Annotated in this window: 55 protein-coding genes, 1 pseudogene and 2 riboswitches (2 of these 58 cut by a window edge); of the genes and pseudogenes, 26 read left to right on the top strand and 30 right to left on the bottom strand. The window is 42.1% G+C overall.

Annotation, left to right across the window (positions count from 1 at the left end):
- The 7 genes from QVD32_RS01090 to QVD32_RS01060 all read right to left on the bottom strand — a co-directional run.
- Positions 1-546, bottom strand: the 5' portion of a protein-coding gene (locus QVD32_RS01090; protein ID WP_287710005.1) for a glycosyltransferase. 456 nt of this gene lie to the left of the window's left edge; the window shows 546 of its 1,002 coding nt (coding positions 1-546); it begins with the start codon at positions 544-546; the stop codon falls past the left edge of the window.
- Positions 543-1,400, bottom strand: coding sequence for a polysaccharide pyruvyl transferase family protein (locus tag QVD32_RS01085; protein WP_287710004.1), 858 nt, complete (start codon positions 1,398-1,400; stop codon positions 543-545). The genes QVD32_RS01090 and QVD32_RS01085 overlap by 4 nt, the downstream gene beginning before the upstream one ends.
- The gene (locus QVD32_RS01080; protein ID WP_287710002.1) at positions 1,397-2,941 is read right to left on the bottom strand and encodes a lipopolysaccharide biosynthesis protein; all 1,545 of its coding nucleotides are present in this window, start codon (positions 2,939-2,941) and stop codon (positions 1,397-1,399) included. The genes QVD32_RS01085 and QVD32_RS01080 overlap by 4 nt, the downstream gene beginning before the upstream one ends.
- 248 nt (positions 2,942-3,189) lie before the next feature.
- Positions 3,190-5,601, bottom strand: coding sequence for a GumC family protein (locus QVD32_RS01075; protein WP_287710000.1), 2,412 nt, complete (start codon positions 5,599-5,601; stop codon positions 3,190-3,192).
- Positions 5,602-5,610: 9 nt separating this feature from the next.
- Positions 5,611-6,414, bottom strand: a complete 804-nt coding sequence (locus tag QVD32_RS01070) for a polysaccharide biosynthesis/export family protein (protein WP_021892511.1) — start codon at positions 6,412-6,414, stop codon at positions 5,611-5,613.
- A 25-nt stretch (positions 6,415-6,439) separates the two neighbouring features.
- Positions 6,440-7,555 carry an MraY family glycosyltransferase gene (locus QVD32_RS01065; RefSeq protein WP_008862155.1) on the bottom strand — a complete coding sequence of 372 codons (1,116 nt, stop codon included), beginning with the start codon at positions 7,553-7,555 and terminating at the stop codon, positions 6,440-6,442.
- 733 nt (positions 7,556-8,288) lie between these two features.
- The gene (locus QVD32_RS01060) at positions 8,289-9,242 is read right to left on the bottom strand and encodes a calcium/sodium antiporter (RefSeq protein WP_118687327.1); all 954 of its coding nucleotides are present in this window, start codon (positions 9,240-9,242) and stop codon (positions 8,289-8,291) included.
- Between the two features lie 284 nt (positions 9,243-9,526).
- Positions 9,527-9,619: riboswitch (TPP riboswitch) on the top strand.
- Between the two features lie 47 nt (positions 9,620-9,666).
- On the opposite strand from QVD32_RS01060, the gene thiD reads away from it, so the two are divergent.
- Genes thiD through QVD32_RS01015 form a run of 9 tightly spaced genes read left to right on the top strand, consistent with a single transcriptional unit; the run spans position 9,667 to position 16,852 of the window.
- Positions 9,667-10,512 carry a bifunctional hydroxymethylpyrimidine kinase/phosphomethylpyrimidine kinase gene (gene thiD, locus QVD32_RS01055; protein ID WP_021892508.1) on the top strand — a complete coding sequence of 282 codons (846 nt, stop codon included), beginning with the start codon at positions 9,667-9,669 and terminating at the stop codon, positions 10,510-10,512.
- Complete coding sequence (gene thiS, locus QVD32_RS01050) at positions 10,496-10,696, top strand: sulfur carrier protein ThiS (protein ID WP_021892507.1); 201 nt, start codon at positions 10,496-10,498, stop codon at positions 10,694-10,696. The genes thiD and thiS overlap by 17 nt, the downstream gene beginning before the upstream one ends.
- Positions 10,630-11,304: a thiamine phosphate synthase gene (locus QVD32_RS01045; protein WP_229033619.1), complete on the top strand. Its 675-nt coding sequence runs from the start codon at positions 10,630-10,632 to the stop codon at positions 11,302-11,304. The genes thiS and QVD32_RS01045 overlap by 67 nt, the downstream gene beginning before the upstream one ends.
- A 12-nt stretch (positions 11,305-11,316) precedes the next feature.
- Positions 11,317-11,946 carry a thiamine phosphate synthase gene (locus tag QVD32_RS01040; RefSeq protein WP_021892505.1) on the top strand — a complete coding sequence of 210 codons (630 nt, stop codon included), beginning with the start codon at positions 11,317-11,319 and terminating at the stop codon, positions 11,944-11,946.
- On the top strand, positions 11,943-12,713 hold the full coding sequence (locus QVD32_RS01035) for a thiazole synthase (protein ID WP_021892504.1): 771 nt from the start codon (positions 11,943-11,945) through the stop codon (positions 12,711-12,713). Before QVD32_RS01040 ends, QVD32_RS01035 begins: the two co-directional genes overlap by 4 nt.
- A 13-nt stretch (positions 12,714-12,726) precedes the next feature.
- A complete protein-coding gene (thiC, locus tag QVD32_RS01030; protein WP_021892503.1) occupies positions 12,727-14,430 on the top strand; it encodes a phosphomethylpyrimidine synthase ThiC in 1,704 nt (567 codons plus the stop codon).
- Positions 14,431-14,459: 29 nt separating this feature from the next.
- Positions 14,460-15,038 (top strand): flavodoxin family protein, encoded by a 579-nt coding sequence (locus tag QVD32_RS01025; RefSeq protein WP_046413895.1) that lies wholly within the window; start codon positions 14,460-14,462, stop codon positions 15,036-15,038.
- Positions 15,039-15,053: 15 nt separating this feature from the next.
- Positions 15,054-16,166 carry a 2-iminoacetate synthase ThiH gene (gene thiH / locus QVD32_RS01020; protein ID WP_021892501.1) on the top strand — a complete coding sequence of 371 codons (1,113 nt, stop codon included), beginning with the start codon at positions 15,054-15,056 and terminating at the stop codon, positions 16,164-16,166.
- Positions 16,163-16,852, top strand: coding sequence for a HesA/MoeB/ThiF family protein (locus QVD32_RS01015; RefSeq protein ID WP_021892500.1), 690 nt, complete (start codon positions 16,163-16,165; stop codon positions 16,850-16,852). Before thiH ends, QVD32_RS01015 begins: the two co-directional genes overlap by 4 nt.
- 83 nt (positions 16,853-16,935) lie before the next feature.
- On the opposite strand, the gene rimM is transcribed toward QVD32_RS01015, so the two are convergent.
- Genes rimM through tsaB form a run of 5 tightly spaced genes read right to left on the bottom strand, consistent with a single transcriptional unit; the run spans position 16,936 to position 20,771 of the window.
- Positions 16,936-17,454, bottom strand: coding sequence for a ribosome maturation factor RimM (gene rimM, locus QVD32_RS01010; protein WP_021892499.1), 519 nt, complete (start codon positions 17,452-17,454; stop codon positions 16,936-16,938).
- Positions 17,451-18,098: a hypothetical protein gene (locus QVD32_RS01005; protein WP_021892498.1), complete on the bottom strand. Its 648-nt coding sequence runs from the start codon at positions 18,096-18,098 to the stop codon at positions 17,451-17,453. The genes rimM and QVD32_RS01005 overlap by 4 nt, the downstream gene beginning before the upstream one ends.
- Before the next feature lie 4 nt (positions 18,099-18,102).
- Positions 18,103-19,407, bottom strand: coding sequence for a UDP-N-acetylglucosamine 1-carboxyvinyltransferase (gene murA / locus QVD32_RS01000; RefSeq protein ID WP_021892497.1), 1,305 nt, complete (start codon positions 19,405-19,407; stop codon positions 18,103-18,105).
- A 49-nt stretch (positions 19,408-19,456) separates the two neighbouring features.
- Positions 19,457-20,056 (bottom strand): DUF4290 domain-containing protein, encoded by a 600-nt coding sequence (locus QVD32_RS00995; RefSeq protein ID WP_021892496.1) that lies wholly within the window; start codon positions 20,054-20,056, stop codon positions 19,457-19,459.
- A gap of 22 nt (positions 20,057-20,078) precedes the next feature.
- Complete coding sequence (gene tsaB, locus QVD32_RS00990; protein WP_021892495.1) at positions 20,079-20,771, bottom strand: tRNA (adenosine(37)-N6)-threonylcarbamoyltransferase complex dimerization subunit type 1 TsaB; 693 nt, start codon at positions 20,769-20,771, stop codon at positions 20,079-20,081.
- Between the two features lie 164 nt (positions 20,772-20,935).
- Here tsaB and QVD32_RS00985 point away from each other — a divergent pair, with 164 nt between their 5' ends.
- The 10 genes from QVD32_RS00985 (at position 20,936) to QVD32_RS00940 (ending at position 28,937) form a co-directional block, all read left to right on the top strand.
- Entirely contained in the window at positions 20,936-21,808 is an 873-nt protein-coding gene (locus QVD32_RS00985; protein ID WP_021892494.1) for a YicC/YloC family endoribonuclease, read from the top strand.
- Positions 21,808-22,380, top strand: a complete 573-nt coding sequence (gene gmk / locus QVD32_RS00980; RefSeq protein ID WP_008862172.1) for a guanylate kinase — start codon at positions 21,808-21,810, stop codon at positions 22,378-22,380. The genes QVD32_RS00985 and gmk overlap by 1 nt, the downstream gene beginning before the upstream one ends.
- Positions 22,381-22,390: 10 nt before the next feature.
- Positions 22,391-22,981, top strand: a complete 591-nt coding sequence (nadD, locus tag QVD32_RS00975; RefSeq protein ID WP_021892493.1) for a nicotinate (nicotinamide) nucleotide adenylyltransferase — start codon at positions 22,391-22,393, stop codon at positions 22,979-22,981.
- Positions 22,981-23,622: a DUF5063 domain-containing protein gene (locus QVD32_RS00970; protein ID WP_021892492.1), complete on the top strand. Its 642-nt coding sequence runs from the start codon at positions 22,981-22,983 to the stop codon at positions 23,620-23,622. Before nadD ends, QVD32_RS00970 begins: the two co-directional genes overlap by 1 nt.
- 6 nt (positions 23,623-23,628) lie before the next feature.
- Positions 23,629-24,264, top strand: a complete 636-nt coding sequence (locus QVD32_RS00965; RefSeq protein ID WP_021892491.1) for a 3'-5' exonuclease — start codon at positions 23,629-23,631, stop codon at positions 24,262-24,264.
- Positions 24,265-24,276: 12 nt separating this feature from the next.
- Complete coding sequence (locus tag QVD32_RS00960; protein WP_008862176.1) at positions 24,277-24,519, top strand: hypothetical protein; 243 nt, start codon at positions 24,277-24,279, stop codon at positions 24,517-24,519.
- Between the two features lie 24 nt (positions 24,520-24,543).
- Entirely contained in the window at positions 24,544-25,068 is a 525-nt protein-coding gene (locus QVD32_RS00955) for a hypothetical protein (RefSeq protein ID WP_021892490.1), read from the top strand.
- Between the two features lie 29 nt (positions 25,069-25,097).
- Positions 25,098-26,534 carry an MFS transporter gene (locus tag QVD32_RS00950; RefSeq protein WP_021892489.1) on the top strand — a complete coding sequence of 479 codons (1,437 nt, stop codon included), beginning with the start codon at positions 25,098-25,100 and terminating at the stop codon, positions 26,532-26,534.
- Between the two features lie 203 nt (positions 26,535-26,737).
- Positions 26,738-27,106 (top strand): BlaI/MecI/CopY family transcriptional regulator, encoded by a 369-nt coding sequence (locus QVD32_RS00945; RefSeq protein WP_021892488.1) that lies wholly within the window; start codon positions 26,738-26,740, stop codon positions 27,104-27,106.
- Positions 27,107-27,119: 13 nt separating this feature from the next.
- A complete protein-coding gene (locus tag QVD32_RS00940) occupies positions 27,120-28,937 on the top strand; it encodes a M56 family metallopeptidase (RefSeq protein WP_021892487.1) in 1,818 nt (605 codons plus the stop codon).
- 61 nt (positions 28,938-28,998) lie between these two features.
- Here the strand turns inward: QVD32_RS00940 and QVD32_RS00935 are convergent, their stop codons facing one another.
- Positions 28,999-29,649, bottom strand: a complete 651-nt coding sequence (locus QVD32_RS00935) for a DedA family protein (protein WP_021892486.1) — start codon at positions 29,647-29,649, stop codon at positions 28,999-29,001.
- A gap of 25 nt (positions 29,650-29,674) precedes the next feature.
- The gene (locus QVD32_RS00930) at positions 29,675-31,153 is read right to left on the bottom strand and encodes an arylsulfatase (protein WP_278450735.1); all 1,479 of its coding nucleotides are present in this window, start codon (positions 31,151-31,153) and stop codon (positions 29,675-29,677) included.
- A gap of 206 nt (positions 31,154-31,359) precedes the next feature.
- On the opposite strand from QVD32_RS00930, the gene QVD32_RS00925 reads away from it, so the two are divergent.
- Positions 31,360-32,598 carry an anaerobic sulfatase-maturation protein gene (locus QVD32_RS00925; protein WP_021892484.1) on the top strand — a complete coding sequence of 413 codons (1,239 nt, stop codon included), beginning with the start codon at positions 31,360-31,362 and terminating at the stop codon, positions 32,596-32,598.
- 53 nt (positions 32,599-32,651) lie between these two features.
- Here the strand turns inward: QVD32_RS00925 and QVD32_RS00920 are convergent, their stop codons facing one another.
- Both QVD32_RS00920 and rlmD read right to left on the bottom strand, forming a co-directional pair.
- Entirely contained in the window at positions 32,652-34,628 is a 1,977-nt protein-coding gene (locus QVD32_RS00920; protein ID WP_021892483.1) for a DUF2961 domain-containing protein, read from the bottom strand.
- Positions 34,629-34,777: 149 nt separating this feature from the next.
- A complete protein-coding gene (gene rlmD / locus QVD32_RS00915) occupies positions 34,778-36,190 on the bottom strand; it encodes a 23S rRNA (uracil(1939)-C(5))-methyltransferase RlmD (protein WP_021892482.1) in 1,413 nt (470 codons plus the stop codon).
- Between the two features lie 305 nt (positions 36,191-36,495).
- Here rlmD and ppdK point away from each other — a divergent pair, with 305 nt between their 5' ends.
- The 6 genes from ppdK to QVD32_RS00885 all read left to right on the top strand — a co-directional run bounded on the left by ppdK (position 36,496) and on the right by QVD32_RS00885 (position 47,211).
- The gene (ppdK, locus tag QVD32_RS00910) at positions 36,496-39,210 is read left to right on the top strand and encodes a pyruvate, phosphate dikinase (protein ID WP_021892481.1); all 2,715 of its coding nucleotides are present in this window, start codon (positions 36,496-36,498) and stop codon (positions 39,208-39,210) included.
- 189 nt (positions 39,211-39,399) lie between these two features.
- On the top strand, positions 39,400-40,770 hold the full coding sequence (locus QVD32_RS00905; protein ID WP_008862188.1) for an alkaline phosphatase: 1,371 nt from the start codon (positions 39,400-39,402) through the stop codon (positions 40,768-40,770).
- 79 nt (positions 40,771-40,849) lie between these two features.
- A riboswitch (cobalamin riboswitch) is annotated at positions 40,850-41,051 on the top strand.
- Between the two features lie 134 nt (positions 41,052-41,185).
- Positions 41,186-42,286, top strand: a complete 1,101-nt coding sequence (locus QVD32_RS00900; protein ID WP_021892480.1) for a uroporphyrinogen decarboxylase/cobalamine-independent methonine synthase family protein — start codon at positions 41,186-41,188, stop codon at positions 42,284-42,286.
- Positions 42,287-42,548: 262 nt separating this feature from the next.
- Entirely contained in the window at positions 42,549-43,325 is a 777-nt protein-coding gene (locus QVD32_RS00895; protein WP_008862190.1) for a threonine/serine exporter family protein, read from the top strand.
- Positions 43,322-43,837, top strand: a complete 516-nt coding sequence (locus QVD32_RS00890) for a threonine/serine exporter family protein (RefSeq protein ID WP_008862191.1) — start codon at positions 43,322-43,324, stop codon at positions 43,835-43,837. Before QVD32_RS00895 ends, QVD32_RS00890 begins: the two co-directional genes overlap by 4 nt.
- Positions 43,838-43,962: 125 nt before the next feature.
- Positions 43,963-47,211 (top strand): leucine-rich repeat protein, encoded by a 3,249-nt coding sequence (locus tag QVD32_RS00885; RefSeq protein ID WP_287709991.1) that lies wholly within the window; start codon positions 43,963-43,965, stop codon positions 47,209-47,211.
- Positions 47,212-47,920: 709 nt separating this feature from the next.
- Here QVD32_RS00885 and QVD32_RS00880 read toward each other — a convergent pair.
- The 14 genes and pseudogenes from QVD32_RS00880 to QVD32_RS00815 all read right to left on the bottom strand — a co-directional run.
- On the bottom strand, positions 47,921-49,201 hold the full coding sequence (locus QVD32_RS00880; RefSeq protein WP_021892478.1) for a DUF6383 domain-containing protein: 1,281 nt from the start codon (positions 49,199-49,201) through the stop codon (positions 47,921-47,923).
- Between the two features lie 419 nt (positions 49,202-49,620).
- A pseudogene (locus QVD32_RS13285) lies at positions 49,621-50,568 on the bottom strand (glycoside hydrolase family 5 protein); the annotation flags it as partial.
- Between the two features lie 736 nt (positions 50,569-51,304).
- Positions 51,305-51,610, bottom strand: coding sequence for a Gfo/Idh/MocA family oxidoreductase (locus QVD32_RS00870; protein WP_287709989.1), 306 nt, complete (start codon positions 51,608-51,610; stop codon positions 51,305-51,307).
- Between the two features lie 269 nt (positions 51,611-51,879).
- Positions 51,880-52,083, bottom strand: coding sequence for a hypothetical protein (locus QVD32_RS00865; RefSeq protein ID WP_287709987.1), 204 nt, complete (start codon positions 52,081-52,083; stop codon positions 51,880-51,882).
- Positions 52,080-52,547: a hypothetical protein gene (locus QVD32_RS00860; RefSeq protein WP_287709985.1), complete on the bottom strand. Its 468-nt coding sequence runs from the start codon at positions 52,545-52,547 to the stop codon at positions 52,080-52,082. The genes QVD32_RS00865 and QVD32_RS00860 overlap by 4 nt, the downstream gene beginning before the upstream one ends.
- On the bottom strand, positions 52,544-52,954 hold the full coding sequence (locus QVD32_RS00855) for a hypothetical protein (RefSeq protein ID WP_287709984.1): 411 nt from the start codon (positions 52,952-52,954) through the stop codon (positions 52,544-52,546). The genes QVD32_RS00860 and QVD32_RS00855 overlap by 4 nt, the downstream gene beginning before the upstream one ends.
- 23 nt (positions 52,955-52,977) lie before the next feature.
- Entirely contained in the window at positions 52,978-53,295 is a 318-nt protein-coding gene (locus QVD32_RS00850) for a hypothetical protein (RefSeq protein ID WP_287709982.1), read from the bottom strand.
- Positions 53,296-53,590: 295 nt separating this feature from the next.
- Positions 53,591-54,448 carry a DNA adenine methylase gene (locus tag QVD32_RS00845; protein ID WP_287709981.1) on the bottom strand — a complete coding sequence of 286 codons (858 nt, stop codon included), beginning with the start codon at positions 54,446-54,448 and terminating at the stop codon, positions 53,591-53,593.
- Positions 54,445-55,083 (bottom strand): thymidylate synthase, encoded by a 639-nt coding sequence (locus QVD32_RS00840; RefSeq protein WP_287709980.1) that lies wholly within the window; start codon positions 55,081-55,083, stop codon positions 54,445-54,447. The genes QVD32_RS00845 and QVD32_RS00840 overlap by 4 nt, the downstream gene beginning before the upstream one ends.
- Before the next feature lie 66 nt (positions 55,084-55,149).
- Entirely contained in the window at positions 55,150-55,392 is a 243-nt protein-coding gene (locus tag QVD32_RS00835; RefSeq protein WP_287709979.1) for a hypothetical protein, read from the bottom strand.
- Between the two features lie 194 nt (positions 55,393-55,586).
- A complete protein-coding gene (locus QVD32_RS00830; RefSeq protein WP_287709978.1) occupies positions 55,587-55,769 on the bottom strand; it encodes a hypothetical protein in 183 nt (60 codons plus the stop codon).
- A gap of 17 nt (positions 55,770-55,786) precedes the next feature.
- Positions 55,787-57,238, bottom strand: a complete 1,452-nt coding sequence (locus tag QVD32_RS00825) for a hypothetical protein (protein ID WP_287709977.1) — start codon at positions 57,236-57,238, stop codon at positions 55,787-55,789.
- A gap of 3 nt (positions 57,239-57,241) precedes the next feature.
- Positions 57,242-57,580, bottom strand: a complete 339-nt coding sequence (locus QVD32_RS00820; protein WP_287709976.1) for a hypothetical protein — start codon at positions 57,578-57,580, stop codon at positions 57,242-57,244.
- Positions 57,573-57,671, bottom strand: the 3' end of a protein-coding gene (locus QVD32_RS00815; RefSeq protein ID WP_287709975.1) for a hypothetical protein. The gene runs 141 nt beyond the window's last position; the window shows 99 of its 240 coding nt (coding positions 142-240); its start codon lies off the right edge, out of view; its stop codon occupies positions 57,573-57,575. The genes QVD32_RS00820 and QVD32_RS00815 overlap by 8 nt, the downstream gene beginning before the upstream one ends.

Raw genomic sequence — 57,671 nt, 5'->3', positions numbered from 1 at the left:
CCAATTTATAAATTGAAAATGTAATATCGAAATATCATTTAATTTTATCTGCAAAACAGGGCGAACTGGAATTGGCTGTCTTGGAACATGAATTAATCCAACATTATACTCACTGCCATCATCCATAAATGCACAAGTATTATAAATTGTTGTAAAAACATTTTCATAATCCGGTAATATATGATACCAATTAAATATAAATCGTGTTCCTTCCTCTGCATTCAACATAGAATTCCACTCTGGACTATCAAAATTTGGCGTGAATATCTCATCTGCATCTAAAGAAATAAGGAGTTTTTTTCCTGAATATTTTCTAGCTTCAGCAAATAAAGGAGCCCTCATTTCTTGCTCGTTAAATTCTTCTAATTTAGAATTATCCAATAAAGTTACTTTTGGAAATCTCCGGGCAATCTCAACAGTCCTATCCGTAGAACCTTGATCTGAAACAATGATTTTATCAGCCCAAATACTCGCAGAAGAAAGAGATCTTTCTATAATCCACTCCTCATTTTTTACAGGCATTAGACAAAAAATAGTTGGTCTCATTTATGTATATCTATTTTAAAATTTAGAAACATCCGATTTAATTTTTCTCTAATTTTCATTATTTTAACAATTTGAGGAATTCTACATATATTTATAAAGTCTTCAATGAACTCATTTCCATTAATTTGAAAAGGTATTAATGTTTCACCTAAGGATGAGTAATAATCATAAAATTTAAAATCTTTGCTATCATCTATTTCATTAATCTTAATCCAACCATTCGGAATTCCATAACTATCTGAAACAATCAAACCGTGTAAAGAAGAAGAGACTATATACTCACACGAATTTATTAATTCTAACACTTTCTGAGGATTCCTATTTCTAGGGCTAATAATGATACACTTATTTCCTAATCTATTTTTTATTTTTTTCAGTCTGCTATCTTCTATCTCACTTTCATGAGGAATAATTCCTAACTTATATTTCTTTTCTAATTTCGAGCATGGATAAATTTCACTTATAAGAAGTCCTGGATCTCCAATACAAACATCGTCTTTTATATCTAAATATTCCTTAGTCAAGAAACCTCTAACACCCATAAAAATGGCATTGGGAAAATTTCCCTTTCTAGACCTCGTCCACCCAGAACCTAAAATATAGCCACTAAAATCAAATGGGATTAACTCTAATATGGTTCCTATAACCACACACTTTGCTCGTTTCTGATATGAAAAAACAGGAGTAAAACCATAATATTTCAAAATCATCAGAGTTAATAAATCTCCAAAATTATTAGACCATCTCACATAATAAACAGGAAGTAGATTCCTTTTTATCTTTCCTAAAACAATTAATGGAATCTTTTTTGTTATTAGATATTTTATATCCAATAATCGATAATTAGGCGTCATCTCACAAAAATTTTAAGATTAAAAATTCTTCTAAAAATATTTCTTGTTCCACTTGTAAATAGCAATAAAAAAGAAATTAATATAAATCCAAACACTGCTACACATATCAAAACATAAAAGACAAAAGAAATTAAACTATTAGGACTCGTTAATATATTATTAATTAGATATAAAGAAATATACAAACTAATACATAATAAAACAACATAGATAATTAAATTCGTATAATAATATTGGGGTTTCATATTAAACCCTTTCCGAAAAAGAAATATAGGCTTCCATACCTGTGCAATAAATACATTACTAGAAATATTACCACAAATAACACCTTCTAAGCCCCAACAATATCCACATACAATAGATACACTTATGCTAACTACAGCTTCTAAAATAGAAGCCCATACATCATAAAACAGACCATACCCAAAAAGGAATTGATCTGTAATGGATCTTATCTGATCAAAAAATAATGAAATAACCATCAATAAAAATACTGTATGTGTCAATATATATTTTGGCCCGAGCCAAAAAGATATAAAATATGGCATTGATACATATAAAGAAAAAGCTATTATACTCGTAAAAATAAACCTTATACTAAACAGCTCCCAATAAGTTTGGAAAATTTTTTCTTTATTATTTTCCGCGATCAAATTTCCAATACTTGCAGAAATACTATTAAATATATTCCCTGATAAAAATAGCAACTTATCAAAAATTATACTATAATTTCCATAATACGCAACCATCTTCAAAGATGAAAAAGAATATATTAAAATATTTTGGGACTGAAATCGAATCAGCCAAGAAATTTTATAAACAAACAACTGTTTGGTGTATTTCATCACCTCGGGATATTTTTTGAAAAGCTGCTTGCCTTGACGCACTTCACTGCGAAGCCACGGGTAAACCTGATTGATTTTCCAATTCAATATGAAAGAATAGATGATGCCGAAGGTTAATTCAATGGCAACCCACAGATAGTAGCTGCCGATATAGTAGGCCGAAGCCATTTGAATGAGAACCTTTATAATATTTGCTGTTTGGAAATAGGCGGTGACCATATAATTTTTTTGGTCGGCTCCCAAGAGTGTTTGTTTGTAGTTGGCAAAATAACCGATTAACGAGGAGGCCAAGAACGAAAAATAGGCAAAAAAGATAATCCCCATTTCGAACTCCGTATTGGGAAATATCAACGGAAGAAAGCAAGCCAGTACAATGCCTGCACCCAAGATAATAAAACCAATCCAACGATAGAGGTAACCGAACACAGAGATAATCTCGTTGATCTTTCCTTCATCGTGCTCGAATAGGGGCTTATAAAGCACATAACCTATGGCGCTTCCTATCCCCAATTCTGCCAAATTAAGAAACCCGAGCAGGTTTTGCAACGTGCCGGTGAGTCCCACAAAATCAGCTCCCAGCGTATCGAGAAATATCTTCCGGGAGAAGAACGAGAGAATAAGAGTCAGGAAATAGAATATGAGATTGACCCTTGCATTCAACAATGATTTTTTGACCCGCGATTCTTGTTGAGGCATATAATATAAAGATATTCTATTTTTATTATTACCGGAAGAAAGACTTAACCCTTTTCCTCTGAAACTATCGTTTCTTCCAGCGTCTCCCCTGTCTTGGATTTACATCGAAGCAGGAGCAGTTTTATTTTCAATTCTATTTTACAAATCCACGCTTAAACTATTGTTTTCCCTCTATCTCATCATGGGTAATAAGCAATAGCATTAAAGTACCAACAGGATTCAAAGCAAGAGGTAAAAGACAGATAAATTTACCCCCTAAAAATCCGTCCTATTCTATGAGCAATTTTATAGATGACATTACGTTTTTTCTTTCTTCCATGTTCCACTCCATAGCCGTAACCGTATCCATAACCATAGCCGTAACCGTATCCATACTTTTTGCTCTCCATTTCGATACCGTTGATGACGACCGTAAGGTTCTTGAATTTATTCTCCCGGTAGAGTTTTTCCAATTCCGGCAAATAACGGCGATCCAACATTCCGTTACGGATTACATAGATCGTAAGATCGGCGACTCGACCAATGATAGAAGAATCGGCTACGACTAATGCCGGCACGCAATCCAATATAATATAATCGTATTGTTTCTTCAACTCTTCCACCAAAACGGGTAATCGATCGCTCATCAACAATTCCGAAGGATTGGGAGGTACAATACCGGCCGAGATGATATCGAACATCGCATGAATGTTACTGGACTGAACGAGCTCGGACACACTGTTGTTTTTCCCGGAAAGCCAAGTCGACACGCCGTTTTTCGTAGTCAGATCTAATGTTTTACTCAATGTGCGTTTTCTCAAATCCATATCGAGCAAAACCACTTTTTTATTGGTCATAGCCAATGTTACGGCAAAATTGCGGGAAACGAAACTTTTTCCCTCGCCCGGCATAGTAGACGTAAACATAACGACCCGTGCCTGAGGAGCAACGAAATCCATATTGGACCGTAATAATCTGAAAGACTCGGCTACACTGCTGGTCTTATTCTCTTCCACGACAATGGCTTGTTCTCCATCTCGGTCTTTCATTAAAGGAATTTCGCCCAATATAGGCATCGACGTATAATCCTCAATATCTTTACGCCCCCTCACACCGGTGTTCCACAGTAATCGCAAAAGCTGTATTGCCAACGGTATAATGAGTCCCACGATAAAGGCTCCCATCAATAACATTCTGCGAGCCGGGGCGACGGGCGCCGACGAACCGAAGGGTGACTCAATCACCCGTATATTGGCCTCGGTAATAGCCAACTGCAAAGCATTCTCTTCTCGTTTATTCAGCAAGAATGTATACAACGACTCTTTAATACTTTGCTGACGTATAATACCCAAAGCCTTTTTCTCTTGTTGAGGGACCGACTCGATATGGTCGAGAGTTTGCGACTCGACCTCCCGGGCCTTTTTCAATTTTAGTTTCAGTGTAGACAGATAACTATCCATCGAGGCTGTAAGATTGACTCTTACCGCGGCTAAATTATTGTCTAAATCTTTTACCAAAGGGTTATTCTCACCCGAATTAGCGGCTAATCTTTCTCTCTGTAACAGAATCTCGTTATAGGTCGTTATCTGATTTTGCAAGCCACTATCCCCTACCCCCGATACATTGGGTATCAACTGCTTACTATGTTCATTATCGGTCAAATAACGTTCTACCGCCCGGGCGACGGCATACTCGGTTTCCAGCTGCACCAATTCGTCTCTCATCTTACTGCTTTCGCTCATAAATTGAGTGGCCGCTGCATCTATACTGACAATGCGATTCTTTTGCTTGAAATCGGTCAATTCATTCTCTACATCACCCAACTCTTTACTGATAATTTCGACTCGTTCATTAATAAATTTAGCCGTACTGGTCGCAATGCGGTTTTTATCTTCGATAATCGTTTCCCGATAAACATCGATCAAAGCGTTTAATATAGCCTCGGCACGCGAGATATTCGAGTCCACGCAGTTTATTTGTACCAATGTCGTACGTTCTCCGGCCAAAGAGGTCGAAATAAACGAATGATAAATATTTGCCGCAGTATTCAAGTCTATACGAGATACTTCGACCGGTACATTATAATAGGCCGATATTTTATCGGGGATATCCTCTACAATAAATCGACCGGCTGCGGAAATTATAGTATCACCGAACAAAAACTCTTGGCCTTCGTTGTCACTTTTCTTCGTACCTATTTTGAGTTGATTCAGTAAAAAACGATTCCCATTTAAGGGCTTAATTTCCATAGAAACCGGAGCCGTATAAGCATCTAAGAAATTCACCCGAATAGGCGACTCGGCATACAACTGATCATAGTGCAACCAATTTTTTACCTGATAAGTGACGTCCAAATGTAAGCGTCCGACAACTTCACGCATTAATTGATGCGACTGCAAAATATAGATTTCATTCTCGACTCCGCTACCCGATATGCCCCCATTTAATTCAAGAACAGCCGACATATCGTTTCCCGATTTGTTTTCGCTCTTCACTAACATTACCGCGCTTCTCTTGTATAACGGTGTTTGCATAGCTAAATAAAACCATGCGACCGACATACATATAACGACCGATAGCACAATCCAATACCAATTATCGAATACCAACTCGACAATATCCCGCAGGGTTACCCCTCCTTCATTTTTCTTATCGTTCTTAGTTTCTTGAATGAGCTCCATATAGAGATGTTACTTATCTTTTAACACAATAATCATAGACACAATAGACAGCACCGATGCTACAAGAGATATAATACTACTACCGGCAGAAATAAACGACAAGGTCGAGCTACCTTTCACTCCTATCGATTTATTAGGCTGCACATAGATTACATCGTTCTGCTTTAAATAATAACAAGGTGATTCCAATACTTTTTCGCCCGAAGTTAAATCCACGGTATAAGTTTTTCGTTGGTCTCCGTCCTCGCGTATTACCAATATATTATCCCGTTTTCCCGAGGGAGTCAAGTCACCTGCCATAGTCAAGGCTTCAAGAAGCGTAATACGGTCTCCCGATATAGTTTGCACACCGGGACTGTTTACTTCACCCATTACCGAAACCTTAAATCCCTTTATCTGTACATTCACCACAGGATCTTTTACATATTCCCCCTCGATGAGCTTGTTCTCGACGGCATCGGCCAACTCTCTTCTCGATAATCCACCGGCCTGCATCTCACCCAAAATAGGAACTTCTATTTTCCCGTCCTTATCGACCCTTAAACCGACAGTTTCCTGTATCGTGGTCGATGCCCCCGTACTACCTAATACCTGACTATTGCTGAATATTTCCAGCAACTCACCATCTTTACTACTCACTGTTATGAGTAACTGGTCGTCCGGGACAATCTTTAATTCATAGTCTTGTGCTATGGTTTGAGGGGATTGCTCCAAGCCATCGGCTCCTTGCAAATAAACCATTTTCTTAGAAGGCACACATGATACCAAACCTACAAGTATCACAGCCAAGAGAATTTTCGAAATATATTTCATTTGTCTAAAATAACAATTTAACATATCAAGCCTTTGAACCAGCCACTTTCCTATTAATCTTTTTAGTAAGATAAAGTTGCATAATGGTCCAAATAAAAATGTCTAAAAATAATAATAAATTTATATTTATACGAGTCAATAACAACAAATTCATGGCTGCAAAGCCAGCAGAGATTAACAATATCGTAATCATAGCTGCTCGATGCGAAAATCCTAATGCTAAAAATTTATGATGAATATGATTTTTATCAGGACTGAAAATGTTTTTACCGAAACGTGCCCTATGCAAAATTACCCGAACGACATCAAATACCGGTGTAATCAGCAAAGAAAAAGCAACTACGATAGCATCGGGAACTCGATGTAACACTGCATTATCATACATGCTGAACCGAATCGCCAAAATGCTCAATATAAAACCAATAGTCAACGATCCGGTGTCACCCATAAAAATTTTTCTACCTCGGTTTGGATTTCCGAAAACATTATAATAAAAAAACGGAATAATTGTTCCCAAAGTTACGATAGCGAGAGCCGCATACAGCCATTCCCGCTGATAAATAAACAATATAGTAAAAAATAACAATGCTATTCCGCTCAATCCAGAAGCCAGCCCATCTATTCCATCTATCAGATTTATAGCGTTAGTAATAAAAACAATAGTAAATACAGTAAACGGGAGTCCCACTACCGGAGGTAATTCATAAATTCCGAAGATTCCATAAAGATTATTGATCCATAACCCCGAAGACACCAACAAAATGGCACAGAATATTTGAACAATAAATTTCTGACGATAGCGAACTCCGATCAAATCATCGGTAATACCTGTCAAATACAACAGCAATAAACTACTCAACCCAAAAGATAGAACGGACGTATCACTCACTCCGATAATAGAGGGAAACAATTCCTCCCCGTAAATTCTATTCAGCCCTATCATCAAAGAAAGAGTAAAAATAACGGCAGGAAAAAACGAAACACCTCCCAGACGAGGTATTATACCCTTGTGTACTTTTCGTTCATCTGGCATATCGAATAAATGCTTTTTAAACGATATCAATAAAATTCTTGGAATAATAAAAATAGAAAATCCCAAACTAATAAAAAATGACAACAATAAAATCGAAATATAACCCATAAAATATTAGATTTAATTCATCATTTTCAATACTAATAAACCCAATTTTTTCAACATATTGACCCAATTCTATGCAAAAATATCTTTATCCACTAACGCCCCCCACTATGAAAGAAATCACTCCTATCTGTTAACCCAAAATCTCAGGCGAAAGAAATTACTTTATTTTTTATGCATTCCTTAAATATACGCCTCTATACTACTGGGGGACACCGAAAAGAAAGCTTTTCCCGGCTCTAAGAATCACTTATAACCCCTCTTTGACCCATCCCTATCTCAGTGGATAATCATTATTGGAAGGGTAAATAAATATAACGCTTCATACAAGAGATAGATTACTATAAACTATCAATTTCAGAAGAATTACATTTACTTTTCTGTGAAGAACAGGATAAATAACAACAGAATGATTCAAACATATCTGCATATTATGCTAAGTACTCTGACTTCACATTTTTCGCAAAGGTAGCTACATTTCTTAAAAAACACAATGAAATCTTACAAAAAATGCTCTCATTCTACAAAAAGCCAGATAAATATATAGTATTGAGCAGCTTACAAATTATTTATCTAATATTAAATAAATCAGCGAAAAACAGAAATTAAAAATATTTAATAATTACATAAAAACACCTGACATTTATGTATAGTTCAGAAACCACCAGACAACAGTTTATACAACACAGTCTCTCTTTCATTTTTGAATATTACCGAATGCAACTTAATATAGTATTTACAGCATATATATCAAGTATCCTGTGTAAACTACATAAGCAAAAATCATAAATACACCTTCCACCCGAGTAATCGTACGTACCTTATAATATCTCCCGGCAAAGAACAACAACAAAGAAACCGCTAATAAATAAAATAAATCGACATTCGTTATTCCACCCAAGGGTAATGGAGTAATAGTAGCGCTCATGCCCAATACAAAAAAGACATTGAACAGGTTGGATCCGATCACATTCCCGATAGCAATCTCAGGATTTTTTTTCAAAGCAGCTACCACCGAAGTAGCCAATTCAGGAAGAGAAGTCCCCATAGCAACAAGAGTCAATCCTATAACAGACTCTCCTACTCCCAACGACCGGGCTATCTCGCTCGACCCATTGACAAAAAGCCGACCACCGAAAATCAAAGCGACAAGCCCTCCAACGATATACAATAAACAACGCCATGTAGATAACGGTCTAATTTCAGCTTGTTCTTCTCCTGTATTATCGTGTGCGATAGCAAACGTATACCCGAGAAATATGGCAAAAAAGCAAAGCATAAGCAAACCGTCCGCCCTATTCAGTATATTCTCCGTACCGGTTTCCAAAAACACATCGTTAGCACAAATTAAGACAACCACACACGAGAGAATGGCGAGTGGTATTTCTTTTGTCAATGTTCCTTTGGTTATTGTTATAGGAGCAACAACTGCTGTCACACCCACGATCATCAAAATATTAAAAATATTACTGCCCACAACATTCCCGATAGAAAGTTCGGCACTCCCATTAATAGCCGATACGATACTAACTGTCAACTCGGGAGCCGAAGTTCCAAAGGCCACGATAGTTAGACCTATTACCAGCGACGATATGTTAAACCTTTTGGCCAATGCAGCCGCTCCATTGGTCAAAAAATTAGCACCAGACAGGATTAAGCCCAAACCCACAAGTAAAAACAAAACACTCATCATGAATCTTTACACTAATATTTATTATATGTAGGCAAATATACAGGAAATATGCCTAATATGAAAATCCACCTCAGACCAGAGATGCTCTTTTTCGTCCAATACGACCCGAAAGCAACTTGGTTCGGTCAATCGAAACCAGCTTTTCGGGGAAAAAGAATCTTTCTTCAAAAACAAAACATGCCCCCCTTAAAAAACGCCTCTATCGTCTTATTCGAATAAGCATATCTTCATTAATTTATATTAAGAAATATCAGCTGTAAGAAAATAATCCATACCTTTGTTCACAAACAAAGGGGTGCCTAAAAGCGGCTGAGATTATACCCTATGAACCTGATACGGATAATGCCGGCGCAGGAATTGTTCATAGTTCTATCTTTTTCAATACGGTTTTATGTGCATCCCCTTAAATGAAACAAACCGTATGAAAACTTATCCTGTCGTATTGACAATAGCCGGTTCGGACAGCAGTGGAGGAGCCGGAATACAAGCCGATTTGAAAACCATGTCGGCCATCGGGGTGTTCGGCACATCGGCTATCACGGCCATTACGGCACAAAACACCTGCGAAGTGAGGGACATACAAGGTATCGAACCCGATATCGTGCGGCAACAAATCGAAGCCGTACTCGACGACCTACCTTGTACAACCGTTAAATTAGGCATGCTATACTCTCGCGCGACCATCGAAACGATTGCCGATTGCCTACAACGTTATCCGTTACGGAATATCGTGCTCGATCCGGTTATGGTTTCTACTTCGGGTTGTCGGCTAATCGAGGAAGAAGCTATCTCTGCTGTTAAAACACTATTGTTGCCACAGGCGACAGTCATCACTCCCAATATTCCCGAAGCCGAGATACTGAGCGGACTTGCCATCGACAGTGAGAAAGATATGGAAAAAGCAGCCAACAGACTATTTCAAGCCGGTTGTCGTGCCGTTCTCGTGAAAGGAGGACATTTGAAAGGAGCAGAATCCTGCGACATACTCTTTATGCCCAATTCTGTTCCTGTTCGCTACACCTCACCCCGCATTTCTACCCGGAATACACACGGAACAGGGTGTACCTTTTCTTCTGCAATCGCTTCTTATTTGGCGTTGGGACACAGGTTGACCGATGCCGTTTCCCTCGCCAAAAAATATCTCACCCAAGCTTTACAGACCGGAGCCGACATTACAATAGGAAGCGGTCATGGTTCGGTAAACCATTTTTTCGCTCCTCGTGTTTTAACCCCATTAAACCCGATTAAAGATGAAAATCTATATTAATCAAAAGGAAATAGAAGTCCAAGACAACATTTCCGTAAAAGAGTTACTCGATATGCAACAAATCGCCATCGAAGGTACGGCTATCGCCATCGACAACAAGCTGGTTCCCAAAAATGAATGGAACGATCGGATTTTAACCGATGGGAACAAGATAACGATTATCCGGGCTACATTCGGAGGATAACGAACGGATTTCTCGAAATGAAATATATAGGCATTACAGAGGAACACCCCATAGAACAGGAAAACCGCTTAATCACCGCCCTGCTCGACAACGGATTGGATTTAATCCACCTCCGCAAACCGAAGTATTCCGGAGAAAAAACAGAGCAACTGTTACTCTCGATTCCTCCCCGCTATTACGATCGAATAGTACTTCACGACCATTTCGAACTGGCGGAAAAATACCGGCTTGCCGGTGTTCATCTCAATGGAAGGAATCCGCATTACCGACCTCTGTCGAACGACTATATCCCCACCCTATCCCGCTCTTGCCATTCCATCGAGGAACTGACGGACGGACAACGATATGACTATCTGTTTTTGAGCCCCATCTTCGACAGCATATCGAAAAAGGGATACCGTTCCGCATTCTCGCCCGAACAACTGACTAAGGCCGGGAAAGAAGGCGTTATCAACGAGAAAGTCATTGCCTTAGGCGGTATCACCCCCGAAAAGAAAACTGCTATAAAGGATTGGAATTTCGGAGGGATCGCCGTACTCGGTTTCCTATGGCAGGAACCGACCATTGCAGGGGTTATTCGACAACTTACCCGATTAAGAAACGATTAATACGAACAAAATATGTTACAATTCATTACCCACCAGACACCCCGATTCGGAATCATAGAGGGAGCAGTCGCCGCCTTGAACGGAGGTTGCAAATGGATACAGCTCCGTATGAAAGATGCTCCTATCGAAGCTGTCAGGCAAACCGCCCAGCAACTCATTCCGCTCTGTAAAGAACATGAAGCCATACTCGTCCTCGACGATTATGCCCAACTGGCGGCCGACCTCGACATAGACGGCGTTCATCTGGGAAAGCTCGACATGCCTGTTTCCGAAGCTCGCCTGCTTATCGGCGAGAAATACATTATCGGAGGAACGGCGAATACCTTTGAAGACATACAAGGATTAGTCCGGCAAGATGCCGATTATATCGGCTTGGGACCATTCCGATATACCGAGACAAAAAAGAACCTGAGTCCTATCCTCGGCCTCGAAGGTTATGCCCGAATCATGGAACAATACCGGACGAACGACTTGAAAATCCCAGTGGTCGCCATCGGAGGTATCACAGCCGACGATATTCCGGCTATCATGGAAACCGGAGTGTCGGGAATCGCTTTATCGGGAACGATCTTGCAAGCCGAAAATCCTGAAAAGGAAACTAAAAAAATAATAGACCTATTAAATAAATATCGTAAAGCATGAACAAATTAATTATCGGAGGACGGGAATTTTCCTCCCGCTTATTCGTAGGAACCGGGAAATTCAGTTCGAATGAACTAATGGAAAAAGCCATCGAAGCCTCCGGATCCGAAATGATTACCGTGGCCATGAAACGTATCAACATGACCCAAGAAGCCACAGACGATATGTTGACACACATCGACCGCAATAGAGTACAATTTCTACCTAACACATCGGGAGTACGCAATGCCGAAGAGGCTGTACTCGCAGCTCAATTTTCCAGAGAATGTTTCGGGACCGATTTCGTTAAACTCGAAATCCACCCCGATCCCAAATATCTCCTACCCGATCCTGTGGAAACCTTGAAAGCTACCGAACAACTGGCAAAACTGGGATTCGTGGTACTTCCCTATATTCAAGCAGACCCCGTACTTTGTAAACGGCTCGAAGAAGTCGGCGCTGCCACCGTAATGCCCTTAGGCGCACCAATAGGCACTAACAAAGGATTGCGCACTCGCGACTTCTTGCAAATTATCATCGAACAAAGTAATGTACCTGTCATCGTCGATGCTGGGATAGGTGCTCCTTCCCATGCCGCAGAAGCTATGGAACTGGGAGCCGATGCTGTGTTGGTAAATACGGCTATCGCCGTCGCCGGGAATCCCGTAGAAATGGCTATCGCATTCAAACAGGCTGTCGAAGCCGGCCGCCGAGCATACGAAGCCGGATTAGGCGCACAATACCATTTTGCACAAGCCAGCAGCCCGTTAACCTCTTTCTTAGATTAAACACAGAAGTAATATGGACACAAAAAAAATAATCAAAGATTCTTATCCCAGTTCCGAAAAAATATATATTCCGGGGAAATTATTCCCCATACAGGTGGGGATGCGAAAAATAAACCTCACCGACACAGTCACCGTAGAAAACGGAAAACGGATACACACGCCCAACGCTCCCGTATATGTATACGACACCAGTGGGCCTTATACCGATCCCGATATTACGGTAGATATAGACAAAGGGCTTCCACGTCTGCGCGAATCATGGATTACGGCACGAGGCGATGTGGAGCGACAAGACGATATCACCTCGGAATACGGCCGTGCCCGTCGCGACGACCCGTCTCTCGACCCTATACGGTTCAAAAATACTCCCCTTCCCTACAAAGCCAAACCGGGACATGCCATCACGCAAATGTATTATGCCCGACAGGGAATCGTCACGGCCGAAATGGAATATGTCGCCATACGGGAAAACTTGCAAAACGAACAATTAGGCATTAAAAGCCACATCACACCCGAATTCGTGCGACAAGAGATAGCCGCCGGGCGAGCGATTATTCCGGCGAATATCAACCACCCGGAAGCCGAGCCGATGATTATCGGCCGTAATTTCTTGGTCAAATTAAACACCAACATCGGGAACTCTGCGCTATCCTCGGGTATAGAAGAAGAGATCGACAAAGCCGTATGGAGTTGCCACTGGGGGGGCGATACACTGATGGATCTATCGACCGGCGACCACATACACGAAACCCGCGAGTGGATTATCCGAAACTGTCCTGTCCCCGTGGGAACTGTCCCCATCTACCAAGCCCTTGAAAAAGTAAATGGAAAAGTCGAAAATCTGTCGTGGGAGATTTACCGCGACACACTCATCGAACAATGCGAGCAAGGAGTGGACTATTTCACCATTCACGCCGGCGTGTTGAAAGCTCATGCCGATTTGGTGGGCGAACGACTTACCGGAATCGTATCGCGCGGAGGGTCTATTATGACAAAATGGTGCGTCATTCACAATCAGGAAAGTTTCCTGTACACACATTTCGATGAAATCTGTGAAATCTTAAAACAATATGACGTAGCGATTTCTCTGGGTGACGGTATGCGTCCGGGCTCGATACACGATGCCAACGACCGTTCGCAATTCCTCGAACTCGATGTGTTGGGCGAACTCACTACAAAAGCATGGGCTCATGATGTACAGGTCATTATCGAAGGTCCCGGCCATATCCCCATGCACAAAATCAAAGAAAATATGGAAAGAGAACTGAACAGTTGCCACGAAGCTCCTTTCTATACGTTAGGCCCATTGACGACCGACATCGCACCGGGATACGACCACATTACATCGGCTATCGGAGCGGCTCAAATCGCGTGGTTAGGCACAGCCATGATCTGTTATGTAACCCCCAAAGAGCACTTGGGATTACCCGATCGAGAAGATGTACGTAACGGTGTTATCGCTTATAAAATAGCTGCACATGCCGCCGACCTTGCCAAAGGATTTCCCGGAGCACAAATACGCGATGATGCCATGAGCAAGGCCCGGTATGAGTTCCGCTGGAAAGACCAATTCAATTTGGCACTCGATCCCGAACGTGCCCTTGAATACTACAAACAAGGCTCGTTCCACGACGGTAATTATTGTACCATGTGCGGACCAAACTTCTGCGCCATGCGCCTGTCGCAAGATATTACCGACTGTATAGAAAAGGAATGATAAACCTGTTCATGACTCAAACACGTAATATGAAAATATTGATACTAAACGGAAGCCCGAGAAGCAACGGCTTGATAAGCCGAATTTTGGACACGATGGCCAACGAGGCTCGGCAACACCATGCCGAGGTAGAAGTCGTACCGGTGTGCCGGTTAGACATACACCCTTGCACTGGCTGCATGAGTTGCCGCAGTCGCCATAACTGCGTCCTGCCAGAGGACGATGCCCAACGCACCCTCGCCAAAATTGTAGAGGCCGATGCCCTCGTCATCGGATCTCCTTGTTATTGGGGCAACATGAGCGGACAGTTGAAAATCCTGTTCGACCGACTGGTCTACGGCTTGATGGGTGAAAGTCCGAAAGGATTTCCCCTCCCCCTACACAAAGGCAAAAAGGCCGTTATTGTAAGCACTGGTTCCACCCCATGGCCTTTCAATATCTGGTTCAACCAAACCCGAGGTACGGTAAAAGCACTGCGTGAAATTCTGAAATGGAGCGGATTTTCAGTACAAGGTGTCCTGCAAAAGGGCGGAACCAAACAGCACCATGAACTAACCATGAAAGAATTGCAAAAATGTAAAACCCTCATTAAACGACTAACGATTTAAAAAAATTACAAAAAGATGTTTTCCAGTGAATTAGAAAAATATTCTTGGGAAGATATAACTGCCTGCATAGCTTCGAAACGGAGTCGTGATGTCGAAATCGCTCTTGGTAAAGAGCATTTACAACTCGACGATTTCATGGCGCTCGTCTCACCTGCTGCCGCCCCCTATATAGAACATATGGCGGCATTGAGCAGGCTCTATACCCAAGAACGTTTCGGCAAAACGATACAGATGTATGTACCGCTTTATATCACCAATTCATGTACAAACCACTGTGTCTACTGTGGATTCAATCACAATAACCCCATCGCTCGAATTATTCTTACCGAGAAAGAAATCGAAAAAGAATGCCGGGCAATCCGTCAAATGGGACCGTTCGAGAATTTGCTTATCGTAACCGGAGAAAATCCACGCGATGCCGGAGTCGATTATTTGGAACGAGCTCTACAAATCGCACGTCCCTACTTCTCGAACCTATCGATAGAAGTCATGCCCCTCAAAAGCGAAGATTACTATCGCTTGACCCAATCGGGTCTCAACGGCGTGGTCTGCTTTCAAGAAACCTATCATAAAGACCGGTACAAAGTATACCACCCGAAAGGCATGAAATCTATCTTCGAATGGAGAGTAAACGGATTCGACCGCATGGGACAAGCCGGTGTACACAAAATAGGTATGGGAGTGCTCATCGGATTGGAAGACTGGCGTACCGATGTAACCATGATGGCCATACACTTGCAATACTTGCGCAAGCACTATTGGCAAACTCGATATAGTGTCAACTTCCCCCGCATGCGCCCGTCCGAAGGTCATTTTCAGCCCAATGTAATCATGACGGATAAAGAGCTGGCACAGTTGATTTTTGCATTTCGTATTTTCGACCACGACGTGGATATTTCCGTATCCACCCGAGAAAACGCAAAATTCAGAGATCACATCGCCACTCTCGGAGCTACTTCGATAAGCGCAGGTTCGAAAACCGACCCGGGAGGTTATGCCACTTATCCGCAAGCGTTAGAACAATTTTCGGTCAGCGACGAACGGACACCTGCCGAAGTGGAACAAGCTGTCAAAGCTATGGGGTATGAGGTCGTATGGAAAGACTGGGACAAAATATTCGATCGATGAACGAAAGGTATATCCGCCAAACCATGATTCCCGAAATCGGGGAAGCAGGACAGGAAAAATTGAAGAATGCTAAGGTATTGATTGTCGGTATAGGAGGGTTAGGTTCTCCCATCTCTCTATATCTGACCGCTGCCGGAGTAGGACAAATAGGACTTATCGACGATGATATCGTTTCAAAAAGCAACTTACAAAGGCAAATTCTTTATACCGAGGCAGAAATAGGACAATCGAAAGTCGAGTGCGCTTGTCGAAGACTGTCGGCTTTGAACAGTTCAACTCGATTCGAGACCTATCCTAACCGCTTCACCCCCGACAATGCAAATCGACTTGTCTCCGCTTACGATATCATTGTCGACGGATGCGACAATGCTGCGACCCGTTATCTGATCGACGATGTCTGTTCCCGCTTCAAAAAGCCCTATGTATATGGGTCCATTTCGGAATTTCGGGGACAGGTTTCCGTCTTTAATTACCGAGGCGGATCTCGATACAGTGATCTTTATCCCCGCCCCGAAGTTATTCCCCCGGCTCGTCCCGGAGGAGTTATCGGCACTATTCCAGGAATTATCGGCTGCATGGAAGCCGCAGAAGTGATTAAAATCATTACCGGCTATGGCGAAGTTTTAAGTGGGAAACTTTTCCTGCTCGACACACAAACCTTACAACATGAAATCATCGAGATATGATTTTCGTATTATCCTCCCAAAAACGGGCTGTATAAATTGTTATACAGCCCGTTTTTTTGTTTCCATACCGATTATTTTTCGAACTACAAATCCAATAATCCGTCGGGGATATTCAGATACAACTTGCGATTATCTTCGTCTATTTCACAAACAAATTCATCGACAGCCGGTATAAGCAACAATCGCCCGTTATATTCCACTTCAAACAATACATTTTCCGTAGAATCATCGATCGAGACAATCTTTCCCAACTCTCCTTTCTCGCTATCGATCACAGTGAAGCCTATAAAGTAATCTCCCGGAGCTTCATCTTCATTCGATTCTTTGTAATAAGACTTCGGGAAATAAACATCGAGTAAAGTAAATGGACGCGCATCCGCTTCATTATCTACATCTTCCAATTTAATCAAAGCCGTCGTATCGCTCTTAAACCTATATTCCTCGATAAAAAACGGTACGAATATGCCATCTATCTCACATACGATATAAGAACACTCCGTGCGGTCGAACACATCATCGGTAAAAGTAAAAGACAACTCGCCTTTCACTCCATGAGGCTTATTAAACCTTCCTATCCTTATCAATTCTTCCCTTGTAATCATTCTTTCACTTTTATTTCGTCCAAATCCACACCGGTTACAACCGTGTATTTTCCCTCTACCTGCACCCATCGAGAAAGTAAAACTTTTTTTCGGAACTCCCCGATATACCGGTACAGGCTATCGACATATTCGGGCATGGTATAATCGAGAGCTTTGACATGTACATAAATCGTCCAACTGTCACGGGCATCGTAACAAACCGTATCGAACACTGCAACCGTCGGTTCATCGGCCCGGAACCGGCGTATCTCACACAAATAGGCATACAACGAATCTAATAACTGCCGAGAATTTCGTCGGGGAATAACCGTTACCTCGTCGCTCCCGACGGCCTCGACAATCTGTTTCCTCGCTTTTGCCGAATCGCCAAGCACTTGTATCACAAAATGACCTTTTTCATCGACATACGCCGCCCCCAAATATTTTGGGAAATCCTTCCATTGAAAATAAGAAGGATTCTCTCCTATCGCAGCCAAATATTTCCGATACAAACGGTATCCGGTAGAATCGCAAGTCTCCTCTACGGGAACTTCCGTTACTATTGTATCGGAAGTTTTCCCGCCGTCGGCACGCTCCTGTACTTGCTGCGAACAAGAAGACAGGAGCAATCCCGCCACGACAACACAAAAATACCACCCTTTCATCGATCTATAAACGGGTAATACGTGCACCTATTGCATTGAGTCGTTTATCGACATCTTGATACCCCCTATCGATTTGGTCTATATTATGAATACGACTTGTACCCTCGGCACTCATTGCGGCGATAAGCATGGCTATTCCCGCTCGAATATCGGGTGAAACCATATTGGTAGCCCTCAACGTGTGTGCGTGAGCCTGACCGATGACTGCCGCCCTATGCGGGTCACAAAGAATGATTTGCGCTCCCATATCGATAAGTTTATCTACGAAAAACAAACGGCTCTCGAACATCTTTTGATGAATCAAGACACTACCTTTCGCCTGTGTCGCCACAACAAGGAATACGCTTAACAAGTCGGGAGTCAATCCCGGCCACGGAGCATCGGCAAAAGTCATAATCGAACCATCGATGAAAGTCTCTATCTCGTAACATTCATGTTCGGGTATATGAATATCGTCGCCCTGCTGTTCCACGGTTATCCCTAACCGTCGGAAACTATCGGGAATAATTCCCAAATCGTTATACGATACATTTTTAATCGTAATGTCCGAACGTGTCATCGCTGCCATACCGATAAAACTACCCACTTCGATCATGTCGGGAAGAATAGTATGCTCACACCCTTTTAACGATGAAACCCCGTGAACGGTGAGCAGATTAGACCCGATACCTTCGATATGCGCCCCCATACGGTTCAACATTTTTGAAAGTTGTTGCAAATAGGGCTCGCAAGCAGCATTATAAATCGTCGTATCGCCTTCGGCCAATACAGCTGCCATTAGAATATTTGCCGTACCTGTAACCGATGCTTCATCGAGCAACATGTAACTACCCCGCAATTTATCGGCTTTAATTTCATAACGCTGGGCTTTGGAACAATAATTAAATGTAGCTCCCAACTTTTGGATACCGAGAAAATGGGTATCCAACCGGCGTCTTCCGATTTTATCGCCTCCCGGTTTCGGTAAAACGGCATACCCGAAACGAGCCACAAGAGGTCCGATAATCATTACCGATCCCCGCAAAGAAGCTCCTTTTTGAAAAAATTCGTCACTATCGAGATAATCGAGATTTATCTTATCGGCCTTGAAACTGTACGCATTCAGACCTATGCGTTTTACCGTCACGCCCAAATCTCGCAAAAGTTGTATCAAATTATTTACATCGAGTATATCGGGAATATTGTATATCTTCACTTCTTCCGGGGTCAACAGTGTAGCACACAAAACCTCCAACGCCTCATTTTTAGCTCCTTGCGGTATCAGATCACCATTTAAGCGATGCCCGCCTTCAATAATAAAAGATGCCATACTCTCTTTCTCTATTAAGGTTAATGAGTGAAAGATACAAAAAAAGCGGTTATTTACCCGCTTTTTTCGAATTATTTTTTGATTTACGCTGCTGCACGACCGGTTCCCTCACATCTCTCAAATGATATGTGGATGCATCGAGATCAATCACGCCATGTGTATACTCCCGCAAATCTTTCAAAATCTTCTCATCTTCCACCGAATCCTTATTCCATTGATAAAACAACTTTTTCATATGATTCGCCAGCATGGAAACCAATGCACTCCTTTCGGGTCCATCGGGCATCGACTCCGCCTTTTTCAACATCTCTTCCATAATTTTCCCATAATGACGATACTTTATGGGAGAAGCCTGATAAGGAACCGACTCGGGCACGGTATGAAGATTTTCTTTTTTGATGATTTCATACGGATAATCGATATTCAACTTGAAGTCGGACATAATTGCCAAATGATCCCACAATTTGTGCTTAAAGTCCTCGATATCCCGTAAATGAGGAAACAGATTCCCCATGATATTTATAATCGTATTGGCACAACGGGTACGTTCCGCTTTGTCCTCTATGGTCATGCAGTGATCTACCATCTGCTGCACATTGCGGCCATATTCGGGCAACACGAGTCTTTTCAATTCCGAAGTATATTGCATATAATTTCTATTGATATAACTTTTATAATATTTTATTTTTAGGAGTCGTGGCTATAAACTCTTTCAGGTAAAAAGGTTCGAAATAAGCCACGTCTTCAAATTGCCCGTTACGGAAAGCACGCTCGGCCAATGCCAACATATCGGTAGCCAAAGGAACTATTCCTTCTACAAATATGGCATTGCGATGTTTAATCACATCTTTACATTTTGTCGAGCCGTTTCCCGCAAATACAATCCGACGATTGTCCAACAAGTCCGAGAAAGTATGCTCATCGATTACATACGCACCGACAGGAACGACATCATTCAACGCATTATCGAAAACAGCCGAATAGACCTCCATGCGACGGGCATCGATCATAGGACAATATAACACATCTTCCTCAAAATAGTTTCTAAACATGGTCGTACAAGCCAAAAGTTCGAGCGTAGGAACTGAGATGAGAGGAACTTTCAATCCGAAACAAAGACCTTTGGCTTCCGAAACACCGATACGCAATCCCGTATAGGATCCGGGACCGCTACTCACGGCAACCGCATCCACCTTGACTCCTTTATCTCTCGAAAAATCCATAATCTGTTTTACATATACTCCTAACAACGAAGCATGCGAAGGCCCCTCGAAATTCTCGAAATGGCATTGAACGACACCATCGGAAGACAGGGCGGCGGAACAAACAGACGTAGAAGTCTCTATATGTATAATATTCGGCATAATTCAATCCGTAAAGTATGATTTATCTCCCGATATCCGGTCGGAAAGGCGATAAACCAACGATGTAATCAACGTTAACGAGTGTACAAAATTAGCTCTTTTTTTTCAATTTATTGCTTTCTCATCGGAATTAAGATTAAATTTGCAAAAACATTTACAGACTTATGATACAATCGATGACCGGTTTTGGTAAAGCCGTAGTGGAATTACCGCATAAAAAAATAACTGTTGAAATAAAATCCTTAAATAGTAAACAACTCGATTTATCGACCCGTATTCCTCAGCAATACAGGGAAATGGAGATGGAAATTCGATCCGAAATAGCCAAACGTCTGGAACGTGGGAAAGTAGACTTCTTCGTATACAGCGAAGCTATCGGCAAGGAAGCTTCTGCCCAAATAAATATTCCGGTTTTGGAAGGTTATTTCCAACAAGTCAAAGAAGCCTCGATCAAATTAGGTATTGCGATGCCCGACGATTGGTTCTCCATCTTGTTACGTCTGCCCGATGTCATGAGTTCCGAAAGTCAGGAAATAGACGAAGTAGAACTCAACGCTTTGAGAAAAGCAGTCGACCAAGCCATCTCTCAATTGGAAGAGTTCAGAATTCAGGAAGGAGCCATGTTGCAACACCTTTTTGAAGAGAAAATCGCCAACATAGCTCATTTGTTACAAGAGGTAGAACCTTATGAAAAAGAGCGCATCGAAAAGATAAAAGGTCGGATAATCGACGCTTTGAACAAAATCGACAATTTCGATTACGACAAAAACAGATTTGAACAAGAGATGATTTTCTACATCGAGAAACTAGACATCAATGAAGAAAAACATAGACTAGACAATCACTTGAAATATTTCCTCGAAACCCTGCAATCGGGCAAGGGGCAAGGCAAAAAACTCGGATTTATCAGTCAGGAAATGGGACGTGAAATCAACACACTCGGGTCCAAATCGAACCATGCCGAGATGCAACGCATTGTCGTGCGTATGAAAGACGAGTTGGAACAAATCAAAGAGCAAGTACTAAATGTAATGTAATGGAACAAAGAGGTAAACTCATCATCTTTTCGGCCCCCTCCGGTTCGGGTAAATCCACCATCATACAATCGTTATTGAATCGCGATTTGAACCTGTCATTCTCTATCTCCGCCACCAGTCGTGCTCCGAGAGGGACTGAGAAAAACGGCGTCGAATATTATTTCATCACACCCGATGAATTTCGCGAACGTATAGCGAACGACGAATTTCTGGAATATGAAGAAGTCTATGCCGGGAAGTTCTACGGCACTTTGAAAAGCGAAGTGGAACGGATTCTCGACTCGGGGAAAAATGTTATTTTCGATGTCGACGTTGTCGGCGGACTCAACATAAAAAAATATTACGGAAACCAAGCTCTCGCTTTGTTTATCCAGCCACCCAGCATACAAGCGTTGGAACAACGATTGAAAAACAGAGCGACAGATACCCCGGAAGTTATAGCTCATCGGATAGCGAAAGCTGAATACGAATTGTCGTTCGCACCAAAATTCGATAAAATCATAGTGAACGATATTTTGGAAAAAGCCCAAGAAGAGGCATACCGTTCAATAAGACAATTTCTCGATAAATGATAAGTAAAACATGCAACCGATAAAGACAGCCTTTTTCTCCGGGACGTTCAATCCGGTTCATACCGGCCACCTCATATTAGCGAACTACTTGTGCGAATATGAAGGATTCGACGAAATATGGCTGTCTGTGTCTCCTCAAAATCCTCTACGAGAAAAATTGTCCTCGAATAATGATAGACAACGAATCGAAATGTTAAATATGGCCGTGAACGGCAATTCTAAGATTCGGACGACCGATATAGAATTTACCCTGCCCCGCCCCTCCTATACGATTCAAACACTCGAAGCCCTCAGAAAGAAGCATCCCGAAAGAATATTTACTTTGATTATCGGTGCAGACAACTGGCTTTCATTCAACAGATGGAAAGACTATGATAAAATTATCGAAGAGTATCCCATTTATATCTATCCGCGCCGGGGTTACGACATAGACGAAAGGTCGCTGCCTGCAAACGTAAAATTGTGTCATGCTCCTATCATAGAAATTTCATCGACCCAAATACGACAGGGAATTTCAGAAGGGAAAAATATGAACTATTTTATACCTCGACCGGTATACGATTATATCATAAATCACGGACTTTATAAAAATAAAGACTAATGGACGAACGTATTTATTCAAAAAATATCATCGAATTTGTAACGGTCAGTGCCGAATATTGTGCTTTTATCGAACGTGTTCCGGAATTGGAGAAAGAAGAATTTCTCGATAAAATCATAAAAATACTACCATTGCTATATCTGAAAGCAACACTATTAACACCGGAAGAACCCGAAGAAGATGGATTCTCCGAAAAATTCGTCACAGAGAATATGTACGAGAGCGTTCGGGAAAACATAGAAAGTCTATTGGGGGAAGACGACAGTTATCTGGAAGTTTTTCAAAACGATATGAAATACAGTGAAACCCCGATAATAGCCAATGTTTCGGAAGCCCTTGCCGATATTTATCAAGACTTGAAAGATTTCATTTCGGTATATCGCATGGGAAATGAGCCCCAAATGCTCGAAGCTCTTTACATTTGTTTCGAAAATTTCATTACATACTGGGGGCAACAACTAGTTAACGTACTCCGAGCATTACACAACATAAGATACACTCTGGATAACGATGATGATGAATGTGACGACAATTGCGACTGTGGACACCATCATTCTCACTCCGATAATTACACCGATATATTCGGTCATCAACAAGAGAACGGAGATATTCTCGACAAGTTGAACGATGATTTGGATTAAAAAATTATGGAGAACGATACACCCAATAAAATAAAAATCAGTAAAGAAATCATTGCTACTTTACCCATAGAAACATTTCCGGGGAAAATAGTCGTAATCGATAATGAAAGAGATGCCGATAATGCAGTACTCCAACTAAATAACGAAAGAATTATCGGATTCGATACAGAGACTCGGCCAACTTTCAAAAAAGGAAAAAGCAATCATGTAGCACTTATCCAATTATCGACCCACGATACGTGTTATTTGTTTCGTATAAATCGCATAGGATTTACACCTGCGATTAAGAATCTGCTCGAAAACGAATCCCTCTTGAAAGTAGGAATATCGCTCAAAGATGACTTCTGTATGTTGAGTCGGCTAAACGGCGGACAATTTATACCGAAAAATTTTATAGAATTACAAAAATTCGTGAAGAAATACAATATCGAAGATCAAAGTCTACAAAAAATCTATGGTATAGTTATCGGGAAAAAAATTTCCAAAGGGCAACGATTATCCAACTGGGAAGCCGATCATCTTACCGAAAATCAACAACTTTATGCAGCGACCGATGCTTGGAGTTGCATAAAAATATACGAAGTTTTGAAATCTGGAAAATTCAAATCTCCCATATATAAAATTCAACCCTCGTCTTTATAAAACTACAATATTATGAAACGATACGACATTATAGCATTGCTCTTGGTTATTTATTTGGCTGTGATGGCCTACTTCGGCAGAGGTATGCTTTTGAGCGGAAATTACTGGGAATATTTTAGTATCATCGGTGTTACTTTACTCGTCATTTTCATACTCAGATGGGCAATGAAACGTAGAGAAAAAATCAGAGAAGAACGAAGGAAAAAGCAAGACGCCTCTGAACGAAGAACCCTACGAAACGACAATATATCATAAACCATAAATAAAATTCATCGGACTATGACAAAGAAAGTACTATTAACCTTTTTGGTTATATGGTTGTTTTCGAACACCGGTTCGGCTCAAATCCTAAAAAACACATGGATCATCAACCCTCAATTAAGCGGCTTTAATTTAGGCAGTACCCACACGGAAGATACGGGCAAAGAAACGTTCGACCTCGGACTAAAAGTCGAAGCAGGTAATTTCATTGCCAATAATTTGGCTATTCTTGTCGGGATCGGCGGTGACTTCGCATGGAATAAAGAGTACAAAGACAATAGCATCGATATAATGGGAAGCATTAGATATTATACGCTCACGACTCTGTTTCTCGGCATAAACGCAGGATACACCCATGCATGGTATAAACCCAAAGGAAGTGATTCTCAATGCAGAGATTACCTATATGTCGGAGCCGAGCTGGGATATGCGATTTTCGTGAGTCACAACATATCTCTGGATCCGGCCGTATATTGGAAGCACAGTTTTACCGATAAATTCAACCAGTACGGAATAAAAATGGGACTTTCTGTCTATTTCTAAGAAGTTAATATATAAAACACATAAACACAATGACTGAAAAAATGAACCAATTGATGAAGGACGTCCCGGCTATACGATGGACAGCCCTTATTCTACTGGCAAGTGCCATGTTTTTCGGGTATATTTTTATGGATATACTATCGCCTTTACAAGAACTTTTGCAAACATCAAGAGGGTGGTCTCCCGATGCCTATGGACACTATGCCGGTTCTGAAACATTCCTGAATGTATTCGTATTCTTTTTAATTTTTGCGGGTATCATTCTCGATAAAATGGGGGTTCGCTTCACGGCTATTCTTTCCGGGGCTGTTATGCTCGCAGGGGCATCCATCAACTATTTCGCTGTCAGCAATGCATTTATCGGTAGCGGAGCAGAATCTCTCATGAACCGATTTATGAATTTACCTTTGGAATGGTGGAACATCACCCCGTTTTACGAGGGCATGCCTGCGTCGGCTAAAATGTCGGCTATCGGTTTCATGTTCTTCGGTTGTGGCGTAGAAATGGCGGGAATTACAGTTTCCCGCGGAATTGTCAAATGGTTCAAAGGAAAAGAAATGGCACTCGCCATGGGGGTAGAAATGGCTATTGCCCGTGTGGGAGTCGCCGTAGTCGTCTTAGGCTCTCCGGTCTTGGCCAATAAAATCTCTCCTATCGATGTATCTCGTCCTGTTCTCGTAGCAGTTATATTACTGGCAATCGGACTCATCTGTTTTATCACTTATGCCTTCATGGATAAAAAACTCGAACGACAGATGGGCGAAAGCGGTGAGGAAAAAGACGATCCTTTCAAATTAAAAGATCTCAAACTCATTTTTTCGAGCAAAGTATTCTGGTTAGTAGCTCTTCTTTGCGTACTCTACTACTCGGCTATTTTCCCATTCCAAAAATATGCAATCAATATGCTGCAATGTAATTTAGGATACACAGCCGAACAAGCCGGTTGGGTATTTTTCGTATTCCCTTTGGGTGCAGCGGCTATTACTCCCATTTTAGGAAATTTTCTCGACCATCGTGGTAAAGGAGCTACTATGCTCATCTTCGGTGCACTGCTAATGATCGCCTGCCATTTGGTATTCGCATTGGTGTTGCCGACCCTGAAAGGTACTACCGCAGCAGTTATCGTCGCCTATTTATCTATCATATTATTGGGAATCTCTTTTTCATTGGTTCCAGCTTCTTTATGGCCGTCCGTCCCCAAACTTGTAGACAACAAACTATTAGGTTCGGCGTACGCCGTTATTTTCTGGATTCAAAACATAGGATTATATGCATTCCCCATGATTATAGGTGCAGCATTGAGAATCTCGAATCCCGGCATAACCGATCCGTTACAATACAACTATACAACCCCTATGCTTATATTTGCAAGTTTAGGTGTGTTGGCTCTTCTCTTCGGGTTATGGTTAAAAGTTGAGGACAAGAAACGTGGATACGGGCTCGAACTTCCCAATATTCAAAAATAATGATAAAAGAAAAAGAATAATACATTAGTTATTAGTCCAATATAATCGGCAATAGAGTGTAAACATCTATTGCCGATTTTTCTTTTCTTCCCAATCAAACTATAATCAGTAGTTAATAAACTATTTTATTTAGTTTTATTAACTATAATAATTAGTTGAAAAACTAAAACATTTAGTTTATTTGTATCATAAATAGAAAAAATATGAAAGGACTTACATCGAAAGAAGAGGAAATCATGAATTATTTCTGGCATAAAGGGCCATTATTCGTGAAAGAACTGTTGGATTTTTATGACGAACCCAAACCTCACTTCAATACGTTATCGACCATCGTAAGAGGACTCGAAGAAAAAGGCTATGTGTCACACAAAGCATATGGTAAAACCTATCAATATTTTGCTGTTGTAAGCGAAGAATCGTTCAAAAAACGGACCTTGCGACAAGTCATACGTAAATACTTCAACAGCTCCTATTTGGGAGTCGTTTCCTCTTTAATCGAGGAAGAAGATATTTCACTGAAAGAATTGAAAGAGCTTATCGAAAAAGTAGAAAAAGGAAAAGCAGAACAATAACCAATCACTACCAATGGGCGCATTCTTTGTTTATATATTAAAAGCCTCTGTTTATCTAGCCATTCTGTATCTGTTTTACAGTATATTGCTAAGTAAGGAAACATTTTACCGCTACAATAGAACAGCATTGCTACTATTGATACCTCTATCGTTTATTCTTCCGCTATATCCGGTTCATACTGCTGTTCCCGAAACGTATTCAAACACTACTATACTCGACAGGCTGCCGGCAATATCTTATATCGAAAACGAATCACAAAGTAAAATTCCGATAGGTATTATCGCGGTACTAAGTATCTATCTCATCGGGATTTTATACTTTATCACTAGATATGTCTGCACAATTATAAAACTTCTGCGACTGATTCGGAGCGGGGAAAAATATACCGACAGCGACGGACTTTCTCTTGTCGTTATCTCCCAATCCATTGCTCCTTTCAGTTGGTTCGGGAAAATAGTCATTTCAAAAGCCGACTTCCAAAACCATCGCCGAGAAATACTCCTACACGAATCTGCACACATTCGCAAACATCATTCATGGGATTTACTGGCTGCCGATCTCTGTATAGGATTACAATGGTTCAATCCGGCCGCCTGGTTACTGAAACGAGAACTGCAAACCGTACATGAATACGAAGCCGATAATTACGTTTTGGAACAAGGCATCGATGCCAAACAATACCAATTACTGTTAATAAAACGATCGGTCGGTTCCAAGTTTTATTACATAACCAATCACTTTAATCACAATAAACTTAACAAAAGAATTACCATGATGTTAAAAAAGAAATCAAACCGCAAAGCGACCTTGAAGTATCTCTACGTCATACCGGTCGCATTATGTACCGTTTCGGTATTCGCCCACCCCGAAATCTCCGATGAATTAAACAAAGTATCCTCGGTCGATTTGAGTAACTTGACAGCTATGATCGGTAGTTCCGAAAACACCGCAACCATAAAGAATAAAGAGATAGAAATATCCGGGTGTGTTTTAGACATAGAAACCAACGAACCTATCGTCGGAGCCACCGTCTTGGTCAAAGGCAGCAATACAGGAACAGTAACCGATCTAAATGGAAACTTCTCCTTAAAAACACCCATAGGAAAAACTTTGCTCATCTCTTATGTCGGTTTAGGCTCGGCCGAAATCAGTTGCAATGACAAAGACAGGCAAAATCTGAAAATATACCTCGGCGAAAGCAGCGAAAAGAATAACAGTTCGAAAATTATCATAGTCGGTAACAAAACCGAGCCGAACACTTCGATCGGCACGAAAGGAAAAATCAACAGCATAACCATTACGACAAAAGACAGTGTAGAAAACAATAAACAGAAAATCGATACAAAAGGAAAAATTAGCAATATAAATGTAGATATCCAAAAAGATGGTTCGGTCATAGTCGATGAAAACAATACCAGAGTCTTTTACGATCCTATATATATTTTAGACGGTAAAAAAATTTCCAAAGACAAATTCAAAAATCTCGATGCCGACAAAATAAAATCAATAACTGTCCTCAAAGGAGAGGAAGCTATCAAAAGTTATGGAAAAGATGGTGAAAATGGAGCCCTTATCATACAAACCAAAGGAAATACTGCAACTTCGACAGATCCGATAAAAACCATAACGATTACCAAGAAAGATACTTCTGAGGATATCATGAAAAATACACTTTGCATCGTTGACGGAAAAAAGATTTCGGAAACAGAACTAAAAAATATAGATCCCAACAATATACAAAGTATAACAGTCTTGAAAGATGAAAAATCGAAGGAAGAATATGGAGCGACCGACAAAGATTGCATTATATGGATTACCTTGAAAAAATAATATGACTCGACGACTGAATGCAAAAAAGGCTGTTTTCTATTTTGAAAACAGCCTTTTTGTTTTATTGGTCTACTTTTCTGAATTTCATTTTTGCCCGTACAAACTCTATTACGGCAGGTAACAAAGATACAAATATAATCGCGACAATCAGAAGTTTTAAATTTTTCTGAACAAAAGGCAAATCACCGAAGAAATAGCCCGCATAACAAAAAATCGCTACCCACAAAGCTCCTCCGATTAGATTATACATCATGAAATAATAATAGTGCATTTTCCCCATACCACCCACAAAAGGAGCAAAAGTACGAACGATAGGGACAAACCGAGCTATAATTATAGTTTTCCCTCCATATTTTTCAAAGAAAGCATGGGTTTTCTCTAAATGGCTTTGTTTGAAAATCTTTGAATTGGGGTTACTGAATAGCTTCTTACCGAAAAAATGGCCTATTGCATAATTACAAGAATCGCCCAATACCGCAGCAACAAACAAAATAAGTACCAAAACATTTATTTCTAAGGGAATTCCTGGCAACGCTGTAATAGCCCCAGCGACAAAAAGTAAAGAATCTCCCGGTAAAAAGGGTGTAACAACCAAACCCGTCTCACAAAAAATAATCATAAACAATATAGCATAAGCCCAAGTATGATAATCCTGTACTATCTCAATCAGATGCTTGTCTATATGCAAAATAAAGTCAATCAAAAATTCCATAAATCCATATATAAATACATTAACTTTATTGGGGCATAGTCACTTTGAAATAAGGATTTTCTACATGCTGTTCAAATACGATACGCTTCATATCTTCTACACGATCGGGATATTGGGCAGCCAAATCACAATCCTCATGAATATCATCGACCAAATTATACAAATGACATTTACCCTTCTCAACAAATAACTTCCAATCGCCTTGCCGAACAGCAATTTGATCGGTCTCGCAAAACTCCCAATAAAGAAACTCATGATTCTTTTGATGTTTGTCTTTACCCAGCAAGGTAGGTTTGAATGAAAGTCCATCGAAATAGTCTTTCCTATTCTCTCCATATCGCTCGATATGATTCACCCCTATCAAGTCGCAGAAAGTAGGCAATATATCATAAAACGCCAACTGGTGGTCATTGACAGCTACCGGGACATGACCGGGCCAACGAACGATAAAAGGAATACGTATACCTCCCTCATGGCAAGAACGCTTGATTCCTTTCAGTTTCCCATCTCGTCCAAAAAATCCGGGGTCGGCTCCCCCTTCTTCGTGAGGGCCGTTATCCGATGAAAAAATAACGATGGTATTCTCATCGAGCCCTTTCTCTTTCAATTTTTTCAAAATCTCACCTACATAAATATCTAACCGAGCAATCATTGCCGCAAACTGTGCATGGGTATGAGTCACGGGATTATAGCGCCCACCATAACTGCCATTAAACACACCGGTTTCCCCCAACCGTTCTCGATAGTAATTTAGAAGAGAATCTTCTGGCTGTACCAATTCGGCATGAGGTAATGTGTAAGTGAAAAAACCGAAGAAAGGTTTGTCTCCCGACTGACGATCCAACCAATCGATTGCAGCTTCGTGAATAAGATCGGCCGAATATTGAGGCCGTAAAGCATAACCGGCCCCCCACATGGGATATTTGATATTCTCTTCGAGCGTCACACGAATAGTCGCAGTGTCGCCCAACCGGGAACTATACCGATTCAAAAAGTTGGGATAATACAAGTGAGCCTGAAATTGACAGATATATCCAAAGAACTCATCGACACCACGCTTGTCCGGAGTAGAAACAGAGCCTTCATATCCCCCGGCCCATTTACCGAACATTCCCGTCCTATAACCGTTTTCTTTCATAATTTCAGGAAGAATAACACGATTGGGATCATAAGGGTGTTGGCCTACGATGGCATAGTCGGTATTAACTCCATAACGCACCTCGCCACTATCTCGCCAATACTCTTTATTTCCTCGTACTTCTCCGTGTCCGGTGTGCTGTCCGGTCATTATACAAGCCCGGGAAGGAGCGCTAACAGGGCTACCCGAATAAGCCTGTGTAAATCTCATACCCTCCGAAGCCATACGATCTATATTCGGAGTCTCGATATATTTCTGCCCATAGCACCCTAAATCTCCATAACCCATATCGTCACATAAAATAAAAACGATATTGGGCTTATCACTTTTCTTTGCCGAAAATGCAGCGAAAACAGAGGCCAACATTCCGCCTCCAACAAATAATAACCGGCTATATTTCATTGATAATTACCTCGAAAATTTATAATATCTTATTCTTTTTCGGTTCAAATATAAGACGAAAGATTCGATTCCTAAAACATAAAACTTAAAAATAATTCGAGTACCGAATTATTGTATTCCCTATTTTTACTAATTTTGAACCGCTTACTAAATCTATCTTTGATACAATCATGAACCAATCTCTTTACACACCTTTCGACCGGATATTATATATCATGACCAAGCCGGTGGGGGCAATTTGTAATCTGGCCTGCACATATTGCTACTATACCGAAAAAGCGAAACTCTATCGGGACTCTCCCAAGCATATCATGAGCGAAAGCCTATTAGAGAAATTTATCAAAGAATATATCGAAAGTCAGGCAAACGACCATATTTTATTCACATGGCATGGTGGCGAAACCCTAATGAGACCGTTGGATTTCTACCAAAAAGTAGTACGACTTCAAGCTCAATACGGAAAAGGTCGAATTATCGATAACAGCATCCAAACCAACGGAACATTACTAACAGACAGCTGGTGTCGTTTTTTCAAAGAAAATAACTGGCTGGTCGGTATCAGTATAGACGGGCCACAAGAATTTCACGACGAATACCGATTGACCAAACAGGGAAGGCCCTCATTCGTAAATGTCATGCGAGGTATAAATCTGCTTAATAAACATGGCGTCGAATGGAATGCTATGGCAGTAGTTAACGACTTTAATGGGGACTATCCCTTAGATTTCTACCATTTTTTCAAGGACATCAACTGTAAATATATACAATTCACACCCATTGTCGAACGTATTCGGCAACATGAAGACGGGCGCATATTAGCCTCTCCCGATGAAGAATCAATAGACGGAGTAACAGACTTCTCCGTCTCTCCGGAGCAATGGGGCAACTTTCTTTGTACGATATTCGACGAATGGGTTCGAAATGATGTAGGAGAATACTACATACAATTATTCGATGCCACTCTTGCCAATTGGGCTGGTGTAACACCCGGAATATGCTCTATGGCCGAAACTTGCGGTCATGCCGGAATTATGGAATTTAATGGAGATGTGTACAGTTGCGACCATTTTGTATTTCCTGAGTATAAATTGGGAAACATATACACCCAATCTTTAATCGAAATGATGAATAGTCCCCGACAAATTGCTTTCGGTCAAAACAAGCGCAATGCTCTGCCTCAACAATGCAAAGAGTGTGATTTTCTATTTGCCTGCCACGGAGAATGCCCCAAAAATAGGTTCGCAAAAACGGCCACCGGAGAACCGGGATTAAATTATTTATGCGCAGGTTATCACCGATTCTTTAAACACGTAGCTCCTTATATGGACTTCATGAAACACGAATTGGATAATCAACGCCCACCAGCCAATGTCATGCAATGGGTGAAACAAAATCCCCCCGACAAATAGAAAAAGGCTTTATACCGAATCGGTATAAAGCCTTTTTCTATCTTTCAATAAAATTATTCCATATAACAGAATACTTCATAGGCCGCTTCGTTCCAACTCACAGGGCAGCCCTCTTCGCGAGATTCTGGAACAATGCGTATATTCAAAACCGATTTGTCGCGAGTAAGAGATTCCGGTATTTCAAACTCATCTTCAATCCAACGCTTGTACGGATTACTGTCCGCCAAATACCACACGCCGGCATCCTGTCCATCGACCCAAACTCTCGCACACTGTCTGGGAAGCTCCTGATCGCTGCATCGACGCAATCTTACTCCATGATTATTCGATAATACTTTTACACGAAACGAACTCTCTCCGGTAAATTTATGAACCATAGCCGTAACTTCCACATCATCGGCATCCCCCTCGAAACAAGAAGTTAGCATCTCCACAGATACATCTCCTTCTACTTTATATTTATGTCGTTTCAACGACTTTTTCGAGGCCATATCTATGCTATCGGTCTTAACTAAGGAAACTTTATCCTGCCCATAATAAAAAACAATCCCCAGATGTTCGAGATACTGGTTATTGCTCTCACCAGACTCTATATTAAAATCCAATTGCGAATAAAATGGATAGCTATCACCTAAACACAATCGTGTCATCGACCAGGGATTATCGCTCAGTCCGTCATAACCGCCCGACGGATTGCACTCGGCCGGAGTCGGGAATCCCCACCCGTAGCAAATATAACTTTCCGAACCATCGCTCTCAACCTGCGGCGTCTTAATCCCATCTATATGTATTCTTACATCTCCTTCACAAGTAATAATATGAGGACGTTCCCCATAACAAGTCACATGAGCGGCAACCATTTTCCCGGTTCCTTTTATCGACGCGATGGGGCTATCTGCCCCCGGTGTATGTTTACGAGTATAATAGTCGGAAGAACGAAAGTAACCGCTATACTCTCTATCATAGCTATTCTCCCCTACTCCTACTTCAACAAAGCCCAAAGTAACGGTCTCTCCGCTCCTATTCTCCAACATTACATGGGCTCGTTCCCAAAACGGCATAGGGAAATAATTATAAAACCAACCGTCTGTCGTCGCTCCCATTAATAAATACCGGGTATTATTATATCCTAAGGAATTACCGAAAAAACAACCGATAGGACACAGAACATCTTCCTCTTCGTGATTATCCCACTTCACACGTATCCATACATCTTGTAATCTATCGGGATTCATATCAGCCATATAAAGTTTCAACGAATTGATGACACCCCCCTCATGCACATCTATTATAGACAATGACTCCCCGGATGCTAATTTCTTTTCCGACATACGAAACATTCTATCCTTACCGATCTTCGGATCGACTCCCGTCTGTTTCCACTGACGAACCAAAGAACTATAATCCTCCTTTCCGGTAAAAGTCTCTATCCCTTGCGCAGTGGGATAACTGTGATACACGACATGTCCCCAGCCACCTTGTCCTTTATCCCGGTGAGGGCCTTCGAGCTTAACGCTCGAAGTGATTCGACAGCCATTACGAAACGGCATAGGAACAAAACTGCGAACTACCCGGATAGGGCCTCGTCCATTATCCAAAGGGCCGATGTAACATGATGCTTGTGGTTCGGTAAAAGGATATTTCTCTCCGAACTCCGACAAACGAATAGTAAAACGGGGGGTCTCCTCACCATCAAAGTAAAATCGAAATACGGGTTCTTCCGAACTCAGATAACGATGTTGTACCATATTATAAATACAGCCGGCTCCCGCCACATCGAATATTACCCACTCTCCTTTCTTATCTTGATACAAACTCCAATCCCAATCGGCATTACCACCTTTTTTATCGATACTGCCCTCGTACTTCACTTTCATTTCCCGATCCAATACTGGAAATCGAGCCACATTGGTCATGCGAGATAATCCATACGATTTTGAAGGAACAGTTTCGGAGTATGCATTTCCAGTCACGGAAAATGGGAATAAAGCAGTCACTGCAAGTAATCTTATAAAAGCTTTTCTTTTCATGGATAAAATTTTAAAGATATTTTCGATGTACAAAAATACCTCTGTCTCGCAAATCAAGACAAATACTTTATTATCTATTCCTTATACTTTTATCCACAAAAGGCCGGGTATCGATATACCCGGCCTACACTTTCTCGAAATTTTAGATTTTATTCTTTCCTCACTAACAATACTACATTCTCTACATGGTGTGTATGAGGAAACATATCGACCGGCTGTACCCGCTCGACCTTGTATTTTGCATCTAACAAAGATAAATCGCGCGCCTGAGTGGCGGGATTACAGCTTACATAAACGATACGTTCAGGAGAAGCGAACAATATAGTCTTAATCACATCGTCATGCATGCCGGCACGAGGTGGATCGGTAATGATGACCTCTGGACGACCATGCTCCTCTATAAAATCCTCGGTAAGAATGTCCTTCATATCGCCGGCATAAAACAAAGTATTATCCAACCCGTTTATACGGGCGTTTTCTTTGGCATCTTCTATCGCTTCGGGAACATACTCGATACCTACCACCTTACGGGATTGTCTTGCCACAAAATTGGCAATAGTGCCCGTGCCAGTATATAGATCATAAACCAACTCGGTTCCCGTCAATCCGGCGAACTCTCTGGCAACCTTATATAACTCATAAGCCTGTTCGGAATTGGTTTGATAGAAAGACTTCGGTCCTATCTTGAATCGTAATCCTTCCATACTTTCCCAAATATAATCTCTTCCCCGGAACACACAAACTTCCTGATCGGCAATCGTGTCGTTTCGTTTTTGATTGACAATATAAAGCAAAGACGTAATCTCGGGGAACGTATCCGCTATATGTTGCATCATTCGTTCGATACGCACCATATCGGGTTCGAAAAATACGACTATGAGCATAACCTCTCCTGTCGAAGAGGTCCGGATAATAATATTCCGCATGAATCCTGTCTGCTCCCTCAAATCGAAAAACGGATAATGATTATCGATAGCACATTGTCTTATCGAGAGTCGAATGCGATTGGATATATCGTCCTGCAACCAACACTTTTTTATGTCGAGGACCTTATCGAACATACCGGGTATATGAAATCCCAACGCATTGCGACAGTCGAATTCCTGTTCCGTCTGCAACTGTTCATAAGTCAACCACGACTTATTGGAAAATGAGAATTCGAGCTTGTTTCTATAATATTGTTGCTTGGTCGAACCTTTTGTAGGTAAGATTTCCGGCAAAGGGATTTTACCTATGCGGGTAAGATTGTCTTCCACTTGCTGCCGTTTAAATTGTAACTGATAGTCATAAGCCACATGTTGCCATTTACACCCGCCGCAAACACCGAAATGCTCGCAAAAAGGATTTACCCGCAAAGAAGAATAAGCGTGAAATTTCACGATACGTGCCTCGGCATAATTATGCTTCTTACGCATCAATTGCAAATCCACTATATCTCCCGGTGCTGCAAAAGGGACGAATACTACCAAATCGTTCACTCGTGCCAAAGCCTTGCCTTCGGCTGCTACTCCGGTTATTTCTACCTGCTCCAACAAGGGTAGCTCTTTCTTTTTTCGTGCCAAAACAAAAAATTAATAAGTTACAAAGCCAAACAAAACAATACGAACCGAACATCTAAATAAATTCGGCTATGCAATTATGCAGAAAACCACAGGCTCCACATTCGGCAAAGATAAGTATTTTTCACGAAAGAGACAGGTAAAGCAAATAAATAGTGCACAGCGTTAAAATTTGTAGCAAAATATTTTTGTGGTTTGCACGAATCCTTTATTTTTGCGTATTGTTTCTATACAAGATTTTCCGAATGGGTCACAAAGTCGAATAAAGGAAACAATATTTATACAAAATATCATATACTTATTTATTTATGAAAAGAGTTTATACTTTTGGCAACGGTAAAGCAGAAGGCCGTGCCGACATGAAAAACCTGCTGGGTGGTAAAGGAGCCAACTTGGCGGAAATGAACTTAATTGGAGTTCCTGTTCCCCCCGGATTCACAATCACTACCGAAGTTTGCACCACATACACTCAGCAAGGGAAGGAAGCTGTTGTAAAAGAAATCAAAGGCGATGTGGAAAAGGCTATCGCTCATATCGAAAGCCTCACGGGCACGAAGTTCGGAGATGCCTCGAATCCGCTATTGGTATCGGTTCGTTCGGGAGCTCGTGTTTCCATGCCCGGTATGATGGACACAGTATTGAACTTAGGTATGAACGACGACGCCGTAGAAGCCATTGCTAAAAAATCGGGAAATGCGCGGTTTGCATGGGATTCCTATCGCCGATTCGTACAGATGTACGGCGATGTCGTACTGGGTATGAAGCCTAAAACGAAAGAAGACATCGATCCATTCGAAGAAGTGATGGACAAAGTCAAAGAGGCCAAAGGTATAAAGAGTGATACCGAACTCCAAGTAGAAGACCTCAAAGAATTAGTAAAACTCTTTAAAGCCGCCGTTAAAGAAAATACGGGAAAAGATTTTCCCGCTTCTCCCTGGGAACAATTATGGGGTGCTATCTGTGCCGTATTCGACAGCTGGATGAACGAACGCGCCATTCTCTACCGTCGTATGAACCAGATTCCCGAAGAATGGGGTACTGCCGTAAACGTGCAAGCTATGGTATTCGGCAATATGGGAAATACCTCGGCTACCGGTGTAGCATTCACTCGTGACGCTGCTACCGGCGAAGATATCTTTAACGGAGAGTACCTCATCAATGCACAAGGAGAAGACGTAGTTGCCGGTGTACGCACACCCCAACAAATCACACTCGAAGGATCTCGCCGCTGGGCAGCATTGCAAGGTATATCGGAAGAAGAACGCGCAACCAAATATCCTTCTCTCGAAGAGGCCATGCCCGAATGTGCAAAAGCACTTATCGAAACTCAACAAAAACTCGAAGACTACTTCAAAGATATGCAAGACCTCGAATTCACCATTCAAGATGGCAAATTGTGGTTATTGCAAACTCGTAACGGAAAGCGCACCGGAGCCGCTATGGTAAAAATCGCTATGGATATGCTCCGCGCAGGAATCATCGACGAAAAAACTGCCTTGAAACGCATGGAGGCTCAAAAACTCGATGAACTATTGCACCCCGTATTCGACAAAGATGCCATCAAACGCGTTAAAGTCGTAGCCAAAGGACTTCCTGCCTCGCCGGGTGCAGCAACCGGACAAATCGTGTTCTTCGCCGACGACGCAGAGGCGTGGGCCGAAAAACGGAAAAAAGTAATCATGGTACGTATCGAAACCTCTCCCGAAGATTTGCGAGGCATGAGTGTGGCGCAAGGCATCCTTACTGCTCGTGGCGGTATGACTTCTCACGCAGCCGTAGTTGCCCGTGGTATGGGTAAATGTTGTGTATCGGGAGCCGGTGAAATAAAAGTCGATTATAAAGCCCGTACGGTAGAAATGGGCGGAAAAATCTACAAAGAAGGCGATTGGATCTCTTTGAATGGTTCCACCGGAGATGTTTACGACGGACAAGTTCCTACCGTAGACGCCGATATGAGCGGGGATTTCGCAGCCATTATGAATTTGGCTGAAAAATATACCCGAGTAGACGTACGCACCAACGCAGATACTCCGCGCGATGCAGCGGTAGCCCGCAAATTCGGAGCAAAAGGTATCGGATTATGCCGTACAGAACACATGTTCTTCGAAGGCGACCGTATCAAAGCCATGCGCGAAATGATTCTGTCGAAAGACGAAGAGGGACGTCGCCACGCACTCGACAAGCTGTTGCCTATGCAACGCAGCGACTTCGAAGGAATATTCGAAGCTATGGACGGTCTGGGTGTAACCATTCGTCTGCTCGATCCTCCTCTACACGAATTCGTACCGCATCAATTGGCCACTCAAAAAGAATTGGCAGAAGAGATGGGTATGAGCATCGACGAAGTAAAATTAGCTTGCGATGCTTTGGAAGAATTTAACCCCATGTTGGGTCATCGCGGTTGCCGGTTAGGTTGTACCTATCCCGAAATAACCGAAATGCAGGCCCGAGCCATCATCGAAGCTGCTTTGAACGTAAAAGCAAAAGGTATCGACGTTCACCCCGAAATCATGGTTCCCCTTGTAGGTGTTGTAGAAGAATTGAGAATGCAAGCCGAAGTTATTCACCGTACCGCTGCACAAGTATTCGAAGAACGCGGCGACACGGTTGCCTACAAAGTAGGTACGATGATCGAGGTTCCCCGTGCAGCCGTTACAGCCGATCAAATTGCCGAAGTTGCCGACTTCTTCTCATTCGGCACGAACGACTTGACTCAAATGACGTTCGGCTATTCTCGTGATGATGCCGGTAAATTCTTAAAGATTTACAAAGAAAAAGGTATCCTCAAAACCGATCCGTTCGAAGTTCTCGACCAAAAAGGTGTAGGGCAACTCGTACGCATGGGCGTGGAAAAAGGCCGTTCCACCAAACCGTCGCTCAAAGTCGGTATTTGCGGTGAGCATGGTGGTGAACCTTCATCTGTGAAATTCTGTGCCAAACTCGGTATGAACTACGTATCTTGCAGTCCTTACCGTGTACCCATCGCACGTGTGGCTGCGGCGCAGGCTGCTATCGAAGATTAAAAAGTCCTTTGATAACTCTATAAAAAAGGCTAACAGATAATGTTAGCCTTTTTTATATCCCCTCAATATCGACCCTTTCATACGATAATAAAAACACTGTAATCAAAAATTCATACCGAGAGAAGTTCAGTTCTCCTGTTTTTAAGTACCTTTGTTTCATCAAGTAAAACAGATCGAAATACAAACACGATGAAAAAAACACTACTCTTTATTAGCCTTTTAATCCTTTCCGTCTTATCAACACAAGCCACTCGGCCCAAATATGTATTCTATATCATCGGCGATGGAATGGGCATAAATCAAGTTAACGGTACTGAAATGTTTTACGGGGAACTGACCAGTAAGACAGGACCCTTACCGCTATTGTTTTCGAAATTCCCTTATACGACTTTTGTAAGCACATACTCTGCCAATCGAGGAGTAACAGACTCGGCAGCAGCAGGTACGGCATTGGCCTGCGGTGAAAAGACCAACAACAATACGATCGGTGTGGATGCAGACAGTCTACCTATATATAGTATAGCGGTGGCAGCACAAAAGAAAAACATACCTGTTGGAATTATTACCAGCGGAGAAATAGACGATGCCACTCCCGCCGCTTTTTTCGCTCACCAAATAAACCGTAATAACCGTTACGAAATAGGAGTCGATATGCTCGCCGCCGGATTTGATTTCTATGCAGGAGATAAATTTACACAACCGTCACCAGAAGGAAAAAAATCTCTATACGATATGATTCCAAAAGCCAACTATACATTGGCTCTCGGCATACAAGAATACAATCGCCAATCCCAGGTAGCCTCCAAAATGATTTTATTTCCCCAAAAAGACTTCCCTTACGCCATAGACCGTAAACCGGGAGATATTTGTTTAGCCGATCTCACCCGATGTGCAATAGACTTTCTGCAACAAAAAGGAAATGGTTTCTTTTTAATGATAGAGGGCTCCAAAATAGATTGGGCAGGACACTCCCGTGACGGAGCTACCAATTTCAGAGAAATAAAAGATTTGGAAGAATCGGTAAAATTGGCTTATGATTTTTATAGAAAGTATCCCGATGAAACCCTCATTATCGTTACAGCCGACCATGAAACCGGAGGCGTAGTATTAGGCAACGGAAATTACTCACTCAACCTGCAAGCACTCCAATATCAAACGATGAGTGGAATAGCGTTTACAAAAGAAATAGAAAATCTGCGTAAACAAAACACCGAAATTTCATGGGAAACCATACAAAAGGCCCTATCCCATGCCTTTGGCTTTTGGAGCAAGCTCGACTTATCCCCCGAACAAGAAGCACATCTTAAAAAAATTTACGAAGAAACTATACACAACCAACAAGGGGACTTAATAAAATCTCTATATGAAAACAATGAACCGATAGCCGAAGCCGCCAAAACGATTCTCAACGAAATAGCCGAAATCACATGGTCTTGCAGTTCTCACACAGCTGGTTATGTCCCGCTCTATGCGATCGGTTTAGGAGCAGAAAACTTTCAAGGGAAACTCGACAATACCGATGTACCCTTGCTAATAGCCCGAATTGCCGGCTACGAATAATACAAAGACTAAGAAAAGAAAGCCTATCTATATATAAGATTTTTTAGAAAAAACATTGTAAAATAAAATAAAGGAAATAACTTTGTCCCTTGTAATCGGTTTGCTTTTATCGCGTTCGATAAAGCAATGAAAAGGGAATCGGGTGTAAATCCCGGACAGACCCGCTGCTGTGTAGTTCGATAGATTTTAGACAAACAACTACAATGCCACTAATCCAATGAGATTGGGAAGGCGTCTAAAATAGAACAAGTCAGAAGACCTGCCGGTTACATAATAAAATTTATCTCTTCGCGGATTAGGAGATAAAACGAATACTTTTCCGATAGAAATTTTTTGCGAAAGCAAAAAAATACACCATGTTATAGAAACACGCTTTTCTATAACGTAGTTTATATATATGTAAAATGATGCAGTTATGAGAAGAATGATTCCTTACAGTGTGGATATAACTGGGAATTTTGTTTATTCACCGCAATTAATCGAAGCACGCAAACAAGTTCAAGAAGAACTTCTAAATGTAGCACAATTACTGGAAATCGAAAATAAAGAAATCCAACACATTGTCGACACATGCAAACAGATAGGTTTAAAATGCGTTACCGATGGGGATTATAGATCAAACGGATATACGGATTTTTTTCATCATCTTCAAAACATTTCCAAGCACGAAACAGAACCAAACGATACGTCAGAAGAAAATGATAAATCCGTTATATGCGGGAAAATAGACTTCGACAATCATTTTTTATCGACACCACCTGTCACAGAGCACTTTACCTATTTGACAGGAATTATTGGAGGCGACATGTATGCAAAAGCTCTACTACCGTCCCCAATGACTTTATTAGCTGAATTAATCCGTCCTGAGAACCGTCTTAATACAGGAAGATATTATCCCGACATCGAAGTGCTCTCCCATGATATTGCACAGACCTACCAAAAAGTAATTAGAGAATTTTACAATATGGGATGCCGATTCCTACAATTCAGCGACTATACTTGGAACTTAACAGGAGGCTGCGATATTCAACAAATATCCGAAGCAAATAATACCGACCTCGCATCTCTGTCTACCGTGCTTGCTCGTTTGACCGAACTCTGCTTAAACGACAAGCCCGACGATATGTGCATATCCTTACAATTCGACGAGAAATGGTGGAATACCCGAGATCGAGAAAAAATAGCAGAAATACTACTCTCTACGCAAGCGAATGCCATAGCTTTCGACTTCGGTAATAGGGAAAATGAAAATATAGACTTTTCTATCTTGAAACATTGTCAAAGCAAAGACGTTATATTAGGGCTTGTATCGACTTCAAGTAGCCAACCGATATCTACCAGCACTATCACTCATCATATCGAAAATGCTGCACGCCTTCTACCATTGGAGTCTCTTCATCTCAGTTGTCAAGGCAATTTCAGGAATTTATCGGGAAACAGTTCGATTTCAGAACAAGAAATGTGGAACAAAATAGCGACAATGAAAAATATTGCAAAAACCGTTTGGGGAGAATAAAACGGGCTTCCCGGTTTTTCTACCTTTATATATGCAAAAAGTCTACCCCCACGAATTTGCGATTGAATCGAAAATAGAGTATGGTTCGACATGAAAAACAAATATATTTGTTTTATCCTGCTCTTATCTTTCACTATCTTTGCACAGTATGCGAAAATAGGATGCGGTTCTGCATAGTCAAGTCGGAAATGCAATTTCCGCTTGCCTTTGCACTCACCTTTCACTATCTTTGCACGTCGAAAAACCAGTCAATACAACAAAGGTGAACAGTATACACGAAGAACTTAAAGCCGTATCGCAGTTCCTTTCGGAATATGCTACATGTCTCATGGCTTCGGGAGTACATACGTCGAGAATTGTACGCAATACAGCCCGTATAGCCGAATCTTTCGGTTTTGAAGCACACATGACCTTATTTCACAAAACAATCATAATGACTTTGCGGAATAAGGAAAATACCCATGTATACAGTATGGTAAACACAGCAAAAGCCGGCGCTATAAACTTCGAAATCAATTCCGATTTGAGCGCTCTCAGTTGGGAAGCCTATGATAACCATCTCCCTCTCGACCAGCTATGGGAAAAATATCATGCCATTACAAGCAAACCTCGATTAAATGCATGGCTGGTATGGGTATTAGTGGGATTCGCTAATGCATCTTTCTGCCGGTTATTCAGTGGAGACTGGATCGCCGTTGCAGCGGTTTTTGTTGCGACTCTTGTCGGATTTCGTCTCAAACAAGTATTAGGGAAACATCATATCAATCACTACTTTATATTTACAATATCGGCGTTTGTCGCTTCTTTAATAGCCTCGGTAACTATGTGGCAGCAATGGGGAAACACACCGGATATAGCTATCGGTGCTAGTGTACTCTATTTGATTCCCGGTGTTCCATTAATCAATGGGATTATCGACATTATCGAGGGGCATGTATTGGCAGGAACAGCACGACTCATCAATGCGTTTTTACTAATTATTTGTATTGCATTTGGAATGGCTATCACATTATTGATGATGGGAGGAAAACTATTATGACAGAATGGCAATTCATAGGTTCCGTCGCCGCCGATGCCATCGGTGCAGCCATAGCGGCAATCGGTTTTTCGGTTATATCCAATCCTCCTCGTCGAGTTATCCCGTGTACAGCCATACTCGCTGCTATCGGCCACAGCATACGATTCGTACTACTGCAATACGCCGGATTAGATTTAGCCTCTGCATCATTCATCGCAGCATTTTCTATCGGGCTTCTCAGCCATTTTTCTGCCTACAAGCTCTTCTGCCCGGCCACGGTACTCTACATACCGGCATTGTTACCGATGATACCGGGAATGTATGCCTATCGCACTGTATTTTCTCTTATCAAATTCCTTCAAAGCAGTAATAACGATAACGAAGCAATCCATTACCTTTTGGAGATTTTCAAAAACGGTATAACGACAGCCTCTGTTTTATTCGCATTAGCTGTCGGAGCAACTATACCTATATTCATTTTTTACAAACGAGCTTTCACGATGACGAGGGCCTCACGTCGAATCAAGAAATAAGCCGAAACATATTTTTTTTGTTATATTAATATCATACTTTATTAAAATAGTACTTTATTTATATAAGTACACGCCCGTATCTTTGTGGATAAATATTATTTATTAATTAAACCATGAAGACGGATATGAAAAAAACAATCCTCAGTACATTATGCTTCTTACTGGTTTCTTGCTTTATGTTTTTTGCTGATGCAGGAACCAGAATTGTCGTATTAGGCTCATCGACAGCAGCCGGAGCGGGCGTCTCCGACTCCAATAGAGCTTGGGTAAATCAGTATCGTACCTACCTGCAATCGATAGACCCTACCAACACGGTTACCAATCTGGCCAAAGGTGGTTATACCACATGTGCGATCATGCCGACCGGAACCGATCCCTACAACACGGGAAACCATATTCTCGAAGTCGATACAGAAAGAAATATTACCAAAGCGCTCAGCCTGTCGCCGAACGCTATCATTATCAACATGCCCACCAACGATGTATCGAACGGTATTCCTGTCGCTACGCAAATGAAACATTTCGCCACTATCATAGATTTGGCGAAAGCTGCTGGTGTAAAAGTTTGGATTACCACTTCACAGCCCCATAATTTCGGGGAAAAGTATGATGGTCCATACAGCGAAGAACATCAACCCGACATTTGGAAGCAAGCAGCAAGAGATCAATTCAAAGAACTGACAGACAGTATATTGAATAAATATGGCGAATACGCACTCGACTTCTACACTCCCATAGCGACCGAAGACGGATATAGCTTTATACGCCCCGAATACGATTCTGGTGACGGTGTGCATTTGAATGATGCCGCTCATGACATTTTATTTAATATCGTCAAAAATGCCAATATCCCCGAAATAGCAGGGAGTACCCCGGTAGAAATATCTACGACTCCCATCTATATTAACTTCGGTCCTGCCGAAGCCGGACTCGATAGCTGGAATAATGTTAACAACCAAGCCAGCGGATATAGAGTCGACATGCTGAATGATTCCACTGGAAACGCAACGACCGTTTCGATAGAAATTACTACCGGTTTTACCCATGCGGCCACCAACGGCAGTAACTCCACTATTTGGGACATGAACACAGCCATTTCGACAAGTAATTTCAGTTCCAATGGAGAAAATCCTGTTTTGACAATATCTGGCTTAAACCCGACTGCAACTTATTCTTTCCAAACTTTCGGTTCTCGGGCAGGCGATGGAAATAGAGAAACAACCTATACCTATGCGGGAGAAAATAGCGGAAGTGCGACCATCGATGCAGCTTCCAACACTTCGTCGGTCGCTACCGTAAAGGGCATAAAACCCACGGCACAAGGAGTCGTTGTATTGACTATCGGTAAAAGCAGTAACAACACTTCGGGATTTTCCTATATCAACGCCATGCGAATAGTCGCTGAAAAAGGAGAACCTCAACCCGATGTACCCGAAGGGGTTATCCGAGTAGACGTTGCCGGGACTCTATCCTCTCTGCTTCCTGCCACAACCGATACGATCACAACACTTATTTTACAAGGCGATTTAAATAGCTCGGACATAAAAACGATTCGAGAACTTCCTTCTTTGAAATATCTCGATATGCTGAATAGTAAAATCGTGTCGGGTGGCGAAGCTTATTTAAACGGAATGAAAACCGTCGAAAATGTTTTTCCCAAAGAAATGTTCCTAAGCAATACAGTCATCGAAACCGTTATCTTACCGAAAGAAGCTGTTGAAGTCGCCTATCACGCATTTTTCGGTTGCTCTACTCTGAAAAAAGTCGTTCTACCGGAAACTGTACGTCGATTCGGGAACGATGTTTTCAGCGGGTGTACAAACTTAGAAGAAATAAATATGCCGGCCATTGCCGAATCTTTGGGAACCGGTGTATTTTATAATTGTAAGAAACTAACCTCCATCAGCATTCCCGAGGGGATAACAATCCTCCCCGGAGGTACATTCTACGGCTGTTCCACTTTGGAAAGTGTTACCCTACCCAGCACCCTTGAAAAAATAGACGGAGATTGGATTTTCGCGAACTGTCATGTGTTGAAAGCTATTGCTTTCCCCAAAACCATTCAATCGATTTCACCGGGGACATTTTACGACTGCCGCTCTTTGTCGACAATCGAATGTAAATCGCTCACTCCACCGGTTACAGCTACTGGTAACGGCGACTCCCCTTTTACCGGAGCTTTCAAACCCGAAAACTGTACACTCAAAGTTCCTTTTACGTCGATCTCGGTTTATAAAGAATCTAGCATTTATGGGATCATGAACACAATCGTTCCTTTGGCGAATATCACAGCCGACAATGAGGAAGTTTCACCGGAGACTACCGATCTATTAGCGACAGCTAAAAAGATAACCATATCGGGGTCAACACCTGATGCTCTGGAAATACAAGCGTTATTTGCTTCGAACGAAAAAGTCACATCTATCGATATGACCGGAGTTATCGAATATTTCGAAGTCCCCGTTGCAGCAAATCCCAACTGCTTGGTCTATGCACCGGCTTCTGCCCAAGTCGAAAATAACAACGTAGTTATTAATGGAACCGCTAAAAAAATCGTGTTGACCGATGCAATGCCTTTCGAAGCCCCCACTGCATTTCATGCCGATGCCATCAGTTATACCCGCACGATCGAAGAAAGTCTGACGACAAATGCACAAGAGACAACCGGCTGGCGAGGGATTGTTTTACCCTTCGATGTTTCGACAATCCAAGCTCGAAATAAAGCGGGAGAACAAATAGAACTCAGTGCTTATAATGCAGAAGGTGAATACGATACTTCCAAGAATCCGTTTTGGCTCAGAGAACTTACAACCGAAGGTTTTGCAGCCACGCAAACATTCTCTGCCAATACTCCGTATATCATTTGTTTCCCGAATTCTTCCGAGTTAGACGAACACATCAACATCATCGGAGACGTTACATTCAGTGCTTCTAATGCCGAGATTACAACAACTCCGGCATTTAATGCCGTCGAAGGAAAAGATTTCGACATGATAGCAACTTTGCAAACCGTATCGGCTACCGAGGGAATATATGCAATCAATAATACCGGAAGTTCATTTGTTAACAACAGCCGCAATATCGCTCCTTTTGAATGTTATGTTATATGTAAACAAGGGAGTACGGATGCTCCCGATTCCTTCGATTTACCGGCCAAACTGCCTACTGCAATCGACAACGAAACCGTAACCGGTTCAAAAATCTACACCGCCGACGGGAATCTGGTTATCATCTCGAATGAACCCACCGAAATAGCAGTGTACAACATAACCGGACAAATGGTTCTCATGCAAAAAGTAGAAGCCGGAAAAACCATTGTTAACGACATTCCTCACGGAGTTTATATCGTAAACGGTCAAAAGATCATTTTATAATCAATTCTCCAATTTAGATTTTTGTTTTCACAGCGAATTGCTCGGAGCCACATGGCTCTGAGCAATTTTTTTGTATTGAGATTCTGTACTTCACTTCCTATTTGTTTATATCATTTCTTTTACCCCCTTCGTCACTACATAACACCTCCCCTATTTGAGGCAGAGTATTTCCACTTCTCCTATGTGTTGTATAATGATATATTTTTCTTCCCAACCGCGGGAAGGACAAACGACTCAGTAGAAATTTAGTGGGAATAGACCTGAATTTTAATGAATGAAATGGATTGTATTTCTCCTTCTCTCCCCCGCTTCGATTCTTCATCGAAGATAGAGGATTGGAAAGATTCCATAAATTTTTTGACTGTAAGGATTAATCCTTTTACTCCGAGAGGACTTCCCCAAACACCCCGTAATAATGCTACGGAGCAAGACAGGAGAAAAGAGCTGTGGGACTCACCATGTTCAAACAAAACCTCGCCCTATTTCTTCCGCCGGCAAGTGCCCTCTCGACCCTATTAAAAGCGTTTTTCCTTAGCGGGTGTACCTTACTTTACCTTTTCTTACTCCCTCTCCTCCAACCTATATGAACTTCACTATATTGCTCCGCGACACAGCAGAGGAGACTTTAATCCTCTCGCCTGCGACACAAAAAAAGAGGGAGCAGCATACAGCCGCCCCCACTTCATAAACACACTATCTATTCCACCTATTAGAATACAGCAACTTTTGTACGATTAACAATATAAATACCTTTGGGTACTTCTACCGTATGACGACCGCTCGACAACATTTGCGAGGAAACGATTCTTCCATCTACACTATACACAGTCACCTGCATATCTTTTTGCAAATCTACATTGATACAACCATTGGCTCCGTAAACTTTCACATCATCGGTTACCACCTCCGAAACAGCACCAGTCGAAGAGCTGGGGATCAAGACCAAATTGTCATACAAATACGATAAGTCGGACTTCATCAAACGAAGATACATGGTTCTGACAGATTTAGCCTCATCGGTAATCATAGCCGGATCAATTTTCAATTCTACGTCCAACCACTCGCCCGGAGTATAATCGCCGATACCAGTGCCTTCTTGTCCGGTACTTGCATCAACCGTATAACCAAACTTGATGTGTGAGCCACCATCGGTACGAACACCCATCTCAATAGGACACCACTCGAAGCCACTTTCCAAAAAGCAGACTTGCAACTTGATTCCAGAATAATCATTCCACGTTTTACCAGCAGGAAGAGCCTCTGTAAACGTAACGGGAGAACATTCGCCTCCATTCACCTTTAAAGCCTTCGATGACGTATTGATACCGGTCGTGTAAGGATTCTCGGCCACTTCGCAAGACCCCGACCACGGCATTCCACAACGAGGAGTCGTACCTAAATCCATAGTCTCGAAAGTAAAGATAGTATTGGGATCGGCAACTTGTTCTTTCTCGATTAAACGAATATTATCAATGGCATAATTGAACGCTTGACGCCCCACCTTAATCAACAAACTTGTACTAGCATGATTACCGTCCAAATAAGTAGCCAAAATTGTTTCATCAAAATTGAAATCGAGCGACATCCAAGTATTATACGTAGCGTCTCCCCATGAATTCTGAGCTACTTGAAAAGTTTTCTCTTGGGTATCATTATCAACCAATCCTAATTCATTACCAACCCATGTGATATTTTCCGACCCTTCCAACACAGCAAGTTGTAAACGAACACCTGTATAATCGGCCAATGTCTTTCCTTCCGGCAAGTTCAATGGAATAGCCACATTGGCAAATTCGGTACTGACTACTTTCAACACTTTTGTCGACGAGTTATCGCTCGACGAACAAGGATTGTCTATTAACTCGGCTGTACCGCCCCATGCAGCATTCGCACCATTCAACCCAGACTCAAAATCATTTACCATATAGGTTTGAGCCTGCATACCTACTGCTATACAAGCAGCACACAAAAGAGATAATGTTTTTTTCATGTTATCTACTATTTAAGTTAAACATTTTTATATCCATAGAATTACAGTTCTATTTCATAGGTAAAATTAAAATAAACATTCGACGTAACAGAATTATAAAAGAGAAAAGTGTAGTACTCTTTTATCTAAGACTAATACTATATTATCATTTTTAACAATTATATTTATTACAAGATAACAAGCTGTTAATTAACGACAATTTTTATATGTTCCACCATATAAAATCCCGGTAAAAGAGTTAAATAAACAGGCGAATTTGGCAATACCAATACTTTATGTACCAATACTCCCGATAGATTCCACACACTTACTTCACAAGGCTTTTCACTCTTCAATGTAATCTCCCTACCCATACAGGAGACTTTCAATCCGCTTCCCGATATATCCGCACGTTCTTCGATTCCAGATTCATTTCCGGCAGTAACCGTATATTTTTCCAAAACAGACATCTGCGGACGATCCACGGTATAATTATTAGAAGGCTGTACAGCTAATTTATAATCACCCCAACGAGGACCTGCCGACCAATAGGTTCCCGGCACACCGTTATCCCGCAAATAGATCAACAGATTTTCCAGTGTCTCCAACCAACGAGGATCATCGTCGGGAACTCCATATTCACCCAACAACCCTCGCTTATTATATCGCTTCAACCACTCCACGAAATACTTTGCACGCTCAACACCCGTATTAGCTGTAACACCATCGGCATCATAAGAATTTAAATATTGACCGGAATAATCCTTATCAAAATAAAGATGTGCCTGAAATATGAGATTATCCGACGGATCTACCAATGTCCTAAGATTATCGCTATACTCGACCCAAAAACGTGCAGAACTGAATGAATCGCCGCATACGATAATAGGAGTTTCCGTATCTACTTCTCGAATAGCATCGATAACTACCTGAGCTATATTCACCCAGGGAGCCGAAGGATGCATAGAATAAGGCTCGTTCATAATATCGTATCCCCAAATATTATTATAATCCTTGAACTCCTGCGCCAATTTTCTCCACACATCGGCCAAATGTTCGGCAGTAAGGTTGGACGACTCCCCTATTAACGTATAGGTTTTCCCACCATCGAACGAATAACGAGCAAAGTTATGTAGATCGAGAATTACAGGCATACCTCTATCCTCGGCAGCCTGAACAAAAGTTTTCATTTTAGACAACTCCGTTGCATCCAAAGGTCCGTTCATTACACGTTGGATACGTTCCCAACGAAATGGAAAACGGATAAGGTTCAATCCCTTCCCCTTAAAATAATCGAGGTCCTTATACGTTGGATACCCATAATGAGTACCATCTACCCCGGGATAAATACCGCCGAACTCTGCCCCCGATAAATTCACTCCAAAATAATTTTGAGTTCCGTCCCCTACATACTCTGCCTTTTCAATCAGCTCGATATTGTCTATAATATAGATAAATTTCTGACGCCCTACTTTCATCAATAAGCTCAACTCATCTGTATGTTCACCGGCAAGCCAAGCCGAAAGAATCGTTTCGTCCAACCAGAATTCAAGCGTTATCCATGTATTTAACTCACCGGTTTGCCAAGAAGCCGAACCCGGCCAGCATTTATTTCCCACATTATCTTGTACACCCAAATCACACCCTACCCAATGTATATTCTCGCCACACGCATCGATAACAGCCAATTGTAACCGCACACCCATATAGTCCGTCAAAACCTTACCATTAGGCAAGGTAAACGGAATCGAAGTCGCTGCAAATTCACTGCTACTTACCTTCAAAACCTTCGACGAAGAATTATTTACATCTTTCAAAGGATTATCAATCCATTCGCAAACCCCGCCCCATGCATCACCGGCTCCACCGAGCCCCGATTCAAAATCATTGACTAAAAACTTATCATTAGCACTTGCAATCAATACGAAAAATAAGAATACAGATGATAGCAATTTTCTCATGGTATATTCCTTTCTACTAAAATTTTTACAAAGGAAGTTTTTGATTCAGGCAAATACTACATCTTTTTTATCCTATACTGACACTTTAACCAATCGACCCTCAAATAATAAAGAAGGTGCACCGCTAAGCGGCACACCTTCTTTGTCTTTTTTATTATTCTTATTATTCCAGACAAACAGCAGTCTCTATCGGATATGAAGTTTTATCTTTCAACCCGCTCAAAAAAGACAAAAAATCTTTTATACGAGCAATCATATTGTTTACCCCCAACGAGCTACGCCCGACCTGTACTACACCAGACATTCTATGTGTTGCATCGACAAGAGGCTGTATCTCTTCCGGCGATAAACACTGGGATATCTCGATATAAATATTTTTATCATACTCACAAGCCTTCAAAAAGAACTTGTCTTGTTCCTCTTTCGATACAGCGATAAGTACAATATCCAAATCTCTCCGGTCTAGCATTTTGCAATAATCATTATATAACAAAGGAGCCTTATCTTGAATCGATGTAATTTCTCTTTCCGTGCTCTCTGCCAAAGTAGTCTTTTCGTCGAATATATAATCCGCAAATCCAAATTTCCGAAAAATCCCAAACGAAGCGTATAGAAATCGCCGATTCGAGAAAAACGAAGCGTCCAAAAATAGACAAGCGCACAACACCCAACAAACGGCATTCGAACGCCATTATAACACTATGAATTGAGGGATTTGATAACAAAAAAAAAGAGGGGCTAATGCTCCTCTTTTTCTTTTACAATAACTTCGGCACCGACTATCTCACAATACCTCAGCAGATTCTCGATATTTACATTTTTTCCACTCTCTATCGCCCTGACGCTGCCCATGTTGATTCCATTTTGCCAAATTTTATATTGAGAAAAGCCTTTGCTCGTTCTGATTTCCACTAATGTTTTTGCTATATCGTCTAATGTCATACCCCAATTAATTCTTTTTTTATCGCCTCTAAAAATGCGATAGATGTTAATACCGTATTCCTATAATTGTAATCACTACCGGCCGCAATCGCATTCTTACGACCGTCTAAAATCAGCGTATCAATGAACAACACCATTTGTCGCACCGTAATATTCCCGATGTCTGCCGAGAATGTCGATAGCGATGTATAATACTTCATAGCCTGTTTTAAAAGGCCTCGTATCTTAGTTTTATCAGGATTTTTACCTGTAATACGCTTAATGCTTATCTTTGCGGAAATATTAGATCCTGACAATCCGGGCTCTATGCGGTAATCCTCTCCGACTTCCTCGACATTACCGTCGATATACTCGACTTTGGCTATAAAGCCATTGTCTATGTCGGAACAGTATATGAAGTCGACTTCTCCGAACTTGTGCGCCCGGTTATGGTCTACAATGAATAATGGAAATTCCCTTTTCATTCTTCGTCCTCCTCGTTTTCCTCGTCGTCATCGACTTTAATAAGCCGTTCAAGATCTTCGCTCATATACCCTTTATACGCCCTTATGGCTTCCAATTCCGAGTCGCTGAGGTCGTCTATATCCTCTATCTCGATAGTATAATATCTGTCATAATCACCATCGAAGTCTATCTCTCCTGTTCTTCCGTTCTCGTCGTCCTCACTAACGACAGTGCCCACTTCGTCTGCAATATAGGGTTTGCAGAACCTCCCATGCTCGTCCCTGTCTTTCGTGAACAAGCGATCTGACAACATGCTACACACATCTGAGAATGTTTCTTCTCCAACAAATTCAACATGACCGGGGTTATAGAATCTGCCACCTCGGCAAACATGAAATGATAATACCATTGTTCTTTTTGTTTCCATATATAAGTAATTTTTATTTATAATCATCTGGCCCATACAGGGGTATAACAATCTTCAAGATTTATGTTATTCTCGATCGCCGCACAGGCAAGTATCCATGCTTGCTTACTCGACATGTTGGCAATCTTGAAACTCGGATAGGTGCATTTTTCATCAATCGTCTTTGCCACATTGGAGGCAAAAACATTCAGGTTGATTATCCGGGACAAGAACCGATAGAACGGATTGAAGTGCATCTCATACGAATTGTTATTATTCCATCTTTCATAATTGGCAATCTTATGCAACATGTTGGCTAACTCTTGTGCTTTTCTGTATTGTTCTGTACCTTTCTGTAACATGGCTTTATCTTTTTATGTTATCGTTTCGTTTTTTGATTACACTACAAAGATATTTCTTTTTATTGTATATACAAAAAAACGAAATAAAAAATAGCGCCACAATTAACAATATTTTACAATGTACTACACCTTCGGCAGACAGGCACAAAAAAAGCACCGAAAAAACATATTTCTTCGGTGCTTTTTATTGCTCAGTCTTTTGGCTATCTCACCAAAAATCACTAACTTTAAATAATAAAGAATATATCATATTTGGTTTTTAACGCTGTTTCAATACCATTAAAACGACGTTATATTATACAGCCGGAATCGTGGGCGCGGCACGCTTATATAGCATTATATCCGTATACGTGGCGTTGTAGTTCACATGGGCATTAAATTCGGTTTTTATACAGTCTTCGAAGGGGTTGCCCAAAGTCCGATTCCTGCCCATCCAATCGCAGAGCTCCAAGATAGACGACTTGTTGGAGGTGAAGTAGACGAACGAATGGTCGGCGAGAACCGTCAGCACATCGAGATAGTCGGAGAGCCGCCAGTACATCGTATAGGTCCCCACCTCGGTGGAGAGATAGGGCGGGTCGACCAGAAACACCGCACCGGGCGTATCCTTGTACTCATTGAACACCTCCCGATAATCCCGAGAGGTGATTTCCAGCCCTTCCAAATAGTCGAGACATTCCGGATAATCGTTTTTGCGGATATTGTTATAGAGGGTGTCTTTCCGCATCTCCGAGACGCTCAGCTTATACTTCATCGAAAACATAATCGAGGCAGAGAGCGTGATGAAATCCACGTATCCGGTTTCGCGCTCCTCCCGCTGAATGCGGTCGAATATGCGCTCCCGAATGTCTCCGGTGATCGCCTTGTGCCGAGGAACGGTATTGCCCACGATTTCTCGAATATCGGCGATCAATCGATTGGTGCGCGGTATGTTTTCGAGTCGACGGCGGTAATTGTCGAAATCGTTGTACACCACAGTGGCATTCGGCTTGCACCGCTTGGCGATATGGGAGAGCAGGCCGGAGCCTCCGAATAGGTCGATGAAGGTGGCGTCGTCGGGAAACTGTTTCAGAACTTTTATAAACTCGCGCACGAACATGCGCTTCTGCCCTACGAATGGGAGCGGGGCCGATAAATACATTTTCTTTTTCATACGTTTAACTCGAATTTGACATTTTCGTTCCCGGCGAGCAAATCCCGTGTACGGGCGATGTTATTGTCGTAGATGTGCACGTTGCCGAGGTTGAGGGTGACAGATTGCAGGGGCAAATCGATTTGCCGGGACATCAGGTACAAGTGATATATGTCGGCCGGAAGTCCGAGGTTGGCGTCGGAACTGCGCTGGTAGGCTGACAGCACCAGCTCGCCGCCGTCGATTTGAAATTGTACGAGGCTGAGGCACGGGGCTTGATTGGTCTCCGCGTCGGTGGATCCGAGGAACAGCACATAGTTTTTACTGCTGCGCTTTTCCCGGTTGATTTTGGCGATGAGCGGCGGCAGCTTCTCGAAGTAGGAGGGGTAACTGTTCACCAGCGTATGGCCGCAGTAATCCCACCAACTGATACCCGCCTCCCGGTATTTCTCCACACTACGCTCACCGTTCATAAAGAGCCGCAGTTCGTCCCTGAGCTTGCGCCGGGCGATATTATGCCCCTCGAAGATGTCGAGCAGGTCGGACGGAGTCAGCGAGAGCGACTCGTTAAGCAGATAGCGACTCGTGCCTTTCCTGCCGGTTTGCGTCTTGCCGTCGATGAGGATTCTGTCCAGTAACCGATAATATTTGTTCATGACGTGTCATTTTTTGCCGGCAAAGGTATCGCTCCGCCCCCGTCATGCCATGAGAAGAGCGGCGCATCACACTGCAAGGAGGTTACATTCCGCCTTCAATCGCCGGATAAGGTCATATACCGTTCGTTCGCACACCCCGTACTTATCGGAGAGCGCGGCCACAATATAGGTGATTTTCTCGCCCTCGGCCAGCAGCCGGCTATATTCATTATATAACTCGATGTAGCGTACATCGTCGAGGCGGATACCCGCGGTGCGACAAATATTTAGAAGTTCCCGATTTAATTTCAATATCTCTATTACCTTCATATCTCAAAAAAAATAGTACATTTGCAATATCTCACTTACATGCGAAGCATAAAAAACCACAAGAGTGGCCAAAGGGTATTTGCCCCCGGTCACGCTCTTGTGGCGTATATGCGTTAATATGTAGGTGAGATGACTATTGACAGGCCGGGGGCTTTCTTTTTATCCCCCGTCCTCGTGTTTTTTTAGCAGATCCTTTACATACCTTTATTCTGTTGTTCATTAAACATTCGTTCCAACTTTCTCGCCTCCGCCTCGGGGAGCTCCTCCCAATCGCTCAGGTCGGCGCCGTCCGGAGCGGAAACCCGGTCGGTAACGGAAAGGGAGCCTTCTTTTCGGGACACCAGCAGATATCCCTCTTTCGCTTTTTTCGTTTGCATGTATCTCTCTATTTACTTTACCCTACGATTATCCAGTTTTTATCCGTGGCGATCTGCCGTTCTTCCTCCGTCAGTTCCTCCGCGCCGGGATTCCCTGTGATGTCGATTTGGCGAGTCGTCCCTCCCGAGAAGTCAGGCAGTAGCTCGAACAGTTCCACCAGTCCTTTTCGCTCGAATCGGCAATATTTGATATTGATATGATTCGCATCGCCTTTTTGGTCGAACGGGCTGTCCGGGTGAAACACCAGCCGGCTTATCGGCACACTGCGGCGGGTATCCGTGCCGGGAAAGCTGACCCTACGCATCTTCGCATACGGGAAATTCACCTCTGTCTGGCGTAACGAATAACAATATGAGAATATATCCCAGCAGTCCACATTCTCCACATTCTTGCCCAAGTCTCCCGGGAAGTTCTCCACTTCTTCCAACAGGGTACAGCTATTGGCGAATCGGATTATGTTTTTACAATTTGCCAGACTGTCGCCTGCGTAAAACTCTATACGCCGGATATTCGAATTCGAAATAAAATCGGTCATTTGAGTACATCTGTCGTACATTTTCGGCATGCGCAACACTTCCAAGAACTTCGTGTTGTTCGCTATGCTGCTGATACCGGTACGGTTCGGATTCGAATTGTAATTCGTACGACTCAACTCGCAAGTGCTGAAATCCAACACTTCCCGGTCGATTCTCGAATTACCCAGATACGAGACATTGGCAAAATACCGACAATGTTCAATCCGAAACGGGAAATCGAAATACGAAGCCGGGACAGGGCTTCCGATCAGATATTCCACTCTCGCCTTCTCGTTGTACCTCACCTTTTTGACCGAGTAAATCAAGCCGAAACTTACCGGCTTCCACACTTCGTCGCCCTTCACCCGCACATATTCGAGCAGCGGATGGATATACTCCTCCGATACGGTCACTTGGAATTTCAAACCTTCCCCTATGCAAAGTGCGACGATCCCGTTTCGCCCGTCGATGTCCAATGTATTGTAGCTGTTGTTCCCGTATCGGGAAAATGTGAGTCCGCCATATATACCGGAACTTTTATCTTCCGCCGCGATGTCCACTAACCAGAACTCCCGGCCCCGGCTGTCCGGACGACCTGTTCCCCGAGCGAACTTGTGGTGCGAGGCTCTTGCATACCGGTTTAAAATATCTTCGCTCTCGCCGTCGCCCCAGTCCACTTTTCCCTCCACGTAGGTTTGGGAAAAACAGATATCGTAATCTCCTTCGTCAAAGCTGTAACAGACGGCCCAGATATGTCCTGCCGGGCAAGATTCCAAATCCGGCCACAAAGGGTCGGGGTGATACGCCGGCATCCGCTCTATGCGCACCTCCACCGGCACGCTGACCGTCTCTTTCACCGCGACAGCCTCCGGCACGATGATCTGCTCTTTTACCGCAACGGCATCCGGTACAATTATCCGCTCTTTCACCATCACGTAATCGCACTTCTCCATACCTCATACGATTTTAATGTTCGTCTCGAACTCACCACCATACTCCCAGTATCCGCTTGCGAAATCGGAGTCGGTACGGCAATAATGCCTTTCTACGGTAAGGATTCCCTTGCGGAAAGTGTTCGGCTCGAATACGGCTATCAGCTCGCCGTCTCGAAGGACACAATTCACCCGCTTGTCACCCTCCTGCGAGACTTCGCACGTCCGGCCGTATTGATCCCGATAGATGAAGCGGAATTTCAGTCCCTCCACATCGATGGGGGAACCATTCATATCTGAAAACTCCAAACCGGCCTTAATACCTTCCCATGAGTATTTCTCTTCGTACTTTTTTTCACTCATCGCTGCCATCGGATAATGCGTTGAACATTTTTTCCACAAGGCCCTTTGTCTCCTCGACCGTGGAGGTCATGGAATAGACATTCATGTTAAA

The organism is Barnesiella sp., assembly GCF_022723415.1.
Classification (GTDB): Bacteria; Bacteroidota; Bacteroidia; order Bacteroidales; family Barnesiellaceae; genus Barnesiella; species Barnesiella intestinihominis.
The sequence above is the reverse complement of the archived record's forward strand: the minus strand, read 5'-3'. Positions and strand labels throughout refer to the sequence as shown.

Coding starts and splice junctions, on each gene's coding strand:
- QVD32_RS01015 (WP_021892500.1), top strand. CDS start 16,163: ATGAACGAAAGGTATATCCGCCAAACCATGATTCCCGAAATCGGGGAA.
- QVD32_RS01070 (WP_021892511.1), bottom strand. CDS start 6,414: ATGAAATATATTTCGAAAATTCTCTTGGCTGTGATACTTGTAGGTTTG.
- QVD32_RS00900 (WP_021892480.1), top strand. CDS start 41,186: ATGAGAAGAATGATTCCTTACAGTGTGGATATAACTGGGAATTTTGTT.
- QVD32_RS00825 (WP_287709977.1), bottom strand. CDS start 57,238: ATGGAGAAGTGCGATTACGTGATGGTGAAAGAGCGGATAATTGTACCG.
- murA (WP_021892497.1), bottom strand. CDS start 19,407: ATGGCATCTTTTATTATTGAAGGCGGGCATCGCTTAAATGGTGATCTG.
- QVD32_RS00830 (WP_287709978.1), bottom strand. CDS start 55,769: ATGCAAACGAAAAAAGCGAAAGAGGGATATCTGCTGGTGTCCCGAAAA.
- gmk (WP_008862172.1), top strand. CDS start 21,808: ATGGAACAAAGAGGTAAACTCATCATCTTTTCGGCCCCCTCCGGTTCG.
- QVD32_RS01035 (WP_021892504.1), top strand. CDS start 11,943: ATGAACAAATTAATTATCGGAGGACGGGAATTTTCCTCCCGCTTATTC.
- QVD32_RS01075 (WP_287710000.1), bottom strand. CDS start 5,601: ATGGAGCTCATTCAAGAAACTAAGAACGATAAGAAAAATGAAGGAGGG.
- thiD (WP_021892508.1), top strand. CDS start 9,667: ATGAAAACTTATCCTGTCGTATTGACAATAGCCGGTTCGGACAGCAGT.
- QVD32_RS00820 (WP_287709976.1), bottom strand. CDS start 57,580: ATGAGTGAAAAAAAGTACGAAGAGAAATACTCATGGGAAGGTATTAAG.
- QVD32_RS01080 (WP_287710002.1), bottom strand. CDS start 2,941: ATGCCTCAACAAGAATCGCGGGTCAAAAAATCATTGTTGAATGCAAGG.
- QVD32_RS00935 (WP_021892486.1), bottom strand. CDS start 29,649: ATGGAATTTTTGATTGACTTTATTTTGCATATAGACAAGCATCTGATT.
- QVD32_RS00885 (WP_287709991.1), top strand. CDS start 43,963: ATGAAAAAAACAATCCTCAGTACATTATGCTTCTTACTGGTTTCTTGC.
- QVD32_RS01045 (WP_229033619.1), top strand. CDS start 10,630: ATGGAACGATCGGATTTTAACCGATGGGAACAAGATAACGATTATCCG.
- QVD32_RS00965 (WP_021892491.1), top strand. CDS start 23,629: ATGGAGAACGATACACCCAATAAAATAAAAATCAGTAAAGAAATCATT.
- ppdK (WP_021892481.1), top strand. CDS start 36,496: ATGAAAAGAGTTTATACTTTTGGCAACGGTAAAGCAGAAGGCCGTGCC.
- QVD32_RS00855 (WP_287709984.1), bottom strand. CDS start 52,954: ATGGAAACAAAAAGAACAATGGTATTATCATTTCATGTTTGCCGAGGT.
- QVD32_RS01065 (WP_008862155.1), bottom strand. CDS start 7,555: ATGGGTTATATTTCGATTTTATTGTTGTCATTTTTTATTAGTTTGGGA.
- tsaB (WP_021892495.1), bottom strand. CDS start 20,771: ATGCCGAATATTATACATATAGAGACTTCTACGTCTGTTTGTTCCGCC.
- thiC (WP_021892503.1), top strand. CDS start 12,727: ATGGACACAAAAAAAATAATCAAAGATTCTTATCCCAGTTCCGAAAAA.
- QVD32_RS01005 (WP_021892498.1), bottom strand. CDS start 18,098: ATGAAAGGGTGGTATTTTTGTGTTGTCGTGGCGGGATTGCTCCTGTCT.
- QVD32_RS00845 (WP_287709981.1), bottom strand. CDS start 54,448: ATGAAAAAGAAAATGTATTTATCGGCCCCGCTCCCATTCGTAGGGCAG.
- QVD32_RS00840 (WP_287709980.1), bottom strand. CDS start 55,083: ATGAACAAATATTATCGGTTACTGGACAGAATCCTCATCGACGGCAAG.
- QVD32_RS00870 (WP_287709989.1), bottom strand. CDS start 51,610: ATGCTAGACCGGAGAGATTTGGATATTGTACTTATCGCTGTATCGAAA.
- QVD32_RS01060 (WP_118687327.1), bottom strand. CDS start 9,242: ATGAGTGTTTTGTTTTTACTTGTGGGTTTGGGCTTAATCCTGTCTGGT.
- QVD32_RS01085 (WP_287710004.1), bottom strand. CDS start 1,400: ATGACGCCTAATTATCGATTATTGGATATAAAATATCTAATAACAAAA.
- QVD32_RS00860 (WP_287709985.1), bottom strand. CDS start 52,547: ATGAAAAGGGAATTTCCATTATTCATTGTAGACCATAACCGGGCGCAC.
- QVD32_RS00925 (WP_021892484.1), top strand. CDS start 31,360: ATGAACCAATCTCTTTACACACCTTTCGACCGGATATTATATATCATG.
- QVD32_RS01040 (WP_021892505.1), top strand. CDS start 11,317: ATGTTACAATTCATTACCCACCAGACACCCCGATTCGGAATCATAGAG.
- QVD32_RS00940 (WP_021892487.1), top strand. CDS start 27,120: ATGGGCGCATTCTTTGTTTATATATTAAAAGCCTCTGTTTATCTAGCC.
- thiS (WP_021892507.1), top strand. CDS start 10,496: ATGAAAATCTATATTAATCAAAAGGAAATAGAAGTCCAAGACAACATT.
- QVD32_RS00960 (WP_008862176.1), top strand. CDS start 24,277: ATGAAACGATACGACATTATAGCATTGCTCTTGGTTATTTATTTGGCT.
- QVD32_RS00920 (WP_021892483.1), bottom strand. CDS start 34,628: ATGAAAAGAAAAGCTTTTATAAGATTACTTGCAGTGACTGCTTTATTC.
- QVD32_RS00835 (WP_287709979.1), bottom strand. CDS start 55,392: ATGAAGGTAATAGAGATATTGAAATTAAATCGGGAACTTCTAAATATT.
- QVD32_RS00985 (WP_021892494.1), top strand. CDS start 20,936: ATGATACAATCGATGACCGGTTTTGGTAAAGCCGTAGTGGAATTACCG.
- QVD32_RS00930 (WP_278450735.1), bottom strand. CDS start 31,153: ATGTTGGCCTCTGTTTTCGCTGCATTTTCGGCAAAGAAAAGTGATAAG.
- QVD32_RS00890 (WP_008862191.1), top strand. CDS start 43,322: ATGACAGAATGGCAATTCATAGGTTCCGTCGCCGCCGATGCCATCGGT.
- thiH (WP_021892501.1), top strand. CDS start 15,054: ATGTTTTCCAGTGAATTAGAAAAATATTCTTGGGAAGATATAACTGCC.
- QVD32_RS00955 (WP_021892490.1), top strand. CDS start 24,544: ATGACAAAGAAAGTACTATTAACCTTTTTGGTTATATGGTTGTTTTCG.
- QVD32_RS00880 (WP_021892478.1), bottom strand. CDS start 49,201: ATGAAAAAAACATTATCTCTTTTGTGTGCTGCTTGTATAGCAGTAGGT.
- QVD32_RS00945 (WP_021892488.1), top strand. CDS start 26,738: ATGAAAGGACTTACATCGAAAGAAGAGGAAATCATGAATTATTTCTGG.
- rimM (WP_021892499.1), bottom strand. CDS start 17,454: ATGATTACAAGGGAAGAATTGATAAGGATAGGAAGGTTTAATAAGCCT.
- QVD32_RS00865 (WP_287709987.1), bottom strand. CDS start 52,083: ATGACATTAGACGATATAGCAAAAACATTAGTGGAAATCAGAACGAGC.
- QVD32_RS00995 (WP_021892496.1), bottom strand. CDS start 20,056: ATGCAATATACTTCGGAATTGAAAAGACTCGTGTTGCCCGAATATGGC.
- QVD32_RS00970 (WP_021892492.1), top strand. CDS start 22,981: ATGGACGAACGTATTTATTCAAAAAATATCATCGAATTTGTAACGGTC.
- QVD32_RS00950 (WP_021892489.1), top strand. CDS start 25,098: ATGACTGAAAAAATGAACCAATTGATGAAGGACGTCCCGGCTATACGA.
- QVD32_RS00905 (WP_008862188.1), top strand. CDS start 39,400: ATGAAAAAAACACTACTCTTTATTAGCCTTTTAATCCTTTCCGTCTTA.
- QVD32_RS00850 (WP_287709982.1), bottom strand. CDS start 53,295: ATGTTACAGAAAGGTACAGAACAATACAGAAAAGCACAAGAGTTAGCC.
- QVD32_RS01025 (WP_046413895.1), top strand. CDS start 14,460: ATGAAAATATTGATACTAAACGGAAGCCCGAGAAGCAACGGCTTGATA.
- nadD (WP_021892493.1), top strand. CDS start 22,391: ATGCAACCGATAAAGACAGCCTTTTTCTCCGGGACGTTCAATCCGGTT.